Below are 57,671 nucleotides of genomic sequence, written 5' to 3'. Positions count from 1 at the left end.
TGATAAAAGCGACGGGCTGGAGGAGCGCGACGAACTGCAGGGGATCTTCGATGCGGTGGAAGAGCTGGCACGCGAAGGGCTGGGCGACATCCTCATCTTCATGAACGGCGAGCGGGAGATCCGCGATACTGCCGATGCCTTGCGCAAGCTCAACCTGCGCGATACCGAGGTGCTGCCGCTCTACGCCCGCCTCTCCAACGCCGAGCAGAACAAGGTGTTTCAGCCCCACGCCGGTCGGCGTATCGTGCTGGCCACCAACGTGGCGGAGACCTCGCTGACGGTGCCGGGCATTCGTTACGTCATCGATCCGGGCACCGCCCGCATCAGCCGCTACTCCTGGCGCACCAAGGTACAGCGCCTGCCCATCGAGCCGGTCTCCCAGGCCAGCGCCAACCAGCGTAAAGGGCGCTGCGGTCGGGTGGCGGATGGTATCTGTATCCGCCTCTACTCGGAGGAGGATTTCAATAGCCGTCCCGCCTTTACCGACCCCGAGATCCTGCGCACCAACCTGGCATCGGTCATCCTGCAGATGCTGGCGCTCGGCCTTGGCAATATGGAGGCGTTCCCCTTCGTCGAGCCACCTGAGTCACGCCATATCAAGGACGGTCTGACCCTCTTGAAAGAGCTGGAGGCGGTGCGCGAGCTGCCCGCCACCGGCGATCGCGAAGCCAAGCTGCAGCTGACCGAGACCGGTCGCCAGCTCTCGCGCATCCCCCTTGATCCGCGTCTGGCCAAGATGGTGATCAGCGCAGCGCAGACCGGCTGCCTGAGTGAGGTGATGGTGATCACCGCCGCCCTCAGCATTCAGGATCCCCGCGAGCGGCCCATGGAGAAGAAGCAGGCCGCCGACGAGCAGCACAGACGCTTTGAAGACAAGGATTCCGACTTCCTCGCTTTTGTTAACCTCTGGAACTATCTGAAAGAGCAGCAGGATCTCCTTGGCAGCAACCCGTTTCGCCGCATGTGCCAGAAGGAGTTTCTCTCCTACCTGCGGGTGCGCGAGTGGCAGGACATTCACTTCCAGCTGCGCCAGACGGTCAAAGAGCTGGGCTTCAAGGCCAACCAGGAACCGGCAGACTTCAAGACGGTGCACTGTGCGCTCTTGACCGGTCTTTTGAGCCATATCGGCAACAAGGATCTGGAAAAGCCCGAATTCCTCGGGGCCCGCAATGGCCGCTTCCACCTCTTCCCGGCCTCGGGTCTGTTCAAGAAGCCGCCCAAGTGGGTGATGGCCGCCGAGCTGGTGGAGACCTCGCGCCTCTACGCCCGCATCAACGCCAAGATTGAACCGGAGTGGGTGGAGCCGCTGGCGGGGCACCTCATCAAGCTGCACCACAGCGACCCTCACTGGTCGAAGAAAAACGGTGCCGTGATGGCCAAGGAGAAGGTGACCCTCTATGGTCTGACTTTGGTCAACGAGCGCACCATCAACTTCAGCCGCATCGATCCGGCGCTGTGCCGCGAGCTCTTCATCCGCCGCGCGCTGGTGGAGGGGGATTTCGAGACCCGCCACCGTTTCTTCAGCGATAACCGCAAGCTCCTGGCCGAGGTAGAGGCGCTGGAGCACAAATCCCGTCGTCGCGACATTCTGGTGGATGACGAGGATCTGTTCCGCTTCTACGATGCTCGCTTGCCGGAGGATGTGATATCAAGCCGTCACTTCGACAAGTGGTGGAAAGAGGCGCAAAAGCGGGATCCCGAACTGCTCAACTTCGAGAAAGAGATGCTGATGAAGGGGGATGCGGCCCACATCAGCGATCTCGACTACCCCAACTTCTGGCAGCAGGGGCGTCTCAAGCTCAAGCTGACCTATCAGTTCGAGCCGGGGGAGGCGGCGGATGGCGTGACCCTGCATATTCCGCTTCCGCTCCTGAATCAGGTGGAGGTGAAGGGGTTCGAGTGGTTGATCCCGGGGCTGCGTCATGAGCTGCTCGTCGCTCTTATCAAGTCGATGCCAAAGCCGATGCGCAAGAACTTCGTGCCGGCGCCCAACTATGCCGATGCGCTGCTCGCCAGCATCAACCCCGAGCAGGGGCCGCTCTTGGACGAGATGGAGCGTCAGCTGCGCCGCATGACCGGCGTGACCGTGCCCCGTGAATCCTGGGATTGGGCTGCGGTGCCCGATCACCTGAAACTCACCTTCCGTGTGGTGGACGACAAGCACAAGAAGGTGGCGGAAGGCAAGGATCTGGAGGCATTGAAAGAGTCGCTGCGCGGCAAGGTGCAGGAGACCCTGTCGCAAGTGGCGGACGATGATATCGAGCAGTCTGGCCTCACCCTGTGGAGCTTTGGCGAACTGCCGCAAGAGTACAGTCAGAAGCGCGGTGGGTTCGAGGTGAAGGCCTATCCGGCGTTGGTAGACGAGAAGGATTCGGTCGCCATCCAGCTGGTGGAGAGTCCAGTGGTGCAGCAGCAGCTGATGTGGGCAGGCCAACGCCGGCTGGTGCTGCTCAACGTGCCATCTCCCATCAAGTATCTGCAGGAAAAGCTGCCCAACAAGGCCAAGCTCGGGCTCTATTTCAACCCGTTTGGCAAGGTGGCCGAGCTGATTGACGACTGCATCGCCTGCGGCTGCGACAAGCTGATTGAGCAGCACGGCGGCATGGCTTGGGACGAGGCGGGTTTCGAGGCGCTCAAGGAGTATGTCCGCGCCGAGCTCAACGATGCGGTGGTGGAGGTGGCCAAACAGGTGGAAGCCGTGCTGACCCTCTCACATGAGATCAAGAAACGGCTCAAGGGCAAGATGCAGCTCGACACCGCCTTTGCCATGTCGGACATCCAGCAGCAGTTGGGTAACCTCATTCACAAGGGCTTTGTCACCGAGACCGGCTGGCAGCGGCTGCCTGACTTGCTGCGCTACCTGCGGGCCATCGAGCGGCGGCTCGAGAAGCTCGCCATCGATCCCAACCGGGATCGGGTCTACATGCTCAAGGTGCACAGCGTGGAGTCGGAGTACAAGGCACTGCTCGCTAAGATCCCCAAATCCCAGCTGATCCCGGCCGAGGTGGCCAATATTCGCTGGATGATCGAGGAGCTGCGAGTCTCCTTCTTCGCCCAGCAACTGGGGACGCCATACCCCATCTCGGATAAACGGGTGCAGAGCGCCATTGCCCAGTGCTAAGCTGCTATCTATCTGTTTTCTGAGCCATAGTGTGAAAGCAACGGGACGCCAAAGGGAAGGGAGGCCGTCATATGCTGGGGATCTGGTTGGGGGTGGCACTGGTCAACATCAGCGGGTATCAACCCATTGCGGAACAAACCTGGGTGCAGCTCAACCCGGAGTACTATCCGGTGCAGCGCCCCGTGCCGCCCATTTTTGCGGCCTGGCGGGGCAATCAGTTTCCCCCTCTTGAACAGAGAAAGAAGAACGGTCGCTGGCAGATCCTCTTTCCTGCCCGGCTGGTGCCCCCCTTCGATCTGTTCGAAGGGGAGGCCCAGCTCTCCAAGGCGTACCTGGCCAGGCTAAAGCGCATCGATGAGATAGCCTATGGCATGGCGCCCCACCAATCAGTACAGCAAGCCGCCTCCTCGGCCCCCTCGTTCGAAGTCCCGGGCGCTGTCGCCTTTGTCGCCGAGTTCTCCCTGCCTCGGGAGAGGAAGGCGCGGATGCCCCTGGGGGAGCCCTTGCTCGCACGGCTTGGGGGGCAGGTCCCCACCCAGGCCTTGGCAAGACAGGGAGATGCACAGCCCATGGCCACCGCAGATTCTGCCCCTGAGCAGGCGACCCTGACTCTTTCCGCCACGGCGGCAGGGGAGGCATCGCGGGTTTGTCATCAGGTGGCGGCGGGAGAGACCCTGTGGCGTATCGCAAGCCAGCTTCAGTCAAAAGAGGCCGGCGGTTCGGATACTTACAGCTATCTGCTGGCGCTGGTACAGGAAAATCGTGACAGGATGGTCAAAGGGATCCAGGTGCAGGCCGGGCTGCGCCTCTATTGCCCCAAAGCGCAGACTCTGGCGCAATTCGATGCCCTGAGCCCGGCCCAGCGACAGCAGCAGTTTGCCCGTCTGGAGCAGGGGCGTTAGGGGATGGCGAGAGGCGTGGTGGAGTGCCTCTTGGCCAAAGAGGAGTGACGCGGGTTCTTTCCTTGTATCCCCTCCGGGCCCGTGCTAGTATTCGCGCTCGTTTTGCGAGGTGCTGACCGGTCGCAGTCAACACCATACATTCATCTTAAAAGAGATAATCACTATGTCTTTCGTATTCCAAGCTGAAGTCCGTTCTGACCTGGGGAAAGGTGCGAGCCGCCGCCTGCGTCATGCTGACCTGGTTCCTGCCATCGTTTACGGTGCAGGCAAAGAAGCCGTGTCCGTTACCCTGGACCACAAAAAACTGATCCTGGCCCAAGAGAAGCCGGAGTTCTACTCCTCCGAGCTGACCCTGGTCATCAACGGTGAAGAAGTCAAAGTGAACGTGAAGGCTATCCAGCGTCACCCGGTTCGCTACAAGCTGGTTCACCTGGATTTCGTTCGCGTCTAATCGACAACGAACTTTCCTGTGAAGAGGCCACCCAATCGGGTGGCCTCTTTGTTTTTACAGCATTTTTTCCGGGAAAATAAAATACTCAAACAGCACTATTGGTCTTTACTTGTAGGCATGATTGACAGCAGGACACGTGTTGTGGTGCTCTGATGTTCAAGAAGTACTCGGACAAGTCCATTTTTCGGGGCGATGTTGACCGTTATGAAGGGAATCGTACGGACATATATCCTGCTGTTTTCACCTATTCTGCTGCTGGTCCTGGCGGGTGGCTATTTGCTGGGCAATGCACTGATCGAACGCGAGCTCTATCGCGTTCGCAGCGATGAGAACACCTTCCTGGCGCTTGCCAGCGGCCGCCTTGACGGCGAGCTGGCGGTGCCACTGCGCCATGTGCGCAGCATGTCGGAAGAACCCATCCTGCTCGAAGCGGCGGGTCGCAATGACCGTGAGACCCTGGCCGTCCAGTTCACCATCCTGCTGAACCGCAATCCCGACTATGCCCAGGTGCGGTGGCTTGCCCCGGATGGCATGGAGCTAGTGCGCATCGATCGTCAGGGTCAGCGTCTGTGGCGGGTGGCGGACGACCAGTTGCAGAACAAGGGGGATCGTTACTACTTTCGTGATGCCATGGCGCTGCCCTGGGAGCGGGTCTACGTCTCGCCGCTCGATCTCAACGTTGAACACGGGGTGATCGATCGCCCCTTCAACCCCATGATCCGCATTGCCAAGCGTCTGCGCCTTGGGGGGCGTGATCTTGGTTTGCTGCTTATCAACGTCCATGCTGCCCGTATGCTCAAGGAGTTTGCCGACAGCAGTGGCAAGGCAGCCGATCACACCATGCTGTTCAACCAGGACGGATACTGGCTGCGCAGCCCGGACCCATCCCGGGAGTGGGGCTTCATGCTCGAGCGCCCGGATCTCACCCTGAAGTACACTTCCCCCCAGGCCTGGCAGGCGTTCTGGGACGCATCAAACGGCCAGATGGAGTCTGCCGACGGGCTCTGGAGCTGGACCACCCTGTACCCGGCACAGAATCATGATCAGCTGATCTGGAAAGCCGCGTCCCTGGTGCCGCACAGCGAGCTGCAGGCTATTCGCACTCATATCTGGGGGATCATATTGGCCGCCAGCGCCGTGCTGCTGCTGCTGTTGTTTGGTGCCGGTGTGGCTGCACTGGTGCGCAGCAGGCACAAGGAGCAACTGGCCCAGCAGGAAGCGGCCAGGTTGGCACAGGTCAAAGGTGATTTCATCGCCAACATGAGCCACGAGATCCGCACCCCCATGAACGCCATCATGGGGCTGACCTACCTGCTCGAACAGGGAGGGCTCGACGATGGTCAGCATGCCCTAGTGCGCAAAATCCACCAGGCCGGGCAGGCGCTGCTCGGGATCATCAACGACATCCTTGATTTCTCCAAGATTGAGTCGGGTCGGCTCGAGCTTGAGCTGGTGCCATTCAGTCTCGAAGAGGTGCTCGATCACGTGGCTGCCATCATGTCCACTTGCGTTGGCCAGAAGCACCTCGAACTGGTGGTGAGCAGTGCCCCCGAGCCGGTTTCCCATCTGATTGGGGACGCCCTGCGCCTCGAGCAGGTGCTGCTCAACCTGACCGGCAATGCCATCAAGTTTACCGAACGCGGCGAGGTGGAGGTCAAGGTCGTGCTGGAAGCAGAGCAAGACGGCATGGCCACTTTGCTGTTTCGGGTGCGCGACACCGGGATCGGCATTCCCCCCGAGCAGCAGGCCAACATTTTCAATGCCTTCTCCCAGGCAGACTCCTCCACCAGCCGCCGCTTCGGGGGCACCGGGCTTGGTCTGACCATCAGTCGCCGTCTGGTGAACCTGATGGGGGGGACATCGGCGTCACCAGCGAGCTTGGCAAGGGAAGCGAGTTCTGGTTCCGCGTCCGGCTGGAGCAGGTGGAGCGGCCCGAGGCCTTGAACGAGCGTCTGCAGCACATCTCGCTGCTCATCGCCGACGACAATCAGGTGACCCGCGACGCCCTGTCGATGACGGTGGGTTCCCTCGGATGGCAGTCGCGGGTGGTGGAGTCCGGTGAGCAGGCGCTGCACCATCTGCTGCGCCAGGGGGAGCGTTCCGACGTGATCCTGCTCGACTGGATCATGCCGGGCATGGACGGGCTCGAGACCTGCCTAGCCATTCGCCGCGCCTTCGAGCAGCAGGAGCGTTCACCCATCATCATCATGGCGACCGCCTATTCCCAGGATGAACTGATGCACCGCCCCGGCTCGGATCAGGTGGATCTGGTACTGCACAAACCGGTCACCGGCTCCAGTCTTTACAATGCGGTGGCGCGTCTCATCCACGAGAAGCGCGAGCATGTGGAGCCCCTTGAGAGTGGCCAGCGCCGTCTGCGCCTGCCGGGCGTGCACATACTGCTGGTGGATGACAGCGACATCAACCTTGAGGTGGCGACCCGCTTGCTGCAACGGGAGGGGGCCGAGGTGATCACCGCCATCGACGGGGAGCGAGCCCTGGCCTGCCTGGCAGATCCGGCCCGGCGCATCGATCTGGTGCTCATGGATGTGCAGATGCCGGTGATGGATGGCTACGAGGCGACCCGTCGCCTGCGCCTGCTGCCGGGGCGGGAGGAGACTCCCGTGCTGGCTCTCACCGCAGGGGTATTCAAGGATCAGCGGGAGGCGGCATTGGCCTCTGGCATGAACGACTTCATCGCCAAGCCGCTCGATGTGGAGCAGCTCATCGCGACCTTGCTACGTTATCTGCCGGACTGCGTCCTGCCGCTCACTGTGAGCGACGAACTACTCCCCCACGAGCCGGTGGCCGGCATCGATATCGATACCGGACTGCGCAACTGGGGTGAAGCCTCTGTCTACCTCAAATACCTGCGCCGTTTTCGCGATGACTACATGACGGTCGGTACCGTGTTGCCGGGTTACATCGCCCAGCACGAGACCGATGCTGCCGCGAGCCTGACCCATAAGCTCAAGGGGGTGGCGGGCAGTCTGTCGCTCACCGATGTGGCGCGTATCAGTGCCGAGTTGAACGAGGCCATCGAGCAGGGGAGCGACACCAGCCAGCTTATCGCGCCCTTCCTTGAGGCCCTGGAGCGGGCACAACACTCCATTGATACCTATGCCGGGCGCGAGCCGGGCGCGGTCAGCTCCCCGCTGGCCCAGGAGGAGGCGCGGGAGGTCTGCCTGCACGCCCTGCATCAGGCCCTGGTGAGCGAGGATCTGGATCTGATTGAGCCTGCGCTGAGCCAGGCAAGGAGTCACTTGCCTTGCGAGCTGGTGAGCGAGATAAGCGCAGCCCTGGAGCTGTTCGACATCCCGTTCGCCACCCGCAAGCTGGAGGATTATCTGGAGGATCGGGAGGAACCTGCGCCATGAGTCGACCGCGCGTGCTGATCATCGACGACGAGCCGAGCAACCTCGGGTTGCTGCGGCAAATCCTCAAGGAAGAGTACAACCTCTTCTTTGCCAAAGGGGGAGAGGAGGGGTTGGCCGCCGTGGGGCGTCACGAGCCGGCACTTATCCTGCTGGACGTGCGCATGCCCGACATGGATGGTTACGGGGTGTGCCGCCGGCTCAAGGCCGATCCGGCTCATGCCGGGATCCCGGTGCTCTTTATCACCGCGAGCGACAACGCAGACAGCGAGAGCCAGGGGTTCGAGGCGGGCGGAGTGGATTATATCTACAAGCCGGTCTGTCCGAGCACGGTGCGTGCCCGGGTGCGCAATCATCTCTCCCTGGTGCGCCTCGATCAGCTCGAGTGCAGCTATCGCACCGCCATCGTCATGCTGAGCGAGGCGGGCCACTACAACGACACCGACACCGGGGTGCATATCTGGCGCATGGCCGCTTACGCCCGGGCCCTGGCTGATGCGGCGGGCTGGAGCCCGGAGCAGTCGGATCTGCTGGAGCTGGCGGCCCCCATGCACGACATGGGCAAGATTGGTATCCCCGATCACATCCTCAAGAAGCCCGGCCCCCTCACCGAGGAGGAGTGGGTCATCATGCGAAGTCACCCGCGCATCGGTTACGAGATCTTGAGGCGATCCGATGCCCCCATTTTTCGCATGGCGGCGGAGATTGCCCTGCACCACCACGAGAAATGGGACGGCTCCGGCTATCCCGCCGGCGAGACCGGTGAGGGGATCCCCGAGGCGTCGCGGATAGTGGCCATCGCTGACGTCTTTGACGCCCTGAGCGTGCGTCGCCCCTACAAAGAGCCCTGGCCCCTGGACCGGGTGCTGGCTACCATGCGCGATGGTGCAGGCCAGCACTTCGATCCCCGGCTGCTCTCCCGTTTTCTCGAGATCATGCCGGAGATCTTGCGCCTCAAGGCGCAATGGGATGCCCGCGAGGAGCGGGGGGATTACCAGATGGGCTGTGTCAGATAGGGATTGCTGGCCCGTTCGTGACCAAAGGTGGAGCTCGGGCCATGGCCCGGAATAAAGACGATCTCATCCCCGAGCGGCAGCAGGGTCTCGGTGATCGACTTGATCAGCGTCCCGTGATCCCCGCGCGGGAAATCGGTGCGGCCTATGCTGCCCGCAAAGAGCACATCCCCCACCCAGGCGAGGCGTTCTGCCTGGCAGAGCAGCACGATGTGGCCCGGAGTGTGGCCCGGGCAGAAATAGACCTCCAGCTCGCATTTGCCAACCTGTACCTTGTCACCCTGTTCGAGCCAGCTATCCGGTGTAAAGGCCGGAGTATGGGCAAAGCCGAACATCTGGCTCTGCTGGGGCAGGATATCGAGCCAGAAGGCATCCTCCTTGTGGGGGCCGGTAATGGCGACACCGGTTCTCTCGCGCAGCTCGGCGGCGGCGCCCACGTGATCCAGATGGCCGTGAGTCAGCAGGATATGGGTGAGGGTCAGCCCCCGTTTGGCAATAGCGGCCAGCAGCTTGTCCGCCTCGCCGCCGGGATCGACGAGGGCAGCCTGGCGGGTCTCGTCACACCAGATAAGAGAACAATTCTGGGCGAACTGGGTGACCGGGATCACCTCGAACTTCAACATGTGGGACTCTCCTGAGGGGTCTGAAGGGGGGAGCGTTTGGCGAAGAAGGCGAGGCAGGCCTCCTTGTCACCACGAAACAGGATCCGCTCGCGCTTGTTGTCCAGCTGATAGCGGTACATGGGGTCATAGTAGCGAGTCAGCAGCAGCCTGATCCAGACCAGATGGGCGCGGGTGTCCCCGCTCTGGGCCTGCTCCCTGAGGGCGGCCTGCAACAGCCCATCGAGCTCGCGATAATCCTTGTCCCCGAGTCGGCGCTTGAGCCTGGCCATGGCGTCGGTGAGGTAGCCGGCAAACAGCGGCCAGCCTGCATCTGGCCCATGGAACTCCAGATAGCGCAGCCAGAGATCCTGCACGTAATCGGTGCGGATCTGCTCGGCCCGTGCCTCCTGCGGCACCTCCACCACCACCAGAGGAGCCCGGCACATGGCCTCATAAAGGTTGAGTGGCAGGGCGCAGCGACCGATGAGACGGCTCTCGTCTTCCAGCACAAACTGTGATTCCCCCCGGTTGCGACGCTGAAGCAGCTCGATGGCAAGCCGGTTTTCGAAGTCGATGTTGCCGGGTTGCCCACCCGGCAGCTGGCCAAACGACGACCCCCTGTGACGGGCGTGCCCTTCCAGATCCACCGCCTGGGTGATGTGCGCCAGCATGTGGGTCTTGCCGGAGCCGGTCATGCCGGTCAGCACGGTCCAGTCGCACTCTGCACTGGCCTTCGCCTGGGTGTCGATGAGAAAGTGGCGCAGCGCCTTGTAGCCGCCCGCGACCCGGGGGCGGGTGACGCCGGCCTCGGCCAGCCACTGTTGTACGGTTTGCGAGCGCAGGCCGCCGCGAAAACAGTAGAGCAGGGCGTCGGGTTGCTGGCGCAACCTGGCCAGCCAGCCTTCCATGCGCGCGGCGCGCACCGCGCCACCTACCAGTTGATGGCCCAGGGTGATGGCTGCGGCCTGTCCCTCCTGCTTGTAACAGGTACCGACCCGGGCACGTTCCTCGTCCGTCATCAGCGGCAGGCTGACGGCGGTGGGAAAGGCCCCTTCCTTGAACTCGACGGGGGCACGCAGATCGATGAGTGGAACCTCATCCAGAAAGATCCGGGCGTAATCCGTGGCCAGTGGCAGGGCACTCATTGGACAACCTCGATGAGCTGGTTGCCGGTGCGGGCCTGCAACTGGCCGATGGGAGAGAGGGTCAGCCCTGCCTGTGCGGCAATGGCAAGGAGCTCGGCTTCACTTTCTTTACCGACGGCTACCAGCAGGCCGCCGCTGGTCTGCGGGTCGCACAGGATGTTGCGGGTGCGATCATCCATGGCGCCCAGCTTGTCACCATAGGAGTCGAAGTTGCGCAGGGTACCGCCCGGTACGCAGCCCTCACTCAGGTAGTAATCCACCTCGTCCAGCAGCGGCAGCGCCTTGAAGTCCAGACGGGCACTGACGCCGGAACCTTCGCACATCTCCAGCAGGTGGCCTGCCAGTCCAAAACCGGTCACGTCGGTCATGGCGTGTACGCCGGGGAGGGCGGCGAAGCGCTGGCCAATCTTGTTGAGGGTGCACATGGTATCCGGGGCCAGTTGCTCATGCTCGGGCTTGAGCTTGCCCTTCTTCTGGGCCGTGGTGAGGATGCCGATACCGAGGGGTTTGGTCAGATAGAGGGTGTCACCCACCTTGGCAGTGTCGTTCTGCTTGATGGCGTTGAGCGGCACGATACCGGTCACCGCGAGGCCGAAGATGGGCTCGGGGGCATCGATGCTGTGGCCACCGGCGAGCGAGATACCCGCCTCGTGGCACACCTGGCGGCCGCCGTCGATCACCTGCTGGGCCACTTCCGGCGCCAGCGTGTTGATGGGCCAGCCGAGGATGGCGATGGCGACGATGGGCTTGCCGCCCATGGCATAGATGTCGCTGATGGCATTGGTGGCGGCGATGCGACCGAAGGTGAAGGGATCGTCGACGATGGGCATGAAGAAGTCGGTGGTGGAGACGATGCCCTGGCCGTTGCCGATGTCGACCACGGCGGCGTCATCTTTGCTGCTGTTGCCGACCACCAGGGTGGGGTCGTCAAAGCCCGGGATCTGGCTCTTCAAGATGGTGTCGAGCACCTTGGGGGAGATTTTGCAACCGCAGCCAGCGCCGTGGCTGTATTGGGTCAGACGAATGGAAGACATGCTTTCCCCTTGTGTGGGCAGACTTGCGTGTGCCAATAACTGCTGTGGCACCGTCAAATGTGCGCGCAAAAATAGGGTGGCCCTGGCGGCCTGTGAACACAGTGATGTCAGGCTGCCTGGCAGGACGGGAGGAGGGCAAGAATGCGCCGGCGAAGCCCCGCCGAGGACCACAGGACGGGCCATTATGCCACAGACGGCCCTCTTGATTCGAACTGGAATTCACACAAAGCTCAGGGGATTGTCGGGTTCAAAAAGAGCCGTACTCTTCGCCTTGCTCAGGCTAGTCCCACTTTGAGCCGCCCCGACGGCGTGCCTGTCTTGCATCGGGGCAGCATGTGGTGACGGAAGCTAGCCAGCTTGCTCCATCACTGGTTGGGGAGCCTTGCCTAGCCGGCGCAGGCGCCGTTGCAGCGGCCGCTCCAGCAGGGTGTAGCTCAGCGCCGAGAGCCCGATCAGTACGGCGAGCATCAACAGGGTGGCCAGCACGCCCAGCAAGGGGTTGGTCTGGGCGTACCACCACGCGGTGAGCCCCGGCGCCAGATAGTGGACAAGCTCGCAGCCGGTGAGCAGCACCAGCGCGTGCAGCAGGTAGATGGAGTAGGAGAGATCCCCCAGCCAGTTGGTGAAGCGGTTATCCAGGAGGCGCAGCAGCGGGCTCTGGCGATCGCCCTGGCAGGCGGCAATCCAGATCAGCAACACGTAGGCGCTGATCAATAGCAGGGTCAGCTGCGGCGTCATGGTGAACTGCATCAGCGCGAAGGGGAGCAAAAAGGCGAGCAGCAGCGGCAGATCCCGCTGCATCATGGGCCACTGGCGGGCAGCCTTCACCTTCGGCAGCAGCCAGAGGCCGAGCACGAATTCACTCACCCCGCGCCCGATGGCCAGCGCCCCGCTGGTGACATCCAGGGTACCGCGACTGTGCACGATAAAGGCCAGCACCGTCAGGGCCAGCAAGGGGGCGAGGTTGCTCCAGCGGCTGCGGGTGACGGCGAGGGGAATGAGCCGCGGAAACAGCAGATAGCTAATCCACTCCACGCTGAGCGACCAGGCGGCGAAGTTCCAGGTCAATCCGTGATCGGTCACCACCTGCAGCAGCAACAGGCTGCTTGGCAGCGCCTCGGTCGGGGTAAAGGGTGAGCCGAACGGAGGCATTCCTTCCCACTCCCACATCTTGAACAGGGGGCCGGCGTAGAAGCCAATCCCATGGTGGGCCTTGTAGAGCTCCCAGCCCACCAGCAGCAGCAGGGTCACCAGGTAGAGGGGATAAACCCGGGTCAGCCGCAGCCAGAGGAAGCGGCCATAACTTATGGTGCGGGGGGCGTGCGGGCGAAGGCCTCCCCGTAGACGTGGGCCAGCACCAGCCCGCTCAAAATAAAGAACAGATCGACCCAGAGGTAGCCGTTCTCGATGAGTTGGGTGTGGCCGGCGATCGACTCCATCCACTGGGGAAAGAGCAGCAAGCGGGCATGGAACAGCACCACCATCAGGGCAGCAATGCCCCGCAGCGGCGTCAACAGCGGCAATGATTGATTCATGACGGGATCCTTGATGATGTTCAGCTTGGCCTGACATCGATTTTTGTTGTGGTGCCGCTCATCAACCCTGATGAGTCGGCTGCCCCGGCTTGGCGGCCACAGGCGGGATCACCCTACCTAAAAGAGAGTCATACGAGTGTGGTTGCCGTCATGAATGGGCGTTTATCATCCCAAAACCAGCATGGGATAGGGACGCATCGAAAATAGAGAGGGGATCTAGACTAGGGAAGTCATCCCTCTGAGCGTCAGGAACATCCTCATGAAACTCTATGCCCACCCCTTCTCGTCCTACAGCCAGAAAGTGCTGATCGCTCTCTACGAGAATGCCACCCTGTTCGAATACCGGAACCTCGAAGAGCCAGCGGCCAGCGCCGAACTTGCCGCCCTTTGGCCACTCAAGCGCTTCCCGGTGTTGCTGGATGATGGTCGCTGCATCCTCGAGAGCAGCACCATCGTCGCCCATCTGCAGGCGCACCATCCGGGCCCCGTCAGCCTGATCCCGCCCGGCGATGCGGGTCTGGAGGTGCATATGCTGGATCGCGTCTTCGACAACTATGTGATGACGCCGATGCAAAAAGTGGTGCTGGATGCGCTGCGCCCGGTCGCGGATCGTGACAGCTATGGCGTAGCGGAGGCCCGCGAGCTGCTCAATCAGATCTACCCCTGGCTTGATCAGCGACTGGAAGGACGCCACTGGATTGCCGGCGCAGACTTCACGCTAGCCGATTGCGCCGCCGCCCCTTCGCTCTTCTACGCCGACTGGGCCCACGAGATCCCGGCTGGCTATGGCCGTCTGTGTGCCTATCGCGCCCGTCTGCTCAATCATCCCTCCATCGTGCGGGTGGTGGAGGAAGCGAGGCCATTTCGACACTACTTCCCGCTGGGCGCGCCAGCGCGTGATTGAGCGGGATGACTTGTGGTGGGCGAGTATTGTCGCCCCAGGCAATGTGCGAGGCGGACAGGGGCATGGCGTGATCCATTGCAGGGGAAAATAGCAATATTCGTTAAAATGAGTGGATATGCGTTTATGGCTGATATTTCCCCGAGGATTTTTGAATGTTGATGCGTAATATTTCATGCTTTTGCATAAAGCAAATGCCGGGCATGTCTCTGCTGGTGGGTTGTGTAGTGAAAGAGAGATGAGAATCGGGTTAACGATACGGCAACCTTTGATTGAGGATGGCTGTCGTCAGTCGAAGAGGAGGGATGGGGGCAGCAATCGCTGTTGGTGGCAAAGTCGGGGGGGAGGTTGTCTCTTTGGCGGCCGCATAAAAAAAGCCCGCTACGATCGCGGGCTTCTTGATGGCTTGCCGGACCCGGAACTGGAACCGGGGGCAAGGGAGGTCAGCGCTGGTCTGCTCGGCTTAGCGGGCGCGCACTACCAGCCCCTTGAGGTAGAAGCCTTCCGGATAGGCGGTGCCGATGGGGTGATCGGATGCCTGGGAGAGGAGCTCCAGGATCTGGGCGTCGCGACCGGCATCGAGGGCTGCATCGGCGACGATCTTCTGGAACAGGCTCTGCTCCATCAGGCCGGAGCAGGAGTAGGTCAAGAGCACGCCACCCGGCGCCAGCAGCTGGAACGCCAGCATGTTGATGTCCTTGTAGCCGCGGCAGGCGCCCAGCAGCTGGGCCTTGCTCTCGGCAAACTTGGGCGGGTCCAGCACGATGACATCGAACTTCTCGCCCTTTTCGCGATATTCGCGCAAGAGCTTGAAGACGTCGTGACGCACGAACTGGGTGTTGCTGGTATCGAGACCGTTCAGTTCGGCGTTCTGGCGGGCGATGTCCAGCGCATTCTGGGAGAGATCGACGTTGACTACCTCCTTGGCACCGCCCTGGAGGGCATAGACCCCGAAACCGCCGGTGTAGCAGAAGCAGTTGAGCACCCGCTTTCCTTCAGTGTATTTCGCTGCGGCAAGGCGGTTATCCCGCTGATCCAGATAGAAACCCGTCTTGTGACCGTTACGAATATCGACCAGGATCTTGACGCCGCCGTTCTCCTCGATGACCACGGGGTCGGTCGGGGTCTCGCCATGGATGACGCCGGTGCGCTCCTTCAGCCCTTCCTTCTTGCGCACGGCCACGTCGGAGCGCTCATAGATGCTGCACTCGGGGTAGAGGGTACGCAGGGCTTGCGTGATCAGCTCGCGCTGGAACTCGGCACCGGCAGAGAGAATTTGGCACACCAGGAAGTCGGCGTAGCGGTCGATGGTCAGGCCCGGCAGACCGTCGGATTCGGCGGCGCAGAGGCGATAGCCGGTGAGGCCCTGGCGCTTGATGAGCCCGTCACGGGACTCCTGCGCATATTTGAGGCGACGGATGAAGAAGTCGAGATCGACGTTCTCATCCTTGTCGAAGGTCCAGACCCGGGCACGGATCTGGGAGCTGCCGGACCAGGCGCCACGGGCGAGCCATTTGCCGTCATGGGTGAAGATCTCGACGGTATCGCCGTCAACGGGGTTGCCCTGCACCCGCTCAATGCCCTTGGAGAAGATCCAGGGGTGGCGACGCAGCAGGGATTTTTCGCGGCCTTTGACGAGATAGATGGAAGCGCTCATGGGTAGTTGCCGATGGTAGAAAAGAAGGGGGCATATAGTAGGGGCTGTGAGGGTAGGCACGCAAGCCGCGTCTACCGGGATCCATGCATCCTCACGCGGTCAGGGTCGGATGGGCTGTTTCGCGTGTCCCCAGCGCCTGGCCCAGACGCGGCAGGCCATCTGGACGATGGCCTGCCGGAGGGGTCAGATCCGCAGGCCGGTCAGCGCCTGACCGAGTTCGCTGGCGGTTCCCTTGAGGCCGGTGGTGCCGGCGACCGCCGCGCTGGCGGACTCCTCCACCCGGCTTGACTCGTGGCGCACCTTGTCGAGGTTGCGGGTGATCTCCTCTGCCACCGAACTCTGCTCTTCGCTGGAGGTGGCGATCTGGGTGCTCATCTCCAGCACCGCATCGCTGTGGTTGCTGAGCCGCTCGATGTCCATGCCCACTTCGGTGATGAGCTGCTGGCTGTCGGCGGCGCGCCCTACCGTCTTCTCCATGATGTCGTTCAGCGCCCCGGTACCGGCCTGGAGCTCCTCGATCATCTGCTGGATCTCCACGGTCGCCTGCTGGGTGCGGCTGGCGAGGGTGCGCACCTCGTCGGCCACCACCGCAAAGCCGCGTCCCTGTTCACCAGCCCGGGCGGCCTCGATGGCGGCGTTGAGGGCCAGCAGGTTGGTTTGCTGGGAGATGGCGTTGATGACGTTGACCACTTCGTTGATGCGATTGGCGTTGTGAGTCAGCCGCTCGACCGCGCCCGAGGCATTGCCAATCTCGTCTGCCAGGGTGCGGATGGCGGTAATGGTACGTGCCACCCGCTGTGCCCCGTGAGTCGCCTCGTCGCTGGACTGGCGGGTTTGCAGCAGGGTGTCGTTGGCGTTGCGGGCTACCTCGCGAATGGCGGCGGACATCTGCTCCATGGCGGCGGCCAGGGAGTCCATGTGCTGGCGCTGGGCACGGGCAAGCTGCTCGCCGTCGCTGGCATGCTCGCGAAACTCATCTGCGGCCAGGGTAAGGGCATCGGCGGACTCTTCCACCAGTTGCACTATCTTGTGCTGGCGGTCGGTGAAGGTGTCGATGCTGCCCGCCAGAATGGAGAACTCGTCCCGCACCGGGAAGAAGTTGAGCCGGAAGGTGAGATCGCCGTTCGCTACCGTCTGCAATGCCTTGTTGGTGGAGTAGAGGGCCCCCGAGACAAAGGTCATCAGATAGTGGGTGATGAGGGCCAGCAGGGCGGCCAGCACCGCGATGATGGTGAGCGTGGTGCCCTGACCATCCCAGAGGGCGTAGTGACTCGTATCCAGGGTGCCGGAGACGACGCCCGCCTGACCTGCGCTGGCGCCATAGCGATAGATGTTCCCCTGCTGGCTAAGGCCGGTGGCCGCGCCAGGCGTGAGTACGAGATCCGCGGGCAGGGTAAGGGTCGGCTGCTGGCTCACCAGCTGGGCCGTGGTCTCGACCCGCCCTTTTAGCTGATCCACTCTGAGCTGCATCGCCTGATCATGGCCGTCGGCCAGCAGGTACCAGGTGAGGAAGGCGATGAACACCAGGGGGCACCAGAAGGTGATGAGAAATTTCTCGCTGATCGTGAGGTGAATGAGATAACGGTCAACCCACCGAAACTTTACTTCTTTCATAATGGTATTGCGTCCTGCAAGGGGAAGAGAGTGTCGCGCTCATTATCGCCCCGGGGAAAAATTACTTAAGGGAAAGGTGTGATAAATGGGAGAGCAATCGTTTGTCGTGCGGGTGTGGGGTCAGGTTCAGGGGGTGGGGTTTCGCTACTTCACCCGGGAGCGGGCGCTGCAACTGGGGCTGCGGGGGCATGCCTACAACCTGGAAGATGGTTCGGTGGAAATCCTGATTGCCGGTCCCGAACAGAAGGTACAGATGATGCTGGGCTGGCTTGAGCACGGTCCCCGAACCGCCACCGTCACCCGAATGGAGTGCACCCAGGCGTTGCCACCCACCGGAACCGGTTTTCATACCAACTAGCCGGGAGGGTTCATGGGGGAGAGCGGGATTGCTCAGGCCAACCGGCTCGTTGGGCAATATCGGGGGGCGACCCTGGCACTGCGCCAGCACAAGGGGATGGAAGAGGTGCATGCCTACCGGATAGCGGCCCGCCGCCTGCTGGCGCTGCTCGCCCTGTGGCGACCCCTCATTCATGAGCCCGAGCTGGAGCGGCGATTGGCCCGTGCTGTCGGCAAGCTCTCCGCCCTGCGCGATGCCCAGGTCTATGCGCAGCATCATGGTGGCTCGCTTCGGCAGAACCGCTTGCCACGGGTCCCCCTGTTGACCGGCCCGCTGGCCCGTTGGCTGGCCCGACTGGAAGAGGTACCCGTCGGTGTCGATCTCTTGCCGCTGTTTCAGCTGCATCTGGCGCTGTCACTGTCGGAGGCACTGGCTAAGACCTCCTCCCTTCCTGTGGGCATCAGGGCGAAACTTCGGTGCTGGCACCGGCTGCGTCTGGTGCTGAAACAGGCGCGCTACGGGATGGAGCTGCTGACAGCACAGGGGGGAGGGGATCCGGCCTGGTTGTCTATGCTGGTGAGCTGGCAGGAGCGGCTTGGGCAATTGCAGGACAGACGCCAATGGCTCAGACGCCTTGGGGGCGAAACGGGGCGGGGCCAGCAACGGCGAGCCCTGAAAACAGAGATCCGCTGCCAACTACTGCAACTGGATTGCCATCAGGCGGAGCTGGTCGGCCTTCGCATGGCATTGCTGCAGAGCGGGCAGTAAGCACCCCACAAGATAAAAAAAGAGAGGCCATTGGCCTCTCTTTTCATTGGGACTGTCCGGGAAGGGGCGTATTACTTCACGCGCATGCCCGGCTGAGCACCTTCCTGGGGCTCGAGGATCCAGAGATCCTTGCCGCCCGGACCTGCCGCCAGCACCATACCTTCGGACATGCCAAAGCGCATTTTGCGCGGGGCCAGGTTGGCCACCATCACGGTCAGCTTGCCTTCCAGATCTTCCGGGTTGTAGGCGGACTTGATACCGGCAAAGACCTGACGGGTTTCGCCGCCGATATCCAGTTGCAACTTCAGCAGCTTCTCGGCTTCCGGCACCGCTTCGGCTTTCTTGATCAGCGCCACCCGCAGGTCAATCTTGGCAAAGTCGTCGTAGGTGATGGTCTCGCTGATGGGATCGTCCACCAGGGGGCCTGCCGGCTTCTTGCTCTGCTCCTTGGCGAGATCTTCCTTGGACGCTTCCACCATGGCATCCACCTTGGCGGACTCGATGCGGGAGAAGAGTGCCTTGAAGGGGGCGACGCCGTGGTCGACCAGAGGGGCGGCGATGCCATCCCAGGTCAGGGTTTCGCCAAGGAAGGCTTCGGCGCGCTCGGCCAGTTGCGGCATGACGGGCTTCAAGTAGGCCATCAGCACGCGGAACAGGTTGATGCCGACGGAGCAGACGGCTTGCAGCTCGGCATCCGCCCCTTCCTGCTTGGCGATGACCCAGGGAGCCTTGTCGTCCACATAGCGGTTGGCCTTGTCGGCCAGTGCCATGATCTCGCGGATGGCGCGACTGAATTCGCGCGCTTCATAGGCTTCGGCGATGCTGGCGCTGGCGTTGGCAAACTCGGCGTAGAGTGCGGGCTCGGCGCAGGTGGCGGCCAGCTTGCCGTCAAAACGCTTGGCGATAAAGCCGGCGTTGCGAGAGGCCAGGTTGACCAGCTTGTTGACCACGTCGGCGTTGACGCGGGAGACGAAGTCTTCGAGGTTCAAGTCCAGATCGTCGATGCGGCTGTTGAGCTTGGCGGCGTAGTAGTAACGCAGGCACTCCGGATCCAGGTGCTTGAGATAGGTGGACGCCTTGATAAAGGTGCCCTTGGACTTGGACATCTTGGCGCCGTTGACGGTCACATAGCCGTGCACGTTGACCTTGGTCGGCTTGCGGAAGTTCGCGCCTTCCAGCATGGCCGGCCAGAACAGGCAGTGGAAGTAGGCGATGTCCTTGCCGATGAAGTGATAGAGCTCGGCGTCGGAGTCCGCTTTCCAGTAGCTGTCGAAGTCGATGTCGCCGTGCTTCTTGCACAGGTTCTTGAACGACGCCATGTAGCCGATGGGGGCGTCCAGCCAGACATAGAAGTACTTGCCGGGGGCACCGGGAATTTCGAAGCCGAAGTAGGGGGCGTCACGGGTGATGTCCCACTGCTGCAGGCCGCTTTCGAACCACTCTTGCATCTTGTTGGCCATCTCTTCCTGGATGGCGCCGGAGCCGCGTACCCAGTCGGCGAGCCAGGCTTCGAACTGGGGCAGGTCGAAGAAGTAGTGCTCGGAGTCCTTCATCACCGGGGTCGCACCGGAGACGGCGGATTTCGGATCAATCAGCTCGGTCGGGCTGTAGGTGGCGCCGCAAGCGTCGCAGTTGTCACCGTACTGATCGGGGGACTTGCACTTGGGGCAGGTGCCTTTGACGAAGCGATCCGGCAGGAACATGGATTTTTCCGGATCGAACAGTTGGGAGATGGTGCGGATCTTGATTTTGCCGGACTCTTTGAGGCGGCCATAGATCACGCCAGCCAACTCGCGGTTCTCGTCGCTGTGGGTGGAGTGGTAGTTGTCGAAGCTGATGTTGAAACCGGCAAAATCCCCCTGGTGCTCCTGGGAGACGGCTGCAATCATCTCTTCCGGCGAGATCCCCATCTGCTGAGCCTTGAGCATGATGGGCGTACCGTGGGCATCGTCGGCACAGACGAAATGCACCTGATGGCCACGCATTCGCTGATAACGAACCCAGATATCGGCCTGGATGTGTTCCAGCATGTGGCCGAGATGGATGGAGCCGTTGGCATAGGGGAGGGCGCAGGTTACCAGCATTCTACGAGGATCAGTTGCCATAATACGTTCTTTATGTGCCTGTTGGGATGATACAGTGCCGTGCATGTTACCCGAATTGGGGGCGGCCTGCCTAGGGTTGTGGCCCCCGGTGCCCTGACTGGCGGCATCACGATGACGTCGGCAAGCCACTGATTTATGTGCGGTAACCGTTCACCTCAGCATAACGACAACATAATGGGGAGTTAATGGTGATTGATTCAGTAAAACAGATCCTGGCCGAATTTAAGCCGGCAGGATGGGGCAAGGATCTGGTCGCGGCCGGTTTTGTGCGTTCCGTCGAGCGGCACGAACAGACCCTGGCCATCACGCTGGTGCTGCCCTTTGCCGGCCAGTCCCTGTTTGAACAGATCAAAGAGGAGTTCGATTCCCGGCTGCGCAGCGCAACCGGCGCGACCCGCATCGACTGGACGGGGGAGATAGACGTGGCCAGCATGCCCCGCGCGCAGCAACTGGCGGCGGTGCAGGGGATCCGCAATATCCTGGTGGTTGCCTCCGGCAAGGGAGGGGTGGGCAAGTCCACTACCGCGGTCAACCTGGCGCTGGCGCTGCAAAAAGAGGGGGCGCGGGTCGCCCTGCTGGATGCGGACATCTATGGCCCCTCCATCCCGACCATGACGGGGACCCTCAAGGAGCGCCCTGTCAGCTTTGATGGCAAGTTGATGGAGCCGGTGATGGCCTGCGGCATCAAGAGCAACAGCATCGGTTATCTGGTGGCCGAGCAGGATGCCACCATCTGGCGCGGTCCCATGGCGAGCAAGGCACTCGGGCAGATCCTGCACGAGACCCGCTGGGGCGAGGTGGACTACCTGGTGGTGGACATGCCCCCGGGCACCGGCGATATCCAGCTGACGCTGGCCCAGCAGGTGCCCACCACGGCGGCGGTGATCGTCACGACGCCCCAGGATGTGGCGCTGGCAGATGCCCGCAAGGGGATTGCCATGTTCAACAAGGTCAATGTGCCTGTGCTTGGCATCGTCGAGAACATGAGTTACCACGTCTGCAGTGCCTGCGGGCATCACGAGCCGTTGTTCGGTACCGGCGGTGGCCAGAAGATGGCGGAGCAGTATCACGTGGCGCTGCTTGGTCAGTTGCCGCTGCATATCGACATTCGCCAGCACATGGATGACGGCTGCCCCACCGTGTTCGGTGCGCCGGATGGCGAGCTGTCACAGACTTACCTGAAACTGGCTCGCCGGGTAGGGGCCGAGCTCTATTTCAGCGCAAAACCGATTGCGACCCCGCTCTACACGGTGGCGCTGGACGAATAATCGGCGTTCGGCCAAGGGGGACGGATTTGGGGTGGGCATGGCCACCCCTTTTTCATATAATGGATCGGTTTAAACAATCCCCAGTGCTCTTCTCTTTAGGTATTTTCAATGTCTGATACTCAACATTCCTGCGTGATCATCGGTATTGCTGGTGCATCCGCGTCCGGCAAGAGTCTTATCGCCCAAACCATCTATGAAGAGCTGGTGGCCGAGCTGGGAGCGGGTCAGATTGGTGTGATCACCGAGGATTGCTACTACCGTGATCAGACCCACCTGACCATGGAAGAGCGGGTCAAGACCAACTATGACCACCCCAATGCCCTGGATCACGATCTGCTGGTGCAGCATCTGACCCAGCTGACGCAAGGGGAGGCGGTCAACATCCCCCAGTACTCCTATACCGAGCACACGCGCATGACCGAGGTCACTACCTTTGCACCGCGCCGTGTCATCATCCTCGAAGGGATACTGCTGTTGACCGACAGCCGCCTGCGCGAACTGATGGACGCCTCCATCTTCATGGATACCCCGCTCGACATCTGTTTGCTGCGCCGTCTGGTGCGCGATGTGCAGGAGCGCGGTCGTACCATGGACTCCGTACTCAAGCAGTATCAGAAGACTGTGCGTCCCATGTTCATGCAGTTCATCGACCCGTCCAAGCAGTATGCCGACGTGATCGTGCCCCGTGGCGGCAAGAACCGCATCGCCATCGACATGCTCAAGGCGCGTATCCGCCATATGTTGATTGGTTGAGAGAAAACAAGCCGGGTGATGCCCGGCTTTTTTTAATGAATCTTTTGTCAGGAGAGTCGCAGAATGCGTCTTTGTGATACCGATATCGAACGGCACCTGGATGAAGGCAAGATCGTCATCGAGCCGCGGCCCGGTGTTGAGCGGATCAGCGGCGTCAGCGTCGATGTGCTGCTGGGCAACGAGTTTCGGGTGTTTCGCGATCATACCGCGCCTTACATCGACCTTGGCGGTACCAGTGCCGAGATGGCCGATGCCATCGAGCGGGTGATGAGCGAGGAGATCCACGTGCCGGACGGTGAAGCCTTCTATCTGCACCCGGGTCAGCTGGCGCTGGCGGTGACCTATGAATCGGTTACCTTGCCCGCCGATATTGTCGGCTGGCTGGATGGTCGCTCCTCCCTGGCGCGCCTGGGCCTCATGGTGCACGTCACCGCCCACCGCATCGATCCGGGCTGGTCCGGCCGCATCGTGCTGGAGTTTTACAACGGCGGCAAGTTGCCTCTGGCCCTGCGTCCCAAGATGAAGATCGGTGCCCTGAACTTCGAGATGCTGTCAGGTACCGCGGCTCGCCCGTACAACAAACGGGAAAATGCCAAATACAAGAGTCAGCAAGGGGCTGTGGCCAGCCGGATCAACCAGGATTGATCCCCGCACCGTGCGGCTTGTCTATCGAGGAGGGTGCCAAGGCACCCTCTTTTTTATCTGACAAAAGGAAACGGGCGTGCCGAGTGGGTTGAAAAGCGGCCTTTTTCGGGACATTGAGCCATGCTCAGGCTTTGATTGGCGCCTATCCACAGCAATGGAATGGACTTAAATTAATCCTCGACAAGCCCCGTTCCTACAGGCCCTAAGACATTTTCTGACGGAATGCCCTTTTTTTTTTTTGCTGAAATATTTCAACAACGGGTATGGCGCATCGAGCCTTCTGGCATAATCCGCCGCAACTCATAAACAGGTTCGTTTTTATGTTTGAAATGTTTAGTGGTTTGGGTTTGTGGTGGTCAATCGGTTTGGTATTGGCCGTTTTTTTTGTGCTGGCCTATGAATTCATCAACGGCTTTCACGATACCGCCAACGCGGTAGCAACGGTTATCTATACCAAGGCGATGCCGGCTCATATGGCGGTGGTGGCTTCCGGTCTGTTCAATTTCGCCGGTGTCATGCTGGGTGGGTTGGGGGTGGCCTATGCCATCGTTCACCTGCTGCCCATCGATCTGCTGCTTGGCATGGACTCTACCCAGGGTCTGATCATGGTGTTCTCCCTGCTGTTCTCGGCCATCGTCTGGAACCTGGGAACCTGGTACTTCGGCATTCCGGCATCCAGCTCCCACACCCTGATCGGTTCCATCCTGGGGGTAGGCGGCGCCTATGCCCTGATCAGCCATCAACCTCTGAAAGAGGGTATCAACGTCGGCAAAGCCATCGACATCATGCTCTCTCTCATCATCTCTCCCACCGTGGGCTTCATCATTGCCGCCTTGCTGCTGTTCGCCATGAAGCGCGTATGGCTTGGCAGCAAGATCCACAAGACCCCGGAAGAGCGCCTGCTGGTGGACGGCAAGAAGCATCCACCATTCTGGGCCCGTGTCACTCTGATTTGCTCCGCAATGGGGGTGAGCTTCGTGCACGGCTCCAACGATGGCCAGAAAGGCATCGGTCTGGTGATGCTGGTGCTGATCTGCATGGCGCCTGCCTATTTTGCGCTGGACATGAACAGCCGCTCCTATGATCTGGACAGAACCCAGGATGCCAACCAGCGCATCATGGAGATCTACCAGCGTAACCAGGATCAGGTCTCCCATCTGGTGAACTTCAGTGTGCCTGCCAAAGCCCAGGAAGAGCTGATGAGCCACTGTGCGGCAGGGGAGGCCCTGCAGGCCATGGCGACCCTCGACAAGCGTCTCGGCCAGGTGCGCACCTACGAGGAGATGAACCTGGTGGATCGCCGCGAGGTGCGTCGTCTGCTGCTGTGCATCGATGACACTGCCCGCAAGGTCTCCAAGTTGCCACTGCCGGCCAAGGAGCTGACCGATCTCGCCAAATGGCGCAAGGATCTGACCGCAACGGCCGAATATGCGCCGACCTGGGTCATCGTGTCCATCGCCCTGGCGCTCGGTTGCGGCACCATGGTGGGCTGGCGTCGTATCGTCTACACGGTAGGGGAGAAGATCGGTTCCTCCGGCATGACCTACAGCCAGGGCATTGCAGCCCAGATCACGGCCGCCGCGTCCATCGGGATTGCGAGTCTGACCGGGATGCCGGTGTCCACCACCCACATTCTCTCCTCTGCGGTGGCGGGGACCATGGTGGCCAACAAGTCCGGCCTGCAGAGCCAGACCATCAAGACCATTCTGCTGGCCTGGGTGCTGACATTGCCGCTCACCATGCTGCTCTCCGGCGGTCTCTTCCTGCTGAACAACCATCTCTTTGGCGGGTAAGACGACAGTCATTGGAAATGAAACAAGGGCCTTCGGGCCCTTTTTTGTTGCCTGGTGAATGTCACGTCATGCGGCAATAGTTCAATAAGTGATAGTTGTATGCCATCAGACAAGAAGTTGAATGACATTATCTATCACCTCTTTTGCTTCTCTACATCCCTGAGCCACTCGTTGTGCACAGTGAGGGGACCTGTCTGTGTGATGCCTTGTTACAAGCCGATGCTTGCACGTAAAGCAGAAGGGAGGGTGTGCAACGTGCCTATGTTCCTCACCAGAAATGATGAGAGTGAAGAGCGCCACAGGTTGCCCTATGTCTGGCATTCCCGTTCAACCTGGGTTGTCTCAGCCACCACTGAACACACCGACTGTGCTACCAAAGGGGAACGCTGCCAGACGGTTTGCCAATGGCTTCATATGCTGTCAATGCACGGACCCTGTCGACAAAGCAGAGCATGTCGTGATGCTTTGACAGAGATGAATTCTCTGTCTGGTGTGTTATTCACGTCTTGTTTGGACTGTGTGTGGTCGCTGAACATCGGGAAAGCGGCGGATATCGAAGAATGGGCAGGGGGGAGAGCAAGGCGATGTCAGCCCAAAAAAAGAGATAAAAAAAGAGCCACACGATGTGTGGCTCTTTATTCAGACTAACGAGTCTGCTCAGGGGCGACCGGCCGGGCTGGTTGCCACGTTGCTGGCAGCGGTGCTGCCACCGTGGCGACCGGAGGTCACGACTTCGCTGCGTACCAGGGGAGCGTACTCCACGGGTTCACGGGGTGTCGGGGCAGGAGCCGCAGCCGGCGTTGCCATGGGGGCATAAGCCTTGCGGGCACGGGCCAATACACCGGCACCCTTGCTGACCTTCACTTCGGGGCTGGTTGCTGGCTCGGTTTGCACCACTGCAGCCGGCATCTCGACGACCTTCGCCTCGGCGGTGGCCGTCTCCTCAGCGATCACGACAGGTGCCGCTTCAGCAACCGGTGCAACCTCTTCTGGGATGGCCTCCACTTGCTGGGTCTGCTCGACAGCGTCGATCAAGGCTACAGGTTCGTCATGAGAGGCGGTGTCGACGATAGGTTCGACCATCTCGGGTTCGACAACTGCCACTTCGGCGGCGGGTTCAGCGTCTGCTTGCGCAGCCTGTTCAACTTCGTCAGTGGAGGGCGCGTCCACTGCCTGGGCTGCCAGTGCTTGCTCTGCCGCTTCCTCAGCAACGGCTTCAGCCACCACGTGCTCGGTCAGAGCGGCGGAGGCCTGCAGGGCTGCTGCAACCGCTTCTGCGCTCGGAATGGTGATGACAGGCACAACCGGTTCTTCCACCTTCACCTGAGCCGCATCGGCCTGGGCCGCGGTAGTCAGCTGCACTTCACCTTGTGCTTCGTCTTCACGCTGGCCACGAGCCTCTTCGTTGATGCGCTTGCGACGTTGCCCTTCTATGCGCTGATTGCGCGGGGTACGGCGGGAACGACGCTGACCTTCGCCTTGCTCTTCTTGCTGCTCAGCGGCGGCTTGCACGTCGGCGACATCGATGATTTGCTCGTCAGTCGGCAGGGCAGGGGTGTCGGTCGCGGCGACATCGACACGGATCTGCTTGCGCAGTTGGCGACGTTCGCGGCGCTCGGCCACTTTTTGCTCTTTTTCCTGACGCGGTTCAGCGCTGGCGACCGCAGTATCAACGGTATCAACCGCCTCGACGATCACCTCGGCACGGGGTTCGCGGGGGGCGCGAGGTTCACGAGCCGGACGCGGGGCACGAGGTTCGCGCTCCTGGCGGGGTTCGCGAGGCTCACGCTCCATGCGCTGCTCGGTGCGCACTTCGCCACGGGGTTCCCGTTCCTGGCGCGGTTCCCGCTCTTGACGAGGCTCACGCTCTTTGCGCGGGCGACGATTGCGATCACTGCTCTCGCGGCTGGCTGCGCCTTCACGCTTCTCGCCGGCCTCGGCATTGCGACTGCCGCGGTTGTCATCGCGACGGCCACGTTGACCACGGCTGCGGGATTCATCGCGCTGGTGACGGTGCCCGTCATCCTTGCGAGCTTCGCGCTGGGCGGCCGGTTTGTCGGCAGGCGCCTTCACCTCGGCCGGAGCCGCATCGGAGGAGGCACCGAACAGGCCGGAGAAGGCCTTGGCCAGCTTGCCAAAGAAGCCGACTTGTTCTGCAACCGGAGCGGGAGTCGCAACAGGAGCCGGGGCGGCGGGCGCAACCGGCTGAGGAGCCGGGGCAAACCCTTGCAGCAGCGGTTGTTCACGCTCGACTACCTGAGCTTGGCGCGGCTGGTAGACCGGCTTGGCAATCTCGGTTTTGAGCTCGTAGCTGGCCGCTTCTGGGATCTCGTTCTGACGGATGCGGGTCACTTCGTAGTGCGGGGTTTCCAGATGCTGGTTCGGAATGATGTAGACACGCACATCATTGCGCTGTTCCAGATTGGCGATGGAGGTACGCTTCTCGTTGAGCAGATAGGCGGCCACATCGACCGGCACCTGGGCATGCACCTGCTCGGTGTTGTCCTTCATGGCCTCTTCTTCGATGAGACGCAGGATGGACAGGGCGAGGGATTCGTTGTCACGGATGACCCCCTGACCCTGGCAACGGGGGCAGATATGGCTGCTGGACTCGTTGAGGGAGGGACGCAGACGCTGGCGAGACATCTCCAGCAGACCGAAACGGGAGATACGGCCCAGCTGGATACGGGCACGATCCTGATGCACCGCTTCACGCAGACGGTTTTCCACTTCGCGCTGATGGCGAACCGGGGTCATGTCGATGAAGTCGATGACAATCAGGCCACCTAGGTCACGCAGGCGCAGCTGGCGAGCGATCTCATCGGCCGCTTCCAGGTTGGTCTGCAGGGCGGTCTCTTCGATATCGCCGCCCTTGGTGGCGCGGGAGGAGTTGATATCGATGGAGGTCAGTGCTTCGGTCGGATCGATGACGATGCTGCCGCCGGAGGGCAGGCGCACTTCGCGCTGGAAGGCCGATTCGATCTGGCTCTCGATCTGGAAGTGGTTGAACAGGGCGACATCACCCTTGTAGAGCTTCACGCGATTGAGGAAATCGGGACGGACCAGCTCGATATGTGACTTGGCGCGCTCGAAGATGACCGGGTTGTCGATCAGGATCTCGCCCACATCGCGACGCAGATAGTCACGGATGGCGCGCACGATGACGTTGCTTTCCTGGTGAATGAGCACCGGAGCGGAACGTTGTTGTGACGCCTTGTGGATGGAGTCCCAGTGGTTGAGCAGAACGTTCAGATCCCATTCCAGCTCTTCCGGGGACTTGCCGACACCGGCAGTACGCACGATGAGGCCCATGCCGTCCGGCACGGTCAGACCGCTCAGGGCTTCTTTCAGTTCAGTCCGTTCGTCACCCTCGATGCGACGGGAAATGCCGCCTGCACGGGGGTTGTTCGGCATCAGCACCAGGTAGCTGCCGGCCAGACTGATGAAGGTGGTGAGGGCCGCACCCTTGGTGCCACGCTCTTCCTTGTCGATCTGGACGATGACTTCCTGGCCTTCGCGGACCACTTCTTTGATGTTGGGACGACCCTGATAGGAGTAACCGGAGGGGAAGTAATTGCGGGCGATTTCCTTTAACGGCAGGAAACCGTGGCGTTCGGCGCCATAGTCAACAAAAGCAGCTTCGAGACTGGGTTCTACTCGGGTGATTTTACCCTTGTAAATGTTCGCTTTTTTCTGCTCATGCCCCGGACTTTCAATATCCAAATCGTAGAGCTGTTGTCCGTCAACCAGCGCTACGCGCAACTCCTCTTCCTGAGTCGCGTTGATTAGCATTCTTTTCATTGAGTTCTCATTATTTTGTCATTTTGATTCCTCCACAGGGTCCTGCCGGCGCCGGCCTCGGGTCTTCAGCATGCTGGGGCAACCTCCCGGTTGGGGCATGCATGAGGCGCAAACTAAGGGCACTCTGGTTCAGCCATCTCGAGAGGGCGTGAATTAAGGATACCGATGTGGAGACAATTTACGTCGGTTCTGTTTGCGTTCTCCATGCGTTGTACCTCGCACCCGGGAACCGTCATGTTCTTGTATACACGGTGTTTCGGGATTGGGTGGCATACATTTTGGCCACTTAGTACAAGGCTTGAACACAATGACAAAACCTTGTTTATTATCCCATTTAAACCACTTTTATAGCAAGACGCCATTTTTTAACAAAGCATGCAGCCAAGGGCTGTCGGCGGTGTTAAAATCCGCGCCATGACACAGATACATCAACAAGTGCAGCTGCTCACCATCGAAGCTGAGCATGACGGGCAGCGCATCGACAATTTTCTCAAGACTCAGTTAAAGGGCGTCCCCAAGAGCCTGATCTATCGCATCCTTCGCAAAGGGGAGGTGCGCGTCAACAAGAAGCGCATCAAACCGGAGTACAAACTCTGCGCGGGCGACGAGGTGCGGGTGCCCCCCGTGCGCGTGGCCGAGAAGAACGAACTGCCCTCTGCCAACCTTGGCAGCATCCAGCGTCTGGAGAGCCAGATCCTGTTTGAAGACGACGCCATGATAGTGCTGAACAAGCCGTCCGGCATGGCGGTGCACGGTGGCAGCGGTCTCTCTTTTGGCGTCATCGAGGGGCTGCGCGCCCTGCGCCCGGAAGCCCGTTTCCTCGAGCTGGTGCACCGACTGGATCGCGACACCTCCGGCGTGCTCTTGGTTGCCAAGAAGCGCAGCGCCCTGCGCAGCCTGCACGAACAGCTGCGGGTCAAGACCATGCGCAAACAGTACCTGGCGCTGGTGCGCGGCCAGTGGCAGCCCCACGTCAAGGTCATCAATGCCCCGTTGCGCAAGAACGATCTGCAGTCCGGCGAGCGCGTGGTGCGGGTCAGCAGTGACGGCAAGCCGTCCGAAACCCGTTTCAGGATTGCCCGCCAGTTCGCCGAAGCCACTCTGGTGGAGTGCAGCCCGATCACCGGGCGTACGCACCAGATCCGTGTCCACACCCAGCACGCCGGCCATCCCATCGCCTGCGATGACAAATATGGTGAGACCGGGTTTGATGAAAAAATGCGAGGGCAGGGGCTAAAGCGTCTGTTCCTGCACGCCTGGAAGCTCACCTTTACTCATCCGGTGGATGAGCGGGAGATGCAGGTGGAAGCGCCATTGTCACCGGAGCTTGAGGCGTTTCTCGCCAAGCTGCCACGCTGACAACCATGAAAAACGGGAGCCAAGGCTCCCGTTTTTCATGGCAGAGTTCTTGTTATGGCAGAGCCAGGCCGTGGCGACCCAGGAGATCAACCAAGCCTATCAGGGGAAGACCGACAAGGGCGTTGGGATCGCGCCCCTCCAGCGCCTTGAACAAGACGATGCCCATTCCCTCGCATTTGAAGCTGCCGGCACAATCCAGAGGACGTTCGGCCTCCACATAGCGACGGATGGCTGCTTCGTCGAGCGAGCGAAAATACACGGTGAAAGGCTCGACGAGCTGCTCGGCATGGCCATTCGCAGCATTGATCACACAGAGCCCGGTGTAAAAGATGACGCGCTTGCCTTGTGCCCGCAGCAACTGCTCGACCGCCTTCTCCACCGTGCCGGGCTTGCCGAGGATCTGCCCGTCACAGACGCACACCTGATCTGAACCGATGATCAATCCTTGATCACGGTCAGTAGCAACGGCATTCGCCTTGGCAAATGCCAATCTGCTGACCAGGGCTTCTGCGGTCTCCCCGTGTCGCGCTGTCTCATCGACTTGAGGCGCAGCACAGTGAAATGGCTGACCGAGTTTTTCCAGCAAGGTTTTGCGGTAGGACGAGGTGGACGCGAGGATCAAGGAAGGCTGCATGTTTTGATGATATCCATTTATAAATCAATTGGTTGATTCTATCTGTGCAGATGGGGCCACGCAAACAGGAGATGTCTACAGCGGGACTCGCCTAATTAGCGGGAAGCATGCATGCTGATGGAACCACAGCACAAACACAATCGCCAGCTGGGCAGGGACATGGCAACTTCGTCAGGGGGATGAGGGGGTGATGCTTTGGACCCAGCCACATCCTCCGACATCTTTTCAGGCCTTACGTCTGGAGATGCGCGTGAATGCCGATCCTGGCGCGCTGATCACGGTACTGCGCAACACGGTGCGCCATGAAGAGTGGTTGCCCCAGAGCCGTGAAGTCAGGGTGCTGGCCAGATCTGGTCCCGACGATGATCTGGTCTATACCCGCCTGGCGTCTCCCTGGCCGGTGCAAGACAGGGAGCTCATCACCCGCCCCCATTTGAGTCTACGCATCGATTGCGGCCTGACTCTCGAGGTGTGGGCAGAGCCGAATGCCCTGCCATTGCATGCAGGGCTGTTCCGGATCCAGGAAAGCGCTGGACGGTGGGAGGCGCTACCCCAACGGGATGGCAGCACACTCGTTCGGCTCGAAACCTATACCAACCCGGGCAACAACTTGCCGGGCTGGCTGGTCAATCCCATTGCCATCAAGGCTGCCGTGGGCAGTTTCAAAGCCATACGCAGACTGATGGAAGCCGAGCCCAGAGTGGCTGCGACACCAGGCCTGCTGGGGAGAGACCCGCGCTGTTCTGCCACCTGATGAGACACCAAGGAGCACATCCGGTGGACAGACAGGAGAGGGGAACAGGATCCTGTGCCAGATCCTGCACGATATGGCATAATCGGCCACCGATGAGCACAAGTTCCTCTTGCAGGGGCCTGTGAAGGTAAAATCATCGGCGGTAAGGACTTTTTCCTTTGACTATCCCTTGTTGGACCTATAATATTCGCGCCCTATGCAAAAGGTGAAGTTGCCCGTTAAGGTTGATCCAGTCCGTAATGCCTTGAAGCTACTCGATTATGTCGGGATAGTGGAAAAGTCGCAGATGCCCAGGCTGGAGGAATCAACCGAAGGCTTGCGAAGTGATGTGGATGTCACACTGCACTTTGGCAAAGATGTCCAGAAGTTGACCGTTATGAAAGGCACTGCCCATGCCAAGGTCGATCTGGTTTGCCAGCGTTGTGGTGAGACGTTTGAACACCTTTGTGAAGCTAGTTTTATTTACACTCCGCTGTTCGAAAGAACAAACGAGGAAGAACTGCCGGAAGCTTATGAGCCCATTGAGTTGGACGAAAACGGCGAGATAGATCTTCATCAAATCCTGGAGGATGAACTCATCCTCTCGTTGCCTCAGGTAGCCATGCATCCGGTGGATGTGTGTCCCAGAGGAAACATGGAGATGACCTGGGGTGAAATCGAACCTGCTGATGAGCGGCCGAATCCCTTTGCAGTTCTTGAAGCGCTCAAACGTAAGTGAATTTTAGGAGTTAGCCTACCATGGCCGTACAACAGAACCGTAAAACCCGCGCCAAGCGTGGCATGCGTCGTTCCCACGATGCGCTGACCACCGCTGCCCTGACTGTTGATCAGACCAGTGGCGAAATTCATCGTCGTCACCACGTGACTGCCGATGGTTTCTACCGCGGTAAAAAGGTAATCGCTTAAGGATTGCCTTTGTCTACGCAAACTGTCGCGCTAGACATAATGGGGGGAGATATCGGCCCCTCGGAAACAGTGCCTGCCGCCGTGCAGGCACTGTCTCTTCTACCCCAGCTAAAACTTGTTCTGGTCGGTGATCAACACCAGACCGCCTCTCTTCTGCAGCAACATGGCTTGCTCAACCACCCTCGCGTTCGTCTCGTGCATGCCTCCCAGGTCGTGGGCATGGGCGAAAAGCCTATCGTGGCGCTGCGTACCCTGAAAGACTCCTCCATGCGCGTGACCCTGGATCTGGTCAAGAGCGGCGCTGCCGATGCCTGTGTCAGTGCAGGCAACACCGGTGCCTTGATGGCCATGGCCAAGTGCGTGCTCAAATCCTTGCCCGGTGTTGACCGGCCAGCCCTCATCAAGGCGCTGCCCACATTGAGTGGAAAGCGGACCGTGATGCTGGATCTGGGTGCGAACGTGAGCTGCGATGCCGACACCCTGCTGCAATTTGCCGTGATGGGCGCCGTAGTCGCAGAGAAGGTGGAGGGGATACCTTCACCCAGAGTGGCACTGCTCAACGTAGGGGAGGAGGAGATCAAGGGCAACGACCTGGTGCGCCACAGCGCCGAGTTGCTGCGCCAATGCTCCGCCCTGAATTTTGTCGGTTTCATTGAGGGGGACAGGATCTTCAGCGGCGAGTGCGACGTGATCGTCTGCGACGGTTTCGTGGGCAACGTGGCGCTCAAGACCGCGGAGGGGGTGGTGCGGATGATGGCCGAACTGGCCGGATATCCGCGCAAAAAACGCAGTTTTCTTGGTCGACTCGCCGGATTTATGTTCAAACGGCGTTTCTCTTACCTGAACCCCGACCAGTATAATGGCGCGAGTCTGTTAGGATTGCGCGGCATTGTGGTAAAAAGCCATGGGCGGGCCGAGCGCCGCGCTCTGTGTCATGCGATTCTGCTGGCCGCACAAGAAGCCAGACATCAACTTCCATTGCAAATTGCAGATCGCCTTGAATCTGTCTTTTCCGACAGGGATTTATAAAACTCTATGCATAGCAAAATTCTGGGTACTGGCAGTTATCTGCCGAGTTCGGTTCGTACCAACGCCGATCTTGAACAGATGGTTGAAACCAGTGACGAATGGATCGTGGAACGCACCGGGATCCGTGAACGCCGTATCGCCGGAGCCGACGAAACCGTCGCGACCCTTTCTCATCAAGCGGCCTTGCGTGCGCTTGATGCGGCAGGTCTGACTGCCGCCGATCTGGACATGATAGTGCTGGCCACTACCAGCGCAGAGAATGCCTTCCCAGCTGCTGCCTGTGAACTGCAGGGGCTGCTTGACGTACCGGGGATCCCGGCGTTTGACGTAGCCGCCGCCTGTGCCGGCTTTACATATGCTCTCGCCATCGCCGATCAGTTCGTCAAATCCGGCGCTGCTCGCCACGTGCTGGTTGTCGGTGCGGACGTGCTGTCACGCATGTGCGATCCCGAGGATCGCGGCACCATCATCCTGTTCGGGGATGGGGCAGGGGCCGTGGTCATCGGTGCCAGCGACACTCCTGGGATCCTCTCCACCCATCTGCATGCCGATGGCCGTTATGGCGAGCTGCTCAAACTGCCGCAGCCCCGTCGCGGCATGCCGGGTGCTGAGCTCGAAGCCTACATGTACATGAAGGGCAACGATGTCTTCAAGGTGGCGGTGACACGCCTTAGCGAGATCGTGACCGAAACCCTGGCTGCGGCCAACGTCGAGCCGAGCGAGCTGGACTGGCTGGTGCCCCATCAAGCCAACTTCCGCATCATCAATGCCACCGCCAAGAAACTCGGCATGGGGCTCGACAAGGTGATCCTGACCCTGGATCGTCATGGCAATACCTCCGCGGCCTCCGTGCCCATCGCCTTCGATGAAGGGGTGCGCGATGGTCGCATCAAACCCGGCCAGCTGGTCCTGCTGGAAGCCTTCGGCGGCGGTTTTGCCTGGGGCTCTGCGCTGGTTCGCCTCTGATACCGAGCGGTGCCCGGTCCTCGGGCGCCCGCTTACCGAATTCGTCTTACCTTAAAGGAATCAATGATGACCCGATTTGCCATTGCCTTCCCGGGACAAGGCTCCCAGAGCGTCGGCATGCTGGCCGAGCTGGCCGAGCAACACGCAGTGATTAAAGAGACCTTCGCCGAGGCGAGCCAGGTGCTGGGCTATGACCTGTTTGCCCTGGTGATGGCAGGCCCGGCCGAGGATCTCAACAAAACCTGGCGTACCCAGCCAGCGCTGTTGACCGCCTCCGTCGCGCTGTGGCGCCTGTGGCAACAACAAGGCGGGGTAACCCCTGCCGTGATGGCCGGCCACAGCCTGGGGGAATACTCCGCCCTGGTGTGCAGCGGCGCGCTGGCGTTTGCCGATGCCGTCAAGCTGGTCGAGCTGCGTGGTTTGGCCATGCAGGAAGCCGTACCGGAAGGCACTGGCGCCATGGCTGCCATCATCGGTCTGGACAACGAAAGCATCGCTGCCAACTGTGAGAAAGCGGCCCAGGGGCAGGTGGTTTCTCCGGTCAACTTCAACTCTCCGGGTCAGGTGGTCATCGCCGGCCACAAAGAGGCGGTCGAGCGTGCCAACGTGCTGATGAAAGAGTCAGGTGCCAAGCGTGCCCTGCCGCTGCCGGTCTCCGTGCCCTCCCACTGCGCCCTGATGAAACCGGCCGCAGAAAAGCTGGCCGCCGCCCTGGATGGGATCGAGATCAAGGTTCCTGCCATCGCCGTCATCAATAATGTTGACGTCTCTTGTGAGCAGGATCCTGCCGCCATCAAGCAAGCCTTGGTGCGTCAGCTGTTCAGCCCGGTTCGCTGGACTGAAACGGTAGAGCGCATGGCAAACGACGGTGTTACCCTCGAGATCGAGATGGGCCCGGGCAAGGTATTGACCGGCCTGGCCAAGCGTATCGATGCGCGAGTGGAAGGTATTCACGCCAACGACGCCGCCTCGTTCGAGCAGGCACTGGCCCAGATCAAGTAAACAGGAGCAAGTCATGAGTTTTACCGATAAGGTTGTGTTGGTCACTGGCGCCAGCCGTGGCATTGGTCGTGCGATTGCGGAGATGTTTGCTGCTCGTGGCGCCAAAGTCGTGGGGACCGCGACCAGCGAGAGCGGTGCCGAGGCGATCAGTGCTTACCTGGGTGAACAAGGCTGCGGCATGGCACTGAACGTGACCAGTCAGGAATCTATCGAAACCGTCTTCGCCGCCATCAAGGCGCGTTTTGGCGACATCGACATCCTGATCAACAACGCCGGCATTACCCGCGACAACCTGCTGATGCGGATGAAGGATGACGAGTGGAACGAGATCATCGACACCAATCTCACCTCCCTGTACCGTCTGAGTAAGCCGGTATTGCGTGCCATGATGAAGAAGCGTAACGGTCGCATCATCAGCATCGGTTCCGTGGTCGGCACCATGGGCAACGCCGGTCAGGTCAACTATGCTGCTGCCAAGGCTGGTCTGGTTGGCTTTACCAAGTCGCTGGCCCGTGAAGTGGCATCTCGTGGCATCACGGTGAATGCGGTTGCTCCCGGTTTCATCGAGACCGACATGACCAAGGCGCTCAATGAAGAGCAGCGCGCCGGCATCATGAATCAGGTGCCTGCTGCCCGTTTGGGCGATCCGAAAGAAATTGCTGCCGCTGTGGTATTCTTGGCATCGGATGATGCCGCCTATATTACCGGCGAAACCCTGCATGTTAATGGCGGGATGTACATGGTGTAATCAATTTGTCGTGAGTTCTGTTCAAATTTGCGATAATACGCCGAAGTTTGGCGAATTTCGTGGTTTGACCAGCGGCAAGTCACTTGCAAACTCACGTCAATTGAATACACTACCCCAACCAGACGCAATAGCGTATTTTTAAAGGAAAATTCAGGTCATGAGCAACATCGAAGAACGCGTAAAGAAAATCATCATCGAACAACTGGGTGTTAAAGAAGAAGACGTGAAGAACGCTGCCTCCTTCGTCGACGACCTGGGCGCTGACTCTTTGGATACCGTTGAACTGGTAATGGCGCTGGAAGAAGAATTCGATACCGAAATTCCTGATGAAGAAGCCGAGAAGATCACCACTGTTCAAGCGGCTATCGACTACATCACCGCTAATCAGGAATAAGTTCCTGTTCTGAAAGAAGCGGCCCAAGGGCCGCTTCTTTTATGTTTACCCCTTTCAAAACACCTCTCGGAGACTACCTCAGTGTCAAAACGCAGAGTCGTGGTGACCGGCTTGGGGATGCTTTCCCCGGTAGGCAACACTGCCGAATCCAGCTGGCAAGCCCTGCTCAACGGGCAGAGCGGCATTTCCCTCATCGACCACTTTGATGCAAGCGAGTTCGCAACCCGTTTCGCAGGCCTGGTCAAGGATTTCGACCCCGAAGAGTTCGGCATCAACCGCAAAGAAGCCCGCAAGATGGATCTCTTCATCCAGTATGGCGTGGCGGCGGGTGTTCAGGCCCTGGAAGATTCCGGCCTGATCATCAACGAAGAGAACGCGGAGCGGGTAGGCGTTGCCATCGGCTCCGGTATCGGCGGTCTGGGTCTGATTGAGCAGAACCACAGCAGCCTCATCAATGGCGGCCCTCGCAAGCTGAGCCCTTTCTTCGTTCCGTCCACCATCATCAATATGGTGTCCGGTCATCTTTCCATCATGAAAGGCATGCAGGGCCCGAACATCGCCGTGACTACCGCCTGTACCACGGGTACCCATGCCATCGGCATGGCTGGCCGGATGATCGCCTATGGCGATGCGGACGTGATGGTTGCCGGTGGTGCCGAGAAAGCCTCCACCCCCATGGGCATGGGCGGCTTTGCCGCTGCCAAGGCGCTCTCCACACGTAATGACGAACCGCAGAAGGCGAGCCGCCCCTGGGACAAGGATCGCGACGGTTTCGTGCTGGGCGACGGTGCCGGCGTGTTGGTGCTGGAAGAGTATGAACATGCCAAGGCCCGCGGCGCCAAGATCTATGCCGAGCTGGTCGGCTTTGGCATGAGCGGGGATGCCTATCACATGACGGCCCCTCCCTCGGACGGCGATGGTGGCGCACGCGCCATGAAGAACGCCATCAAGGATGCTGGCATCGCACCCGAGCAGATCGGTTACATCAATGCCCACGGTACCTCCACGCCCCTTGGGGATGTGGCAGAGCTGCGCGGCATGAAGAAGGTGTTTGGTGACCATGCCAGCGCCCTGATGGTCAGTTCCACCAAGTCCATGACAGGCCACCTGTTGGGTGCGGCTGGCGCCATCGAGGCGATCATCACTGTGCTTTCTCTGCGTGACCAGATGGTGCCTCCCACCATCAACCTGGACAAGCCGGATGATGAGTGCGACCTGGATCTGGTGCCGCATGTTGCCAAGGCTGGCAGCTTCGAATATGCCCTCTCCAATTCCTTCGGTTTTGGCGGCACCAATGGCTCCCTGATCTTCAAACGCGTATAATTCGCTCTGGGCGAATGATAAGGCCCGATACGGCAGTATCGGGCCTTTTTTATCGGAGGGATCCCCTTGCTGATTAATGGAATACCCACAGAAACACTGTCAGCCAGGGATCGTGGGCTGGCATACGGTGATGGTCATTTCACAACCATGCTGGTGAGGGAAGGGAAGGTACTCTGGTGGCAGGACCATCTGGCCCGGCTGCAACATGCCAACGCCCGGCTTGGTTTTGGCGAGCACTCCTGGGACCTGCTTGCCGACGAGGCGGCGCAGCTGGCTTCTGGGCAGGCACAGGCTGTCGTCAAGATAATGCTGACCCGGGGCGCCGGTGGGCGGGGATATGACGGCGCAGGCTGTGACACGCCCACTCGCATCGTCTCTTTGGCACCTTATCCTGAGCATTATCATGATTGGCAGCAAACCGGCATCAATGCCTTGGTATGCCAGCAGCATCTTGGGGACAGTCCCATGCTCGCCGGTCTCAAGACGCTGGGGCGCCTCGAACAAGTGATGCTGAAGCGCGAACTTGCTGCGCGCGGCGGGGTCGAAGGTATAGTCTTGAACAGCCGGGGATTTCTGGTAGAAGGGGTCAGCGCCAATCTGTTTTGGCGTCGCGGCAGGACGGTGTTCACACCGGATCTCACCCGCGCCGGGATCGATGGCATCATGCGCAAGCGCGTGATGACGATGCTTAAACAGATGGGCATTGAACTGCGTGTCGTTGAAGCTCCATTGGAGTCACTCTGGCAGGCGGAAGAGGTCTGGCTGACCAATACCCTGATGGGGATTGTCCCGGTCACCAGCATCGGGGATATGCACTATCCCAGTCCGGTATTGATCCGCCGTTTACAGGAGCGCTTGGTCATTGAAGTTTAATCGGCTTTACACCCTGCTCGCGGGGGCGGCACTCTCTGTCGCCGTTGCCGGAGGGTACGTGTATCACAAGTGGCAACAGGTGGAGACGCTCACCAACAAGGGGCCAACCCGCCTCTTTACCGTCGAAAAAGGCGCCCATGCGGCGCGCCTGATTGCCGAACTGGGAGAGGGGGAAACCAGCCCCTGGGCGGTGCGCCTCTGGTTGCGCGGTCATCCCGAACTGGTGGCCATCAAGTCCGGCACCTATGAAATCAAGGAAGGGGCGCCGCTCAAGGAGACTCTCTCTCTCTTTGCTTCCGGCAAGGAGTTTCACTTCAGCCTGACCTTTGTCGAAGGGTCCCGTTTTGAGGATTGGCTGAAGCAACTTTCCAGCGCCCCCTATCTGGAGCGCCTGACTCTGGAGCAGAGCGAAACCGAGCTGGCTCAGGAACTCGGCATCGAAAATGGCAAGCTGGAGGGGTGGTTCCTGCCGGAAACCTACGCCTATACCACTCATGCCAGCGATCTTTCCATCCTGCGCCGCGCCTATCAGGACATGAAAACGTTCCTGGAGGCTTCCTGGGAGAAGCGTCAGGCCAATCTGCCCTACAAGACACCCTATGAGGCGCTCATCATGGCCTCCATCATCGAAAAAGAGACGGGCCAACCGGATGAACGAGCCCAGATTGCCTCTGTGTTCGTCAACCGTCTACGCCTTGGCATGAAGTTGCAGACCGACCCTACCGTCATCTACGGGGTGAAGGAGAGGTACGATGGCAACATTCGCCGCAGCGATTTAACCGACGTGAACCCCTACAACACCTATGTGATCGACGGTCTGCCTCCGACGCCCATCGCCATGCCGGGCAAGGCCTCCATCGAGGCGGCGCTCAACCCCAAATCGACCGACTATCTCTACTTCGTTGCCAAGGGGGGCGGTGCCCACTACTTCTCCAAGACCCTCGATGAACACAATCGGGCGGTGCGTGAATACATATTGAAGAAACCCTAATGTCTAAATTTATCGTGATTGAAGGATTGGAAGGGGCAGGGAAGAGCTCTGCGGTGCGCTATGTGACCGACTATCTGCAAGCCCACGGAGTTGCGCGGATCGAGTGCACCCGGGAGCCGGGCGGCACGCCGCTGGCGGAACGCATGCGGGCCATCGTCAAGGAAGTGCACGACGAGCGCCTGACAGTCGAGGCCGAGCTGCTGTTGATGTACGCCTCCCGGGTACAACTGGTGGAGACCCGGATCAAGCCTGCCTTGGCAGACGGCATCTGGGTAGTGGGCGATCGCCACGATCTCTCCTCCCAGGCCTATCAGGGGGGTGGCCGCGGCATCGATGCGAACCTCATCGGCGCCATCAAACGGGCGGTCTTCGGGGATTTCAAGCCGGATCTGACGCTCTATCTGGACATCGATCCTGCCATCGGCCTGCAGCGGGCCCGCCATCGCGGCGAGCTGGACAGGATTGAGCTGGAGCAGATCGGCTTCTTTGAACGTACCCGCCAGCGTTACCTCGAGTTGGCGGCCGCCGATGATTCCATCCAGATCATCGATGCCGGGTTGCCCCCGGCGCAAGTCAAAGCCGCCATCGAGGCTGCCCTTGAGCATTATCTGGCAAGCGAGGGGCTATGTATCCCTGGCTGATCCCGGATTGGCATGCCCTGAGCGAGACGGCCCGGGCCGGACGGCTCGGGCACGCCTGGTTGCTGCTAGGAGATCCTGGTCTTGGCAAGGAGCAGCTTGCAGAGCGACTGGCGCGACTGCACCTGTGTCAGCATCCACAACGAGGTGAGCCTTGCGGTCAGTGCCACTCCTGCCAACTGTTTGAGAAGGGGCATCACCCGGATCTTGGCACCCTGGGGCCCGAGGGCAAGACCATAGGTGTCGAAGCCATCCGGGAGATTTGCAGCCGCCTCCAGAGCACATCCCAGCTCGGTCGCGGCAAGGTGGTGATCATTCAGGAGGCGGAGCGCATGACGGAGTCTGCCGCCAATGCTTTGCTGAAGACGCTGGAAGAGCCGGCTGGCGACAGTCTGTTGCTGCTCATCGCATCCCGGGTATCTCGCCTGCTCCCCACCATCTTGAGCCGTTGTCACAAGCATGTCTGCCAGCTCCCCTCTGAGGGGGAGACCCTTGCCTGGCTCGCCGAGCAGGGCCATCAGGCCACCCAGGCCCAGGTGCGGATCTGCCAGGGTGCGCCGCTGCGGGTGCTGAGCTACATCGAAGCACAGCAAGATGATGCCAGACGGGCATTGCTCGACGGATTTGTCTCGCTGGCATCGGCCCCCCCCCGTGCGGCGAATGTCTGTGCCCAGTTGGCCGAGGATACTCAGGTCCGGCAGCACTGGTTGCAGCTCTTCCTGTGTGATGCCCTCAAGCTTCAGGCTGGCTGCGGCCATCATCAACTGGCAATGCCGGATCTTGCATCACTCAGCCAGCAACTGGCAGAGAAACACTCCAGCGAACGGCTCCTGGAAGCCGAACAGCAGCTGGTTATGCTGAAAGAGGCTTGTCAGCCAGGGCAGCTTTCCAATCCCACCATCCATTTGATGAACTGGCTCAATCGCTGGTTATAAACAAGGTTGTCTATGTTACTCGTTGATTCCCATTGCCATCTCGATCGCTTGAGTTATGGCTCCAAGCAGACCGACATGGCCGATGTATTGGCCAAGGCGGCGCAGCAGAGCGTGGGATATTTTCTCTGCGTGAGTGTGACCCAGGCCCAGTTCCCGACCATGATGGAGGCCATCGCTCCCTATCCCCAGGTGTTTGCCTCCTGCGGTGTCCACCCGCTCAATCAGGATCCCGGGGTGGATGCTGCCTTGCTGCTGACTCAGGCGGCAGATGAGAGAGTGGTGGCCATCGGCGAAACCGGGCTCGACTACTTCTATTCACCGGAAAACAAGGATGTACAGCAAGCCTCTTTCCGCGAACATATTCGTGTAGCCCGGGCACTGAACAAACCGCTCATCATCCACACCCGGGATGCCCAGGAAGACACGCTGCGGATCATGCGAGAGGAGGGGGCCGAACAGGTGGGCGGAGTGCTGCACTGCTTCACCGAGTCCCTCGAAATGGCCGAGGCCGCGATGGCCATGGGGTTCTACATTTCCATCTCGGGAATAGCCACTTTCAAGAACGCCTCAGCCCTGCAGGCCGTGGTCAAGGCGTTGCCCCTGGAGCGACTGCTGGTTGAAACCGACTCTCCCTATCTGGCACCGGTTCCGCACCGGGGGAGGGAGAATGAGCCGGCCTTTGTTCGCGACGTCGCCCAATTTATCGCGGATCTTCGCCAGATATCGCTCGCTGAATTGGCGGAGGCCACCAGCCACAATTTCTTCGAATTGTTCAAGTTGGCAAAGCGATAACAGACAACGCCCCGCATAGCGGGGCGTTTTACTATGACAATCAGCATTATCATTACCCATCCAAAAACAATCACGCCAAGTTGTTATCTCTCACTTTTTTTTTGCAGTGGATACTGATGAGATTAAATCCACAATCCTGATAAAACGGACCAAGCATAACAGAGTGTTTGAGGAATAAATGAGGGAGCTGAAATGGGTTAAAGCACTCTTCATAAGTATCGATAATATTCATTATCGATACTTGATAGATCTGGACGATCCTGTAAGATCCACCGAAACTCCGCTTTAAATCATAGAGTTAAGTGAACTACCCACGCCTTCAAAACCCAGTTCAGCAATCTTTGCAGAGCGTCTTCGATCCTCAGCTGAACAGCCGGGCAAGACGCTTCCTGCGCAGCGCCAAAGCCGACTCCACCCTCAATGCCTATCAGGCAGATACCCGCATCTTTGTCTCCTGGTGCCAACTCCACGGGCTGGATCCCTTGCAGACAACACACCACGACATCATGAATTTTCTGGCGGATCAGGCCGACGGCATCCTGGCCAACTGGGTCTGGCTGGACAAAGAAGAAGGGAAGGGGGAGCTTCGCAACGGGGAACCTCGCAAACCGGCCACCCTGGTAAGACGGCTTGCCGGCATTCGTTATGCCTTCAAGCAGAAGGGGATCCACCCCATGCCGACCGAGCATGCGGAGATAAAGGAGATGATGCGGGGCATAGTACGGCTCGGTGATAACCGCAAACGCAAAACGGGGGCGCTGACCCTGAAACCATTGGCCTGCGTGCTGGACGAGATAGATACCAGCAACCTGGCGGGACTTCGGGATTACACCCTGTTGCTCCTGATGTTCAGTGGCGCCTTGCGTCGGTCGGAAGCGGCAAGGATCGAGGTGAATGACGTGCAGTTTGTGGGGCAGGGGATACGCCTTCGTCTCAAGCCAAGCAAACATCAGCTCCATGAATCGGAGATAGCACTCATTCCAGGCACCCGGTATTGCCCGGTCTCTGCACTGCAACAATGGCTGAAAAAAAGCCGGATTGCTGAGGGCCCCCTGTTTCGTCGAATGAATCGCTGGGGACAGCTGATGACAGATCCCCTGGGGCCGCAAGGTATCAACTTGATGATCAAGCGGCGAACCGGCCAGGCCATCGACGATCTCCACGTCAGTGGCCACAGTTTGCGGCGGGGGTTCATCACCTCGGCGGTGACGGCGGGCAAGCCGATGAACAAGATCATCGAGGTGACCCGACACAAGGACATGCGCACCTTGCAGGAATATTTCGACGATGCCCACAAGTTCTCCGATCACGCCCTGGATGGGTTGTTATAGAGAACCGCGCCTCTCCATTTTTTATGTTAAATGATATCCTGTTGATCTGGTGATATATTCATGTCGTCCTCCACAGACATCATAACGGTGGGAGAGTCGTAATCCGATTTACTTTCGTAGAAGATGCCAATGAAAAATGAGAGATAACATTCACGATGTAGACATGTCGGAAGGTCACGATAGCCAGGAATTGAAGAAAAGCGCTGCGCAAGAGAATGCCGAACGGCAGCGCCAGCACGTGAAGCGCAAGCAGGAAACCCACAGCCGGTTGCAATGCTGGATAAGCAATCGTCATGCAGAGAGGTTGGCCATGCTGGGGCAACAACTGGAAGACAGTCAGGCCTCCATCATCGAGCAGGCAATCGATCTGCTCTATCAGCACGAACTGCAACAAACGACCAACGCGCAGCAGAGCGATATCCCCGAGTCGGCAGACATACTCGAATAGACGATGGTATCGAACCGGCGTGATTGAAAAAGGAAGACAAAAAAAGCCAGGTACGAATTCCTTGTACCTGGCATAGGGGAATTGGCTCCTTGCAGAGCCGTGCGCTAACTGGTATGCAGATAGCCTTAAGCTTAGACAAGGCTCTAGGCATTTCAAGAACCGGATTAAAGTTCAACCAGAGTGGGGGTTTTTCAGACTCGAACAGGCGCTATTTTTGCTCGAGCGACCCCACTCTCACGCATTGAACAGGTTGTTATCCCGTACCAGCTCCCGGGGCAGGGCATTCTTGATGCGACTCCCCACCCATTTCCCCATGCCGAGCGGGTGCCCCTGGTAACGAACGATCACTTCCCCAGTCCCGGCATCCTGCTCTGGCCAGACATCTCGTCCCATCATGAATTCACGGGCATTGGAGGCATCCAGCTCGACGCATCCCTTACTCGCCTCATGGCCGTAAGCCAGAGCCCATTCATGGGTCAATCGATATCCCTTCTTGAAGGTCTCAGCCAGCTTGATGCCGATGCGATCGAAGCGCAGCTTCCCCTGTACCTGCTCGAAGGCGTGAGGGAAGAGCCAGATCTCGTCATTGCGGCCAAACAGTTGGCCATGGGGCACGATGCCAAAATTCCCTTCAATCTCCCGCAGCATGGGGCCAGCCTCTTTCTCTGGCAGCGGCGAGAAGGGGAACTTGCCGAGCTTGCCCGGTTTGAACATGGTGTTGGGCACGGAGTGATGCTTGCGCAACCGGGCGACGAAAAATCCTTCACTGTCGAAGATCTGGGGCCAAACGTGCAAGTATCCCTCCGGTGTACAGGCTTTCTCCGCTCCCGGAAAGAGATCGGCCAACGAGTCAAAGCTGAAGGCATCACCGAACTTCTCCTGCAACGACTGACAGACGGCCTGATTCTCTTGCAGGCTCAGGGTGCAGGTGGAGTAGACCAGTACGCCGCCGGGTTTGAGGGCGTGAAAAGCGCTCTCCAGCAGGCCACGCTGCACCGCGGCAATCTCGTCGATGCTCTCGAGACTCCAGTTGCGCAGCGCGTCTTCATCTTTTCGCACCGTCCCCTCGCCGGAGCAGGGGGCGTCGAGCAGGATGGCGTCGAAGGTTTCAGGCAGCCATTGGCCAAAGACCTTGGCATCGAAATGGGTCATGCCGACGTTGGTCACACCGCAGCGCTGGATATTGGCGCTCAGCACTTTCAGCCTGCTGCTGGAAAACTCGTTGGCGATCAGCATGCCGCGGTTCTCCATCAGCGCCGCGATCTGGGTAGTCTTGGAGCCAGGGGCGGCGGCCGCGTCCAACAACATGCCATCCCCTCTGGTTTGCTCACTGGCAAAGAGCGCCGTCACCGGCAACATGGAGCTCGCTTCCTGAATATAGAAGAGGCCGCACAGATGCTCGGCCGTGTTGCCAAGGGGGACGCTCTCATCACTGCGGGTGAGCCAGAAGCCGGTTTCACACCAGGGCACGGGATCCAGTTGCCAGCCAAGCGGCGCCATGCGGGCGACAAACTCGGATACCGTGATCTTGAGGGTGTTGACCCGGATGCTGCGCCGCAGCGGCTGCCGGCAACTCGCCACGAATGCCTCCATGGAGAGATGGGATGGCATGAACTCCGCAATGTGACGCAGGAAGTGATCGGGGAGGTAGGTGTTGTCGTGCACGGCGCAATCTCGCTGACCCAAAATGAGGGGCGACATCTTACCACAGTGCGCCGCCCTTCTTGATGGGAGAGTCCATGAGGCCATAAAAAAACCGGCACAAGGCCGGTTTTTGACGAGCAGGGGAATAACTCAGGGCAAGATGCGGGGACTCCACTCCAGCCACTCTTTCTCTGCCTTGGCATGAAGCGGATAACGATGGCCCGCCTTGACGGTCGCGCCCATCTCCCGCTCCGGCGTATTGAAGGCAATCCCGCCCGCCAGCAGGCTTTGCACCGTTTCGACCTCGATGGTGCCACCGGTCAGCCCGATATCGGCCTTGACCCCGGAGACATTCCAGAACCGGCTGTTGGCGCGTATCAGATGGGCGTACTGTCCATCCACATTCACATCGATCAGCACCTCGCTGCCATCCCGGGCCAGGGTCACGCCGGTGACGCTGCCCACCACCATCTTGCGAAACAGCAGGGGGCTGCCCACGCTGATGCCATCGACGGAGGGGCTCTTGAGGGTCAGGGCAAGACCGGCGGGGCCACTCTGGCTCAAGGGGAAGGTCTCCTTGCCAGCCCCTCGGCCCGGTGTCGCCTCCACAAAGGCCCCCTTGATCAGGGTATCGAGGTGGGCAACGCCTCCCAGCCCGACCTTGGCCTGCACCAGTGCATAGCGCGCCCCGGATTGCAGGAAGCGCGCGGCATATTGCTCATTCAGCTCGGCCTTGAAGCTTACCTGGCCCAGGGTCGGATCCAGTTCCACCTGCTCCACCTTGCCGATGTCCACTCCGCGATAGCGGATGGGGCTGCCGACCCCGAGACCCGGGTTGTGATCCGCCGTGAGCGTGAGGGTACGCACCTGGGAGCTTGCCTGCTCCTTGCTGTCAAAGAGCTGATGACTGCTGCGACCTGTCCCCAGCTTGTCGAATTCGATGGCACCACGCAGCAGGGTGGCGAGGTTCCCCATCTTGACCTGCACGCCGTCGAGCCGGATCTTGCCGTCGATGGCGGCCTTCTTCCAGAACTGAGGTTGCTGCTTGAGCAAAGGAGCATAGATGGCATCGATCTCCAGGGTGATGGCCACCCCGCGATCATCGGCATCCAGCGCCTTGACCTTGCCCGCTTCCAGTCCCAGATAGAGGACGGGGGAGCCCACACCGATCCCATCAGCCTGAGCGGCACGAAGCGTCCAGCTGACCGCTTTGGCATGGCGGCTCCCAAGCAGGGCCAGCTCCTGGCTGGGGTAGAGGCGGTCAATCCTGTCACCCTTCGGGGCCTGTACCAGCTTGATGCCCCCCGCCAACCAGGCACTGGCCGGGCTGGTCTCCACCTTGATACCGCTGAGGTCCGCCTCCACCTGCAAGGGGGCGGCGCGATAGAAGCGAGCCCGTTGCAGCAGATGGCGATAACGCTCGTTCACCAGCAACTCGACACTGGCATTGCCGCCGGCATCCAGGGTCAGTGCCCCGAGCTGACCTATCTGCAACCCCTTGAACCAGAGCGGAGCCCCTTCGCTCAAACCGGCGAGATCCTCTGCCTGCAGGGTCAGCTTGATGCCGCCGCGCTGTGCCTGGCTCTCCAGGGTCATGGTGTTGACCCGTTTACCGGGTTCATAGTCCAGACGAATGGCGGGCCCGGCCAGCAGGCGATCCGCATGCTTGATCCCGGCAGGGGAGAGAGAGACCGTCTCCCACACCAGACGACTCTTGCCGGTCACCCGGAACGCCTGCTCGGGGTTGATGAGGGCCGTCACGCTCCGCCCCTGTTCGGTGAGGCGAATGGGGTCGATGCGTCCAATCTCGATGCCCTCATAGAGGATGGGCATCCCTTCCTTGATGGGCAGAGTCCCCGCCTGGATGGTGATGCGCTCACCCCGGGCGGCCTCGGCCAGCCCCTTGTAGAGGATGAAGTTGACCCCCTTTTGCGCCACGGGAGAATCCTTGGGGGAGTCAAACGCAATGCCGCCGCTCAGGATGGAGGTGAGACTGCCCGCCTCCACGCTGACGCCAGCCAGGCTGAAGGAGCCCTTGATGCCGCTGATGTTCCAGAAGCGGGTATCCGCCTTGACGAGGTGCTCGAAGCGCGGCTCGATCACCAGATCCAGGATCACGTTCTGGTTCTCTTCCCCAAGACGGGTGTTGATGACACTGCCCACCTCCAGCCCGCGGAAATAGATCTTGGCACCGATGCCCACCGACCCCAGAGAATCGGCTGTCAGGTGCAGGGTTCGCCCCTGGGCCTGATAACCAGGGGGAGGGCCATCCAGGGCATCGAACTCATCCTCCAGCGGGTTGTTCTCCCGTCCGGGTTGCAGGTTGATGTAGTTGCCGGACACCAGGGTGTCCAGGCCGGAGATCTCGGTCAGTGACGCCTTCGGACTCACCAGCCAGAAGTCGGAGCCCTTGCGTATGAGGGAGCGGGCACGGCTGTCCACCTTGGCCAGCACCGCAATCTTGCGACCATCCTGTGCCAGTTCCAGCTCCTGGACCACGCCGATGGCGACCCCCTGATAGCGCAACTGGGTCTTGCCCGGCAAGATACCGTTGCCCTGGGCAAAGTTGATGCGAATGAGTTGACCACTGCTCGTCCACTGCTGGTAGAGAAAGCCTCCCGCCAGCAAGAGGGCGATGAAGGGCAGCAACCAGACCGGTGATAACCAGCGGTGCTTCTCAATGACGGGCTCAGCCCCGACCATACCGACTCCTTACATTGGCTGTGATGCACAGCGCGTTCGACACAAAAAACATTAACGGGCCGCCTTGTCCCACAACAGGCGGGTATCGAGCATCCTGGCCGACATCATGGTGAGCACCACCACGCCGGCGAACGCCGTCGCCCCGGGGCCGGCACGCACATTGAGCAGCACGCCGCGATCCACCAGGGCCACCATCAGCGAGATGACGAACAGGTCCAGCATGGACCAGCGTCCGATGAAATCGATGATGCGGTACATGACGAGTTGGCGTTTGCGGCGCACCGGCTTGCTGCGCTGCAACTGCCAGCAGATCCAGCCAAGACCCAGGATCTTGCCGATGGGCACGATGATGCTCGCGGTCAGTACTATGGTGGCGATGCCGGACATCTTGCTGCGATAGAGCGCCATGATACCGCTGAAAATGGTATCGGACTGCAATAATCCCTTGTTGTAGAAGTGGGTGATGGGCAGCAGGTTTGCAGGCAACAACATGAAGGTGGCCAGCGCCAGCAGGCCCCATGACCAGGCGAGGGAATGGGGAATGCGCATCTGCAAGGGGGTATGACAACGAGGGCAGCTCATGCCGTGTTGATGGCGCACCAGCAACCCACAGGTATGGCAGCGGCAAAGCCCCAGTTCACGGGCGCTGATCGGGGACATGGTCCGGCTCCCGGGAGGCATGTTGCAGCGGAATCCGCTCCCAGTAAGGGGCAGGATCAAAGAGGATCAGCAACGTCATGTTGAGCAGCATCAGACAACCCAGGCTCAGCAGACCGCCTCCCAGGCGCACGTCGGCGATGTCGATAAGCTTGAACAGGGCGACCAGCAGGCTGACGATGTACACCTCCAGCATGGCCCAGTGGCGAAATACCTCGACCGCTTTGAGGGTCCACGCCAGCAGATGCCAGCGCTTGGCCAGGCCGGAGGCGAGGGCAAAGATCCCGAGCAGCAGCCCTGTCGGCGCCAGCACGGCGCACCAGAGCACCAGTGTTGCCACCCAGAGCTCGCTCTCGGCATACAGCATCATAATTCCCTTGATCAGGTTGGCGTCCGAGTTCACGCCCGCCAGACGAAGATAGATCAAAGGCTCAAAAAACGCGGAAGGCAGCAACAGGAATCCGGTGATGGTCAGCGCCATCAACTGGGAAGGGCGAAAGGCATAGCGCCCATACAGATGCTGATGACAGCGGGGGCAATGGGCGTGACGGCGCAGCGGCAGCAACTTGCGTTCGATCAGCAAGTCACAGGCCGGACAGACAATCACCGAGTGCGGATCCGACATACGATTCAACCTGTTGAAGGAATTGATGAAATTTACCTTAAAACGCCTGCCCTGTCTTGCCGCGCTGCACACCCCCCTTTGAAAAGACGTGTTTTCCGCTGTGAACTGGCCGCCGCCAGCCAAGCAGGGGCTGGCGATGCACGCCGACATGCTGAGGGTATTTGCAATACTGTATATACGTACATATACTTGCGGTCACTATCATCAGGAGGGCGCCGCGATGGCCGTTGAGATCAAGTATGTTGTGGTACGTGGGGGAGTGGAGAAGATGACCTTTGCCAGCAAGAAAGAGGCGGATGCCTATGACAAACTGCTGGACACCGCCGATGAGCTGATGACACTGCTGGCGGGTGCGCCGGTCGCGCTTGCACCGGAGCAGCAGGAGAGTCTGGCCTTTTATCTGGCCGAGCAGCGGGATCAGTTGCAGCAGGTATTGCGCGGTGGAAAAGGGCAGGGGAATTCCCCCAAAGAAGACAAGCTGGATACTGAACTGCCAAAGGGGAAGCCCCTGAAGAGCGTGGCTTGAGACGAAAGGGCGGGGAAGGGGATGTGAGGCAGAATCCACTTTCTCATTCATGAAAAGTGCAACTTAAGTCATTGTCACGCCTCTTTTCCCCGAGAATTTTCCAACCACACCGCATATTTATTGAATATGCCGATTGCTCGTTATCATGGGGTATCACAGCAAGATGCCTCAGGTCGTTGCCCCCAAGGCGCACTGCAACCCCTGATGCCGATAACCCCATTTATCGGCATCAGGGGGGGGCGGCCCCGTTCAAAACATTCAACCGACATCACACACCATCATGACTCATCCAGCACTTCCACCCGCCATGCCACTGTTCGATAGCGTGGACCACCTTGAGGCGGGCAATCCCCAGGTCAACCAGTACCTCGCCACCCTGAGTCTTGGCAAAGTCCCCGACGCGGGGATCGTGTATGAGCTGGCCGTCGACTGGCTGCTGGAGCAGCGCCACAGCGAAAACAACTACAAGACCTATCGCAGTGAGCTGACCACTTTTTTGCACTGGTGTTTTTGCGAGGTGGCCATCAGCCCCAGGGATCTCACCAGGCGCATCATGATGCGCTATCTCGACTATTGCCAGGCGCCACCGTCCAGACTGATTGCCTACCGCAACGTCGCCCAGTTCGTGCTCGACAAGGAGTGGGGGGAACGGTTGCCAAACCCCCTGTGGCGTCCGTTTCTTGGCAAGCGGGAACTGGGCCGGGAGCTACCGTATCGACTGAGTGAGCAGGCGATGAAGACAAAACTCGCCATTTTGTCCGCCTTCTTCCAGTTTCTCATCCAGGAGGAGTACATGGATCGCAATCCGGCTCTCCTGCTGCAGCGGGTTAAACGTGCGGGCCCCCAGGAGGCTGGTGAAGACGCGCAATCCTTCACTGAGCTGCAATGGTCTTATGTGATGCAAGCCGCCGAACAGCTCGCTGCCGAATGCCCGGCACAACATGAGCGCAGCCGCTTTCTCATCTGTCTGATGTATGCCTGTTATCTGCGGATTTCCGAGGTGGCGGCCAGGCCGGGTTTCAGCCCCGTCATGGGCCAGTTTCGACGTGACGCCAAAACGGGCGTCTGGGGTTATGACATTCCCCGCAGCAAAGGCGGTAAACGTCGCACCGTGGCCGTTTCTCAGGCTCTGCTCGAAGCCCTGACTCGCTATCGTACCTTTCTTGGCCTTTCGCCACTGCCGGCCCCCGGCGAGCAGACCCCGCTGTTCGTACGCCACAAGGCGGCGGCCCATGGCCGCGAACAAGGCGAACTCAATGCCAATCTGGGTATCCGCCAGCTTCGAGACCTGGTAATGGCGGTATTTGAACAGGCCGCAAGCCTCGCCGAACAAGACGGTTTTGATCAGGATGCCGCTGAAATGCGAACCCTGACGCCGCACTCCATTCGCCATACCGGTATCACCCATGACATCAATCTGCACGGCCGGCCTTTATCCCACGTACAAGCCGATGCGGGACACGACAGCATCGACACCACCTCCAAGTACCTGCACACCGGCAACCGGGAACGTCACGAGAGTGCCAGCCGCAAGCCGCTGGATCACTTGCTCGACCAGAACCGTACATATGACTGATAACCAATGGTGAACAATAAAACTGCACTCATAACCAAGACACGGGACCTAAAGGCAATCCTTGATTGATTATGCCCTGGGACTCATAAAATACGACACTGCGCATAATGTATATTATGTTAAATGAAATATCTTGGTATTCTGTCACCCTCAACCGAACTGTGTATAATGGTGGCAATTGATCCTATCCCCGACCGGATGTCTTAAGTGGCTGAATTAACATCAGAACAATTAAAACCCGCTTTCTCGATTGAGCAGTTCCCCACACTTGGCGAACTCGACCCCATTCCGTTTGCCGCCCTGCAACCCAGAGCGATTTCGGGTATCAAACGGCTGGCCAGTTTTGATGGTGACTGCCCGGTCATGATCCTCAACGGTTTCCCCGGTGCAGATTACGAGAATGTCTGCCAGACCCTGATCGCCTCTTCGAATGGCAAGGATGGCGACCTGTTCGATCTCTGTTATACCGAGAATCTCAACAACCCTTTCAAGCCCATCTGGCTGCGCCTGCAACCGGGCTCGGGTTTCGAGTTCTGCGAAATGGTCGGTGAGCTGCTCAAGCTGATGAGCCACCATCTCGACGCCGAGCGGCTGGTCACCCGGATCATCCGCAAACAGAACAACGACCCCAAGATCGTGGATTTCCTCTCCGATCTGGCCGCCCATGTCGCCCAGGGCCTCGAGTTCCAGCACCCGGTGCTCATCAACCTGCTGATCCATCATGAGGATCAGCAAGCCCCTGTCGTCTACGGCCGTGACCTGAACTGGGATACCTTGTTCGGTTCCATCAACTATCAGACGGAACAAGGCTCCGTTTACGCCAACCAGCACCTTTTGGAACCTGGTCTGCTGCGGGAAGCCAACGGTGGTTACCTGATACTGCAGCTTGATGAGCTGCTGGATCAGCCTCATCTCTGGTTCAAGCTCAAGAACGCCATGCAAAAAGGCGAGCTGGACTGGAATGCCTATCAGGAAGGCAAGACGCTGACGCCGTTCTTCACCCCGGAGGCGACCCCCATCCGGTTCAAGTTGATCCTGGTCGGTGACAGGCTGGACGTGGCGGAATTCCAGATGCTGGACAGGGACATGGCGGAGCGCATCTTCCTGCGTGCCGATCTGGTCTCCGAAGTGAACATCGAGGAAGATCTCCCCGCCTTCCTGCAATATCTCGCCTGGCTGCGAGCGCGCTGGGCGCTGCTGGATTTCACCCCAGGTGCCCTCCTCGCCCTCTGTCGCCATGCCAGCCGCCTGTGTGACCACCAGGAGTGGCTATCCCTCTCCGAGGTACAGCTCGGCGCCATCATGCGCATGGCCGACAGCCTGGCCCGCGAGCTGGAAGCGATCTGCGTCACTGACGAACATATCCTGCTCGCCCTGGAAGAACAGGATTACCGCCTCAACTATCTGGTGGAGCAATCGGATCAGGGGGTCATCGACGGCCAGATCCTGCTGCAGACCGACGGTGAAGAGGTTGGCCAGATCAACGGGCTTTCCGTCATCCAGGTGGCCGGCCATCCCTATGACTTCGGGGAGCCGGTACGCCTCACCGCGACCGTCCACCTCGGGGATGGCGATGTTGCTGACATCGAGCGCAAGGCGGAGCTCGCCGGGCACATTCACGCCAAGGCCATGATGATCATCCACGGCTACCTCTCCAACAAGTTCGGCGCAGAGAACCCCTCGCCGCTCTCGGCCAACCTGGTGTTCGAGCAGTCATACCACGAGATCGATGGTGACAGCGCCTCCCTGACCGGCCTGTGTGCCCTGCTCTCCGCCCTCGCCCGCCAGCCCATCTATCAGCACTTCGCCGTGACCGGTGCGGTCGACCAGTTCGGCAATGTGCAGGCCGTGGGCGGCGTGAACGAGAAGATTGAGGGCTTCTTCCGGGTGTGCAAGATCCACGGTCTCACCGGAAAGCAAGGCATTCTGCTGCCAGGCACCAACGCCCAGCAGCTCAACCTCTCTGATGAAGTGATCGCGGCAGTAGAGGCCGGCCAGTTCCACATCCACCCGGTGGATCACGTGGAAGAGGCAATCGAGCTGCTCACCGGCTGCGTTGCTGGGGAGCCTGACATGCCGGATACCCTGTTTGGCCGCATCCAGGAGAGACTGGACGAACTCAATGGCACGGCAACCAAGAGTGGCGGCCTGCTGCGCAGCCTGCTGGACCGGCTGCTTGGCCGTTAAATGAAGTGATCGGAGTTGTTTGGCGAACATCTGTAAGCTAAATTGGCCCGGCTTTGACCCATATGAAGGATAAACAGCGTGACCCTAGATAACGACACCACTGATCCCCGCCTCTCCCTGTGCGAACAAGGCAAAGAGTCCTTTACCCGTGAAGAGCTGCTTGCCTGCAGCCGTGGCGAATTATTTGGTGAAGGTAACAGCCAGCTGCCCGCCCCCAACATGCTGATGATGGATCGCATCGTCAAGATCAACGACCATGGCGGCGAGCACGGCAAGGGTGAAATCCTGGCTGAACTCGATATCACGCCGGATCTCTGGTTCTTCGACTGCCACTTCCCCGGCGATCCCGTCATGCCTGGCTGCCTGGGCCTGGATGCCATGTGGCAACTGGTCGGCTTCTTCCTGGGCTGGAAAGGGGGTCCTGGCAAGGGACGTGCGCTGGGTGTCGGTGAAGTCAAGTTCACCGGCCAGATCCTGCCGACGGCCAAGAAGGTCACCTACAAAATCACCTTCAAGCGCGTCATCAACCGCAAACTGGTCATGGGCATTGCCGATGGCGTCGTGGAAGTGGATGGTCGCCCCATCTACAGCGCCACCGATCTGAAAGTGGGCCTGTTCAAAGACACCACCGCATTCTGATCCTGCTCCTGGGTGAGCAGAGACAACGTAAAGGGGCCACGATGGCCCCTTTCCTTTTGTAATGAGTGATGAAGTATCGGTTACTTCATGAAGAGGCCTGAGCCTCGCCCTTCCATGGCATCGCGCCAACCACCAAGCCAATGGCCCCTGGCATCCAGGCACTGGTACGGACACGCTTCTTTCTGTTTGCCGACTACGCCAGCCTGATAACCACGAGCGCGAGCTCTCTCCAGACGGTCCCGTTTCTGTCTCTTCATCATCTACGACCCTCTTCATGGAACAAAAAAAGCGACCAGTTTTTCACCGGTCGCCTTCATCTTTACCCCAGGGGGGAGGCAGGGTCAAACAAAAATTCCATGCTATTCAGGGGTTGTGACACAAGATACTGAACTGCATTAATTTTTGATGACACTTATTTATCGCTGATAGCGACGCAGCCAGGCAAAGGGCAGCGCCAGCAGAGTCAACCAGAACAGGCTGCCACCACCGCCCTCGCCACCATCCTGACCGGTCTGGTTGTTGACCGGCGCATTGCTGACCACATAGCTGGCCGGGGCATTGCCCTGATAATCCGCCACGGCCGGCGTCAGTTTGACGGCGACCACGGTGGCGTTGGCGCGTTTGTTGAGGTCGCTCTCGCTGTCATAGCGATACGCCGTCGCGGCAATGGTGCCGTCGCTGCTGATGCCGCTGGCATAAGCGATGTGATAGTACTTGCCGTTCTGGGCACACTGCTTGTTGCCGGCGTCATCCTTGCCACAGATGAGATCGTTCAGATACCAGCTGTTGGCCGGGGCGGCCGCGTTCAGCAGGAAGGCTTCCTGCATGCGGTTGGTGCCATTGACCACCGGTTGGGTCTGATGGCGGGAGTCGCGCCAGCCAACCACCATGTTGTGCTCGTTGATGGCGGCCGCTTCCGAGCCTGCCCCCGAGACCGGCTTGTCTTGAAGAGGAAGGCTGGCCGCCGTACCCGGCTTGCTCAGGTTGAACAGGAACATCTCCACCGGGCGGTTCTGACCCTTGTTGATGCGATAGCGCTGGTTGCCGATCACGTAGCCGTTGTCGTTGACGGCCACGGCCCAGCTGTGTTGCAGCTTGGCATCGTCCTTGCCAGGCTCGCCATCCGGCAGCGGGATGATCTTGGTGGTGCCCACGGTGCCGGCAGCCGTATCCAGGGTCCAGTAGCTGGCGAGGTTGCGGCCATCCAGATCACCGGTGCCCACCTCGCCGGTAGAGCTGTAGCCCACGCCGTAGAGGGTGCCGTTGTACTTGGCCACGCCCAGTGCAGAAGCGGTTTGCAGCACCTCGTCACGCTGATGGCCATAGGTGCCGGCCTGCATCAGCTTGTTGAACCCGCCCGAGCTGTTGAGCAGCCAGAAACTCGCCTGGGTATCGACCCCGGGGCAGTAGCGGAAGTCACCGTACTGGCTGTCATTGCCCGTCTCGAAACACCACTTGTAGAAATCACCGCCCACCTTGTGGCGATACTTGTCGCTGGCCGCGGTACCGGTCACCAGATACTGACCGTTGTCCAGCTTCTTGATGGAGGTGGGTACGCTCAGGCCGTGGGTGCTGGCCGCATCCTTGAGCTCGACCGGGTTGCCGTCATTGACCACGGCAAAGGCGGTGCGCAGCTTGCCATTCATCTTGTAACCGACCCGATCCTCCGGAACATCCCCGAGGGCCGTCACCAGGCCATCGACCTCGGAGCTGGTCACGTAGCCCAGGTTGCTGCGTTGATCCACCTTGTCCAGGAAGTCGCGACGCCACTGGTAGGCAAAGCCCGAGTTGTCGCTCCAGAAGGAGTTGCAGACCGAGTTGGAGAGCATGCAACCCTGCTCGAAACGGAAACGATCCACCAGGAAGTCGGCAAACCGCACGGTGGAGAAGTATTCCGCCATGTTGTTCTTGGTGTTGAGCCCGATGAGGCCGTTGGCATCGCCGCTGATCCCGCTGGCATAGCCTTTGACTTCGTCATCGACGATGGTGAAAAAGGAGCTTTGTGCCGCCTGCGCGTTGAGGCTGGCGCCGACCAGGATGGCCAGCATGGATAATTGCTTTTTCATCTACTTCCTTAGTCTTGATGTTTCAACGCTTCCAACTCCTCCCAACGGGAGAAGGCGTGTTCCAATGCGGCCTCTGCCGCATTCAATGCATCCAGTTTGGGCTGGGTCTGCTCTGCTGGCAGGGAGAAGAAACCGGGGTGGTTAATCTCGGCCTGCAGGGCATCGAGTTCCATTTCCAACTGTTCCAGCCGGGCTGGCAGATTATCCAGCTCCAGTTGCAACTTGTAAGAGAGTTTTCGTGTTTTTTTCGCAGGCTCCGCTGCCGATGCGACAGGCTCTGCCACCTTGACCGGGGCCGGCTTGGCCGTCTGTTGGGCGGCCTGCAGGGCTCGTGTGGCCATCATGTCGGCGTAGCCCCCGACATAATCGCTGATCCGTCCATCCCCTTCAAACAGCCAGCAGCCGGTCACGGTATTGTCGATGAAACGGCGATCGTGGCTGACCAGCAGCAGGGTGCCCGGATAATCGGTGAGCAGCTCTTCCAGCAATTCCAGCGTTTCGACATCCAGGTCGTTGGTTGGTTCATCCAGAATCAACAAGTTACTGGGTTTGAGGAAGAGTTTGGCCAACAGTAGACGGTTTTTCTCGCCCCCTGACAAGGCCTTGACCGGGGTGCGCGCCCGCTTGGGCTCGAACAGGAAGTCCTGCAGGTAGCCAAGGATGTGGCGGGAGCGGCCGCGAACCATCACCTCCTGCTTGCCCTCCCCCACGTTGTCCACCACCGTCTTCTCGGGATCGAGCTGCTCACGGTATTGATCGAAGTAGGCCACTTCCAGGTTGGTCCCCTGGCGCACCGAGCCACGGCTCGCCTCGAGCTGGCCCATCAGCAGCTTGATCAGGGTCGACTTGCCGCAGCCGTTGGGGCCAACCAGAGCAATCTTGTCCCCGCGCAGCACCTGCAGATCCAGTCCCTGGAACAGGGTGCGATCACCAAAGTCCAGCCCCAGCCCCTCGGTCTCGAACACCAGCTTGCCGGAGCGGCCCGCCTCGTCCAGTTGCAGCTTGGCCTTGCCCTGCAGTTCCCGGCGCTGGGTGCGCTCCATGCGCATCGCCTTGAGGGCCCGCACCCGTCCCTCGTTGCGGGTACGACGCGCCTTGATCCCCTG

47 protein-coding genes and 2 pseudogenes (2 of these 49 running past the window's edge) are annotated in these 57,671 nt (G+C 60.0%); 33 read left to right on the top strand and 16 right to left on the bottom strand.

The genetic code is table 11. From position 1 onward, the window contains the following. The 5 genes and pseudogenes from hrpA to AB5Y50_RS18850 all read left to right on the top strand — a co-directional run. Nucleotides 1-3,121 carry the 3' portion of an ATP-dependent RNA helicase HrpA gene (hrpA, locus tag AB5Y50_RS18870; protein ID WP_368163191.1) on the top strand. The gene continues 779 nt to the left of window position 1, outside the view, so only the last 3,121 of its 3,900 coding nucleotides appear in the window; its start codon lies off the left edge, out of view; it ends in the stop codon at nt 3,119-3,121. Nucleotides 3,122-3,192: 71 nt separating this feature from the next. Continuing rightward, nucleotides 3,193-4,023 (top strand): hypothetical protein, encoded by an 831-nt coding sequence (locus tag AB5Y50_RS18865; RefSeq protein WP_201985468.1) that lies wholly within the window; start codon nt 3,193-3,195, stop codon nt 4,021-4,023. A 163-nt stretch (nt 4,024-4,186) separates the two neighbouring features. Continuing rightward, nucleotides 4,187-4,474, top strand: a complete 288-nt coding sequence (rplY, locus tag AB5Y50_RS18860) for a 50S ribosomal protein L25 (protein WP_010674717.1) — start codon at nt 4,187-4,189, stop codon at nt 4,472-4,474. A 204-nt stretch (nt 4,475-4,678) separates the two neighbouring features. Next, nucleotides 4,679-7,851 (top strand): annotated as a pseudogene (locus tag AB5Y50_RS18855) (response regulator). After that, the gene (locus tag AB5Y50_RS18850; protein ID WP_368163190.1) at nt 7,848-8,864 is read left to right on the top strand and encodes an HD domain-containing phosphohydrolase; all 1,017 of its coding nucleotides are present in this window, start codon (nt 7,848-7,850) and stop codon (nt 8,862-8,864) included. Before AB5Y50_RS18855 ends, AB5Y50_RS18850 begins: the two are co-directional and overlap by 4 nt. Here AB5Y50_RS18850 and AB5Y50_RS18845 read toward each other — a convergent pair. The 4 genes and pseudogenes from AB5Y50_RS18845 to AB5Y50_RS18830 form a co-directional block, all read right to left on the bottom strand. Beyond that, nucleotides 8,840-9,484: an MBL fold metallo-hydrolase gene (locus AB5Y50_RS18845; protein WP_042017624.1), complete on the bottom strand. Its 645-nt coding sequence runs from the start codon at nt 9,482-9,484 to the stop codon at nt 8,840-8,842. The two genes, AB5Y50_RS18850 and AB5Y50_RS18845, sit on opposite strands and share 25 nt — an antisense overlap. Then, on the bottom strand, nt 9,478-10,608 hold the full coding sequence (gene mnmH, locus AB5Y50_RS18840; RefSeq protein ID WP_041211414.1) for a tRNA 2-selenouridine(34) synthase MnmH: 1,131 nt from the start codon (nt 10,606-10,608) through the stop codon (nt 9,478-9,480). The genes AB5Y50_RS18845 and mnmH overlap by 7 nt, the downstream gene beginning before the upstream one ends. Then, entirely contained in the window at nt 10,605-11,642 is a 1,038-nt protein-coding gene (gene selD, locus AB5Y50_RS18835) for a selenide, water dikinase SelD (RefSeq protein WP_143237522.1), read from the bottom strand. Before selD ends, mnmH begins: the two co-directional genes overlap by 4 nt. Before the next feature lie 348 nt (nt 11,643-11,990). After that, nucleotides 11,991-13,177: pseudogene (locus AB5Y50_RS18830) on the bottom strand (acyltransferase family protein). Nucleotides 13,178-13,436: 259 nt separating this feature from the next. Here AB5Y50_RS18830 and AB5Y50_RS18825 point away from each other — a divergent pair. Further along, a complete protein-coding gene (locus AB5Y50_RS18825) occupies nt 13,437-14,081 on the top strand; it encodes a glutathione S-transferase family protein (RefSeq protein ID WP_201985470.1) in 645 nt (214 codons plus the stop codon). A 460-nt stretch (nt 14,082-14,541) separates the two neighbouring features. Here the strand turns inward: AB5Y50_RS18825 and AB5Y50_RS18820 are convergent, their stop codons facing one another. Together AB5Y50_RS18820 and AB5Y50_RS18815 are read right to left on the bottom strand one after the other, a co-directional pair. Continuing rightward, complete coding sequence (locus tag AB5Y50_RS18820) at nt 14,542-15,735, bottom strand: class I SAM-dependent methyltransferase (RefSeq protein ID WP_201985472.1); 1,194 nt, start codon at nt 15,733-15,735, stop codon at nt 14,542-14,544. 183 nt (nt 15,736-15,918) lie between these two features. Continuing rightward, nucleotides 15,919-17,349 (bottom strand): methyl-accepting chemotaxis protein, encoded by a 1,431-nt coding sequence (locus AB5Y50_RS18815; protein ID WP_201985474.1) that lies wholly within the window; start codon nt 17,347-17,349, stop codon nt 15,919-15,921. Between the two features lie 85 nt (nt 17,350-17,434). Between AB5Y50_RS18815 and AB5Y50_RS18810 the strand changes: the two genes are divergently transcribed. Further along, nucleotides 17,435-17,707: an acylphosphatase gene (locus tag AB5Y50_RS18810; protein ID WP_010674727.1), complete on the top strand. Its 273-nt coding sequence runs from the start codon at nt 17,435-17,437 to the stop codon at nt 17,705-17,707. A gap of 12 nt (nt 17,708-17,719) precedes the next feature. Next, the gene (locus tag AB5Y50_RS18805) at nt 17,720-18,454 is read left to right on the top strand and encodes a CHAD domain-containing protein (RefSeq protein ID WP_201985476.1); all 735 of its coding nucleotides are present in this window, start codon (nt 17,720-17,722) and stop codon (nt 18,452-18,454) included. Between the two features lie 71 nt (nt 18,455-18,525). Here AB5Y50_RS18805 and metG read toward each other — a convergent pair whose 3' ends face one another. Next, the gene (gene metG / locus AB5Y50_RS18800; protein WP_201985478.1) at nt 18,526-20,559 is read right to left on the bottom strand and encodes a methionine--tRNA ligase; all 2,034 of its coding nucleotides are present in this window, start codon (nt 20,557-20,559) and stop codon (nt 18,526-18,528) included. A 185-nt stretch (nt 20,560-20,744) separates the two neighbouring features. On the opposite strand from metG, the gene apbC reads away from it, so the two are divergent. From apbC to AB5Y50_RS18780, 4 genes are all read left to right on the top strand, one after another. After that, the gene (gene apbC / locus AB5Y50_RS18795) at nt 20,745-21,827 is read left to right on the top strand and encodes an iron-sulfur cluster carrier protein ApbC (RefSeq protein WP_113978935.1); all 1,083 of its coding nucleotides are present in this window, start codon (nt 20,745-20,747) and stop codon (nt 21,825-21,827) included. A gap of 108 nt (nt 21,828-21,935) precedes the next feature. After that, nucleotides 21,936-22,580, top strand: a complete 645-nt coding sequence (gene udk, locus AB5Y50_RS18790) for a uridine kinase (RefSeq protein ID WP_010674731.1) — start codon at nt 21,936-21,938, stop codon at nt 22,578-22,580. Between the two features lie 63 nt (nt 22,581-22,643). Next, the gene (dcd, locus tag AB5Y50_RS18785) at nt 22,644-23,225 is read left to right on the top strand and encodes a dCTP deaminase (RefSeq protein WP_010674732.1); all 582 of its coding nucleotides are present in this window, start codon (nt 22,644-22,646) and stop codon (nt 23,223-23,225) included. 320 nt (nt 23,226-23,545) lie between these two features. Next, nucleotides 23,546-25,018: an inorganic phosphate transporter gene (locus AB5Y50_RS18780; RefSeq protein WP_029314527.1), complete on the top strand. Its 1,473-nt coding sequence runs from the start codon at nt 23,546-23,548 to the stop codon at nt 25,016-25,018. A gap of 657 nt (nt 25,019-25,675) precedes the next feature. On the opposite strand, the gene rne is transcribed toward AB5Y50_RS18780, so the two are convergent. Next, entirely contained in the window at nt 25,676-28,819 is a 3,144-nt protein-coding gene (rne, locus tag AB5Y50_RS18775; RefSeq protein ID WP_201920985.1) for a ribonuclease E, read from the bottom strand. Nucleotides 28,820-29,233: 414 nt separating this feature from the next. Here rne and rluC point away from each other — a divergent pair, with 414 nt between their 5' ends. After that, nucleotides 29,234-30,178, top strand: coding sequence for a 23S rRNA pseudouridine(955/2504/2580) synthase RluC (gene rluC, locus AB5Y50_RS18770; protein WP_201985482.1), 945 nt, complete (start codon nt 29,234-29,236; stop codon nt 30,176-30,178). A 52-nt stretch (nt 30,179-30,230) separates the two neighbouring features. On the opposite strand, the gene AB5Y50_RS18765 is transcribed toward rluC, so the two are convergent. Further along, on the bottom strand, nt 30,231-30,812 hold the full coding sequence (locus tag AB5Y50_RS18765; RefSeq protein WP_029314530.1) for a nucleoside triphosphate pyrophosphatase: 582 nt from the start codon (nt 30,810-30,812) through the stop codon (nt 30,231-30,233). A 244-nt stretch (nt 30,813-31,056) separates the two neighbouring features. On the opposite strand from AB5Y50_RS18765, the gene AB5Y50_RS18760 reads away from it, so the two are divergent. From AB5Y50_RS18760 to AB5Y50_RS18685, 16 genes are all read left to right on the top strand, one after another. Further along, on the top strand, nt 31,057-31,566 hold the full coding sequence (locus AB5Y50_RS18760) for a hypothetical protein (protein ID WP_234924102.1): 510 nt from the start codon (nt 31,057-31,059) through the stop codon (nt 31,564-31,566). A 196-nt stretch (nt 31,567-31,762) separates the two neighbouring features. Then, the gene (gene yceD / locus AB5Y50_RS18755; RefSeq protein WP_029314532.1) at nt 31,763-32,284 is read left to right on the top strand and encodes a 23S rRNA accumulation protein YceD; all 522 of its coding nucleotides are present in this window, start codon (nt 31,763-31,765) and stop codon (nt 32,282-32,284) included. 20 nt (nt 32,285-32,304) lie between these two features. Next, nucleotides 32,305-32,472 carry a 50S ribosomal protein L32 gene (gene rpmF / locus AB5Y50_RS18750; protein ID WP_005300935.1) on the top strand — a complete coding sequence of 56 codons (168 nt, stop codon included), beginning with the start codon at nt 32,305-32,307 and terminating at the stop codon, nt 32,470-32,472. Between the two features lie 9 nt (nt 32,473-32,481). Then, nucleotides 32,482-33,501, top strand: a complete 1,020-nt coding sequence (gene plsX, locus AB5Y50_RS18745) for a phosphate acyltransferase PlsX (RefSeq protein WP_010674739.1) — start codon at nt 32,482-32,484, stop codon at nt 33,499-33,501. Nucleotides 33,502-33,507: 6 nt separating this feature from the next. Next, nucleotides 33,508-34,467, top strand: coding sequence for a beta-ketoacyl-ACP synthase III (locus AB5Y50_RS18740; RefSeq protein ID WP_010674740.1), 960 nt, complete (start codon nt 33,508-33,510; stop codon nt 34,465-34,467). 66 nt (nt 34,468-34,533) lie between these two features. Further along, nucleotides 34,534-35,469, top strand: a complete 936-nt coding sequence (gene fabD / locus AB5Y50_RS18735; RefSeq protein WP_010674741.1) for an ACP S-malonyltransferase — start codon at nt 34,534-34,536, stop codon at nt 35,467-35,469. A 13-nt stretch (nt 35,470-35,482) separates the two neighbouring features. After that, a complete protein-coding gene (fabG, locus tag AB5Y50_RS18730) occupies nt 35,483-36,217 on the top strand; it encodes a 3-oxoacyl-ACP reductase FabG (RefSeq protein WP_010674742.1) in 735 nt (244 codons plus the stop codon). Between the two features lie 157 nt (nt 36,218-36,374). Continuing rightward, nucleotides 36,375-36,611, top strand: a complete 237-nt coding sequence (gene acpP, locus AB5Y50_RS18725; RefSeq protein WP_005300909.1) for an acyl carrier protein — start codon at nt 36,375-36,377, stop codon at nt 36,609-36,611. Nucleotides 36,612-36,692: 81 nt separating this feature from the next. Further along, complete coding sequence (fabF, locus tag AB5Y50_RS18720) at nt 36,693-37,934, top strand: beta-ketoacyl-ACP synthase II (RefSeq protein WP_010674743.1); 1,242 nt, start codon at nt 36,693-36,695, stop codon at nt 37,932-37,934. A 66-nt stretch (nt 37,935-38,000) separates the two neighbouring features. Beyond that, complete coding sequence (gene pabC / locus AB5Y50_RS18715; RefSeq protein WP_182721850.1) at nt 38,001-38,807, top strand: aminodeoxychorismate lyase; 807 nt, start codon at nt 38,001-38,003, stop codon at nt 38,805-38,807. Beyond that, complete coding sequence (gene mltG, locus AB5Y50_RS18710) at nt 38,797-39,798, top strand: endolytic transglycosylase MltG (RefSeq protein ID WP_029314535.1); 1,002 nt, start codon at nt 38,797-38,799, stop codon at nt 39,796-39,798. The genes pabC and mltG overlap by 11 nt, the downstream gene beginning before the upstream one ends. After that, complete coding sequence (gene tmk / locus AB5Y50_RS18705) at nt 39,798-40,439, top strand: dTMP kinase (protein ID WP_368163182.1); 642 nt, start codon at nt 39,798-39,800, stop codon at nt 40,437-40,439. Before mltG ends, tmk begins: the two co-directional genes overlap by 1 nt. After that, nucleotides 40,424-41,371, top strand: coding sequence for a DNA polymerase III subunit delta' (gene holB, locus AB5Y50_RS18700; RefSeq protein WP_368163180.1), 948 nt, complete (start codon nt 40,424-40,426; stop codon nt 41,369-41,371). Before tmk ends, holB begins: the two co-directional genes overlap by 16 nt. 12 nt (nt 41,372-41,383) lie before the next feature. After that, nucleotides 41,384-42,163, top strand: coding sequence for a TatD family hydrolase (locus AB5Y50_RS18695; protein WP_029314537.1), 780 nt, complete (start codon nt 41,384-41,386; stop codon nt 42,161-42,163). 302 nt (nt 42,164-42,465) lie between these two features. After that, complete coding sequence (locus tag AB5Y50_RS18690; protein ID WP_029314538.1) at nt 42,466-43,494, top strand: site-specific integrase; 1,029 nt, start codon at nt 42,466-42,468, stop codon at nt 43,492-43,494. Nucleotides 43,495-43,657: 163 nt separating this feature from the next. Then, on the top strand, nt 43,658-43,942 hold the full coding sequence (locus AB5Y50_RS18685) for a RepB family protein (protein WP_041201618.1): 285 nt from the start codon (nt 43,658-43,660) through the stop codon (nt 43,940-43,942). 234 nt (nt 43,943-44,176) lie between these two features. On the opposite strand, the gene rsmF is transcribed toward AB5Y50_RS18685, so the two are convergent. The 4 genes from rsmF to AB5Y50_RS18665 form a co-directional block, all read right to left on the bottom strand. After that, nucleotides 44,177-45,607, bottom strand: a complete 1,431-nt coding sequence (gene rsmF / locus AB5Y50_RS18680; RefSeq protein ID WP_029314541.1) for a 16S rRNA (cytosine(1407)-C(5))-methyltransferase RsmF — start codon at nt 45,605-45,607, stop codon at nt 44,177-44,179. A gap of 129 nt (nt 45,608-45,736) precedes the next feature. Next, nucleotides 45,737-48,289 carry an MlaD family protein gene (locus AB5Y50_RS18675; protein ID WP_010674752.1) on the bottom strand — a complete coding sequence of 851 codons (2,553 nt, stop codon included), beginning with the start codon at nt 48,287-48,289 and terminating at the stop codon, nt 45,737-45,739. A gap of 51 nt (nt 48,290-48,340) precedes the next feature. Next, the gene (locus AB5Y50_RS18670; protein ID WP_010674753.1) at nt 48,341-48,949 is read right to left on the bottom strand and encodes a paraquat-inducible protein A; all 609 of its coding nucleotides are present in this window, start codon (nt 48,947-48,949) and stop codon (nt 48,341-48,343) included. After that, on the bottom strand, nt 48,927-49,571 hold the full coding sequence (locus AB5Y50_RS18665) for a paraquat-inducible protein A (RefSeq protein ID WP_010674754.1): 645 nt from the start codon (nt 49,569-49,571) through the stop codon (nt 48,927-48,929). The genes AB5Y50_RS18670 and AB5Y50_RS18665 overlap by 23 nt, the downstream gene beginning before the upstream one ends. A gap of 220 nt (nt 49,572-49,791) precedes the next feature. Between AB5Y50_RS18665 and AB5Y50_RS18660 the strand changes: the two genes are divergently transcribed. The 4 genes from AB5Y50_RS18660 to fabA all read left to right on the top strand — a co-directional run bounded on the left by AB5Y50_RS18660 (nt 49,792) and on the right by fabA (nt 54,499). Continuing rightward, on the top strand, nt 49,792-50,097 hold the full coding sequence (locus tag AB5Y50_RS18660) for a YebG family protein (RefSeq protein WP_010674755.1): 306 nt from the start codon (nt 49,792-49,794) through the stop codon (nt 50,095-50,097). Nucleotides 50,098-50,377: 280 nt separating this feature from the next. Continuing rightward, nucleotides 50,378-51,673 (top strand): site-specific integrase, encoded by a 1,296-nt coding sequence (locus AB5Y50_RS18655; RefSeq protein ID WP_041201615.1) that lies wholly within the window; start codon nt 50,378-50,380, stop codon nt 51,671-51,673. A gap of 207 nt (nt 51,674-51,880) precedes the next feature. Beyond that, a complete protein-coding gene (locus AB5Y50_RS18650; RefSeq protein ID WP_029314542.1) occupies nt 51,881-53,860 on the top strand; it encodes a Lon protease family protein in 1,980 nt (659 codons plus the stop codon). Between the two features lie 78 nt (nt 53,861-53,938). After that, nucleotides 53,939-54,499: a 3-hydroxyacyl-[acyl-carrier-protein] dehydratase FabA gene (gene fabA, locus AB5Y50_RS18645; protein ID WP_010674758.1), complete on the top strand. Its 561-nt coding sequence runs from the start codon at nt 53,939-53,941 to the stop codon at nt 54,497-54,499. 80 nt (nt 54,500-54,579) lie between these two features. On the opposite strand, the gene rmf is transcribed toward fabA, so the two are convergent. From rmf to AB5Y50_RS18630, 3 genes are all read right to left on the bottom strand, one after another. After that, entirely contained in the window at nt 54,580-54,756 is a 177-nt protein-coding gene (gene rmf, locus AB5Y50_RS18640) for a ribosome modulation factor (RefSeq protein ID WP_010674759.1), read from the bottom strand. A 159-nt stretch (nt 54,757-54,915) separates the two neighbouring features. Further along, nucleotides 54,916-56,565, bottom strand: coding sequence for a DUF3466 family protein (locus AB5Y50_RS18635; RefSeq protein WP_010674760.1), 1,650 nt, complete (start codon nt 56,563-56,565; stop codon nt 54,916-54,918). A gap of 8 nt (nt 56,566-56,573) precedes the next feature. Continuing rightward, nucleotides 56,574-57,671: the 3' portion of an ABC transporter ATP-binding protein gene (locus AB5Y50_RS18630; protein WP_029314544.1), read on the bottom strand. The gene runs 813 nt beyond the window's last position; the window shows 1,098 of its 1,911 coding nt (coding positions 814-1,911); the start codon falls outside the window, past its right edge — the gene reads right to left on this strand; its stop codon occupies nt 56,574-56,576.

This window comes from Aeromonas sp. s6 (assembly GCF_040907815.1).
Lineage (GTDB): Bacteria > Pseudomonadota > Gammaproteobacteria > Enterobacterales > Aeromonadaceae > Aeromonas > Aeromonas caviae.
Note: the sequence above shows the minus strand (reverse complement) of the source record. Positions and strands in the feature narration are given on the sequence as shown.

Bases quoted from the DNA above. Each gene is read 5' to 3' on its own strand.
- AB5Y50_RS18865 (WP_201985468.1), top strand. From the start codon at position 3,193: ATGCTGGGGATCTGGTTGGGGGTGGCACTGGTCAACATCAGCGGGTAT.
- rplY (WP_010674717.1), top strand. From the start codon at position 4,187: ATGTCTTTCGTATTCCAAGCTGAAGTCCGTTCTGACCTGGGGAAAGGT.
- AB5Y50_RS18850 (WP_368163190.1), top strand. From the start codon at position 7,848: ATGAGTCGACCGCGCGTGCTGATCATCGACGACGAGCCGAGCAACCTC.
- AB5Y50_RS18845 (WP_042017624.1), bottom strand. From the start codon at position 9,484: ATGTTGAAGTTCGAGGTGATCCCGGTCACCCAGTTCGCCCAGAATTGT.
- mnmH (WP_041211414.1), bottom strand. From the start codon at position 10,608: ATGAGTGCCCTGCCACTGGCCACGGATTACGCCCGGATCTTTCTGGAT.
- selD (WP_143237522.1), bottom strand. From the start codon at position 11,642: ATGTCTTCCATTCGTCTGACCCAATACAGCCACGGCGCTGGCTGCGGT.
- AB5Y50_RS18825 (WP_201985470.1), top strand. From the start codon at position 13,437: ATGAAACTCTATGCCCACCCCTTCTCGTCCTACAGCCAGAAAGTGCTG.
- AB5Y50_RS18820 (WP_201985472.1), bottom strand. From the start codon at position 15,735: ATGAGCGCTTCCATCTATCTCGTCAAAGGCCGCGAAAAATCCCTGCTG.
- AB5Y50_RS18815 (WP_201985474.1), bottom strand. From the start codon at position 17,349: ATGAAAGAAGTAAAGTTTCGGTGGGTTGACCGTTATCTCATTCACCTC.
- AB5Y50_RS18810 (WP_010674727.1), top strand. From the start codon at position 17,435: ATGGGAGAGCAATCGTTTGTCGTGCGGGTGTGGGGTCAGGTTCAGGGG.
- AB5Y50_RS18805 (WP_201985476.1), top strand. From the start codon at position 17,720: ATGGGGGAGAGCGGGATTGCTCAGGCCAACCGGCTCGTTGGGCAATAT.
- metG (WP_201985478.1), bottom strand. From the start codon at position 20,559: ATGGCAACTGATCCTCGTAGAATGCTGGTAACCTGCGCCCTCCCCTAT.
- apbC (WP_113978935.1), top strand. From the start codon at position 20,745: ATGGTGATTGATTCAGTAAAACAGATCCTGGCCGAATTTAAGCCGGCA.
- udk (WP_010674731.1), top strand. From the start codon at position 21,936: ATGTCTGATACTCAACATTCCTGCGTGATCATCGGTATTGCTGGTGCA.
- dcd (WP_010674732.1), top strand. From the start codon at position 22,644: ATGCGTCTTTGTGATACCGATATCGAACGGCACCTGGATGAAGGCAAG.
- AB5Y50_RS18780 (WP_029314527.1), top strand. From the start codon at position 23,546: ATGTTTGAAATGTTTAGTGGTTTGGGTTTGTGGTGGTCAATCGGTTTG.
- rne (WP_201920985.1), bottom strand. From the start codon at position 28,819: ATGAAAAGAATGCTAATCAACGCGACTCAGGAAGAGGAGTTGCGCGTA.
- rluC (WP_201985482.1), top strand. From the start codon at position 29,234: ATGACACAGATACATCAACAAGTGCAGCTGCTCACCATCGAAGCTGAG.
- AB5Y50_RS18765 (WP_029314530.1), bottom strand. From the start codon at position 30,812: ATGCAGCCTTCCTTGATCCTCGCGTCCACCTCGTCCTACCGCAAAACC.
- AB5Y50_RS18760 (WP_234924102.1), top strand. From the start codon at position 31,057: ATGCGCGTGAATGCCGATCCTGGCGCGCTGATCACGGTACTGCGCAAC.
- yceD (WP_029314532.1), top strand. From the start codon at position 31,763: ATGCAAAAGGTGAAGTTGCCCGTTAAGGTTGATCCAGTCCGTAATGCC.
- rpmF (WP_005300935.1), top strand. From the start codon at position 32,305: ATGGCCGTACAACAGAACCGTAAAACCCGCGCCAAGCGTGGCATGCGT.
- AB5Y50_RS18740 (WP_010674740.1), top strand. From the start codon at position 33,508: ATGCATAGCAAAATTCTGGGTACTGGCAGTTATCTGCCGAGTTCGGTT.
- fabD (WP_010674741.1), top strand. From the start codon at position 34,534: ATGACCCGATTTGCCATTGCCTTCCCGGGACAAGGCTCCCAGAGCGTC.
- fabG (WP_010674742.1), top strand. From the start codon at position 35,483: ATGAGTTTTACCGATAAGGTTGTGTTGGTCACTGGCGCCAGCCGTGGC.
- acpP (WP_005300909.1), top strand. From the start codon at position 36,375: ATGAGCAACATCGAAGAACGCGTAAAGAAAATCATCATCGAACAACTG.
- tmk (WP_368163182.1), top strand. From the start codon at position 39,798: ATGTCTAAATTTATCGTGATTGAAGGATTGGAAGGGGCAGGGAAGAGC.
- holB (WP_368163180.1), top strand. From the start codon at position 40,424: ATGTATCCCTGGCTGATCCCGGATTGGCATGCCCTGAGCGAGACGGCC.
- AB5Y50_RS18695 (WP_029314537.1), top strand. From the start codon at position 41,384: ATGTTACTCGTTGATTCCCATTGCCATCTCGATCGCTTGAGTTATGGC.
- AB5Y50_RS18685 (WP_041201618.1), top strand. From the start codon at position 43,658: ATGTCGGAAGGTCACGATAGCCAGGAATTGAAGAAAAGCGCTGCGCAA.
- AB5Y50_RS18675 (WP_010674752.1), bottom strand. From the start codon at position 48,289: ATGGTCGGGGCTGAGCCCGTCATTGAGAAGCACCGCTGGTTATCACCG.
- AB5Y50_RS18670 (WP_010674753.1), bottom strand. From the start codon at position 48,949: ATGTCCCCGATCAGCGCCCGTGAACTGGGGCTTTGCCGCTGCCATACC.
- AB5Y50_RS18665 (WP_010674754.1), bottom strand. From the start codon at position 49,571: ATGTCGGATCCGCACTCGGTGATTGTCTGTCCGGCCTGTGACTTGCTG.
- AB5Y50_RS18660 (WP_010674755.1), top strand. From the start codon at position 49,792: ATGGCCGTTGAGATCAAGTATGTTGTGGTACGTGGGGGAGTGGAGAAG.
- AB5Y50_RS18655 (WP_041201615.1), top strand. From the start codon at position 50,378: ATGACTCATCCAGCACTTCCACCCGCCATGCCACTGTTCGATAGCGTG.
- rmf (WP_010674759.1), bottom strand. From the start codon at position 54,756: ATGAAGAGACAGAAACGGGACCGTCTGGAGAGAGCTCGCGCTCGTGGT.
- AB5Y50_RS18635 (WP_010674760.1), bottom strand. From the start codon at position 56,565: ATGAAAAAGCAATTATCCATGCTGGCCATCCTGGTCGGCGCCAGCCTC.